This window comes from Devosia rhizoryzae, from assembly GCF_016698665.1.
Taxonomy (GTDB): Bacteria; Pseudomonadota; Alphaproteobacteria; order Rhizobiales; family Devosiaceae; genus Devosia; species Devosia rhizoryzae.
The window spans coordinates 560,913-616,580 of record NZ_CP068046.1; the positions used below are offsets into that span (position 1 = coordinate 560,913).

General features: G+C 61.8%; 57 protein-coding genes (2 of these 57 running past the window's edge). 29 read left to right on the forward strand and 28 right to left on the reverse strand.

The window, feature by feature from the left end:
• On the forward strand, positions 1-245 hold the end of the coding sequence (locus JI748_RS02790; protein WP_201634864.1) for a FecR family protein. The gene continues 1,042 nt to the left of window position 1, outside the view; only the last 245 of its 1,287 coding nucleotides appear in the window; its start codon lies beyond the left edge, outside the window; the stop codon is at positions 243-245.
• Positions 246-281: 36 nt separating this feature from the next.
• On the opposite strand, the gene JI748_RS02795 is transcribed toward JI748_RS02790, so the two are convergent.
• From JI748_RS02795 to JI748_RS02810, 4 genes are all read right to left on the reverse strand, one after another.
• Positions 282-2,600, reverse strand: coding sequence for an EAL domain-containing protein (locus tag JI748_RS02795; RefSeq protein WP_201634866.1), 2,319 nt, complete (start codon positions 2,598-2,600; stop codon positions 282-284).
• A 69-nt stretch (positions 2,601-2,669) separates the two neighbouring features.
• Positions 2,670-4,202: a permease gene (locus tag JI748_RS02800; protein WP_201634868.1), complete on the reverse strand. Its 1,533-nt coding sequence runs from the start codon at positions 4,200-4,202 to the stop codon at positions 2,670-2,672.
• Positions 4,199-4,951 (reverse strand): ABC transporter ATP-binding protein, encoded by a 753-nt coding sequence (locus tag JI748_RS02805; protein ID WP_201634870.1) that lies wholly within the window; start codon positions 4,949-4,951, stop codon positions 4,199-4,201. Before JI748_RS02805 ends, JI748_RS02800 begins: the two co-directional genes overlap by 4 nt.
• 172 nt (positions 4,952-5,123) lie before the next feature.
• Positions 5,124-5,561 carry an organic hydroperoxide resistance protein gene (locus JI748_RS02810; protein WP_201634872.1) on the reverse strand — a complete coding sequence of 146 codons (438 nt, stop codon included), beginning with the start codon at positions 5,559-5,561 and terminating at the stop codon, positions 5,124-5,126.
• A gap of 98 nt (positions 5,562-5,659) precedes the next feature.
• Between JI748_RS02810 and JI748_RS02815 the strand changes: the two genes are divergently transcribed.
• Both JI748_RS02815 and JI748_RS02820 read left to right on the forward strand, forming a co-directional pair.
• The gene (locus JI748_RS02815) at positions 5,660-6,106 is read left to right on the forward strand and encodes a MarR family winged helix-turn-helix transcriptional regulator (protein WP_201634873.1); all 447 of its coding nucleotides are present in this window, start codon (positions 5,660-5,662) and stop codon (positions 6,104-6,106) included.
• A 60-nt stretch (positions 6,107-6,166) separates the two neighbouring features.
• A complete protein-coding gene (locus tag JI748_RS02820) occupies positions 6,167-6,367 on the forward strand; it encodes a hypothetical protein (protein ID WP_201634875.1) in 201 nt (66 codons plus the stop codon).
• A 56-nt stretch (positions 6,368-6,423) separates the two neighbouring features.
• Here the strand turns inward: JI748_RS02820 and JI748_RS02825 are convergent, their stop codons facing one another.
• A complete protein-coding gene (locus JI748_RS02825; protein WP_233280595.1) occupies positions 6,424-8,409 on the reverse strand; it encodes a bifunctional 2',3'-cyclic-nucleotide 2'-phosphodiesterase/3'-nucleotidase in 1,986 nt (661 codons plus the stop codon).
• Between the two features lie 150 nt (positions 8,410-8,559).
• The gene (locus tag JI748_RS02830) at positions 8,560-9,528 is read right to left on the reverse strand and encodes a sugar kinase (protein WP_233280596.1); all 969 of its coding nucleotides are present in this window, start codon (positions 9,526-9,528) and stop codon (positions 8,560-8,562) included.
• 59 nt (positions 9,529-9,587) lie between these two features.
• Between JI748_RS02830 and JI748_RS02835 the strand changes: the two genes are divergently transcribed.
• From JI748_RS02835 to JI748_RS02845, 3 genes are all read left to right on the forward strand, one after another.
• Positions 9,588-11,054, forward strand: coding sequence for a mannitol dehydrogenase family protein (locus JI748_RS02835; RefSeq protein ID WP_201634879.1), 1,467 nt, complete (start codon positions 9,588-9,590; stop codon positions 11,052-11,054).
• A gap of 63 nt (positions 11,055-11,117) precedes the next feature.
• Positions 11,118-12,056: a KPN_02809 family neutral zinc metallopeptidase gene (ypfJ, locus tag JI748_RS02840; RefSeq protein ID WP_201634881.1), complete on the forward strand. Its 939-nt coding sequence runs from the start codon at positions 11,118-11,120 to the stop codon at positions 12,054-12,056.
• Positions 12,057-12,129: 73 nt separating this feature from the next.
• Positions 12,130-12,306, forward strand: a complete 177-nt coding sequence (locus JI748_RS02845) for a hypothetical protein (RefSeq protein WP_201634883.1) — start codon at positions 12,130-12,132, stop codon at positions 12,304-12,306.
• 47 nt (positions 12,307-12,353) lie between these two features.
• On the opposite strand, the gene carA is transcribed toward JI748_RS02845, so the two are convergent.
• Positions 12,354-13,592 carry a glutamine-hydrolyzing carbamoyl-phosphate synthase small subunit gene (gene carA / locus JI748_RS02850; RefSeq protein WP_201634885.1) on the reverse strand — a complete coding sequence of 413 codons (1,239 nt, stop codon included), beginning with the start codon at positions 13,590-13,592 and terminating at the stop codon, positions 12,354-12,356.
• Positions 13,593-13,752: 160 nt separating this feature from the next.
• On the opposite strand from carA, the gene JI748_RS02855 reads away from it, so the two are divergent.
• Positions 13,753-14,205, forward strand: coding sequence for a GatB/YqeY domain-containing protein (locus JI748_RS02855; protein WP_201634887.1), 453 nt, complete (start codon positions 13,753-13,755; stop codon positions 14,203-14,205).
• Between the two features lie 136 nt (positions 14,206-14,341).
• On the opposite strand, the gene JI748_RS02860 is transcribed toward JI748_RS02855, so the two are convergent.
• Both JI748_RS02860 and JI748_RS02865 read right to left on the reverse strand, forming a co-directional pair.
• Positions 14,342-15,487 carry a GGDEF domain-containing protein gene (locus JI748_RS02860; RefSeq protein WP_201634889.1) on the reverse strand — a complete coding sequence of 382 codons (1,146 nt, stop codon included), beginning with the start codon at positions 15,485-15,487 and terminating at the stop codon, positions 14,342-14,344.
• Between the two features lie 118 nt (positions 15,488-15,605).
• On the reverse strand, positions 15,606-15,998 hold the full coding sequence (locus JI748_RS02865; RefSeq protein WP_201634891.1) for a hypothetical protein: 393 nt from the start codon (positions 15,996-15,998) through the stop codon (positions 15,606-15,608).
• Positions 15,999-16,055: 57 nt separating this feature from the next.
• On the opposite strand from JI748_RS02865, the gene dnaG reads away from it, so the two are divergent.
• From dnaG to JI748_RS02900, 7 genes are all read left to right on the forward strand, one after another.
• Complete coding sequence (gene dnaG, locus JI748_RS02870) at positions 16,056-17,996, forward strand: DNA primase (RefSeq protein WP_201634893.1); 1,941 nt, start codon at positions 16,056-16,058, stop codon at positions 17,994-17,996.
• Between the two features lie 187 nt (positions 17,997-18,183).
• The gene (gene rpoD, locus JI748_RS02875) at positions 18,184-20,241 is read left to right on the forward strand and encodes an RNA polymerase sigma factor RpoD (protein ID WP_201634895.1); all 2,058 of its coding nucleotides are present in this window, start codon (positions 18,184-18,186) and stop codon (positions 20,239-20,241) included.
• An 8-nt stretch (positions 20,242-20,249) separates the two neighbouring features.
• A complete protein-coding gene (locus tag JI748_RS02880; RefSeq protein WP_201634897.1) occupies positions 20,250-20,453 on the forward strand; it encodes a type II toxin-antitoxin system HicB family antitoxin in 204 nt (67 codons plus the stop codon).
• Positions 20,450-20,659, forward strand: coding sequence for a type II toxin-antitoxin system HicA family toxin (locus JI748_RS02885; protein ID WP_201634899.1), 210 nt, complete (start codon positions 20,450-20,452; stop codon positions 20,657-20,659). The genes JI748_RS02880 and JI748_RS02885 overlap by 4 nt, the downstream gene beginning before the upstream one ends.
• Entirely contained in the window at positions 20,650-20,937 is a 288-nt protein-coding gene (locus tag JI748_RS02890; RefSeq protein ID WP_201634901.1) for a DUF2442 domain-containing protein, read from the forward strand. Before JI748_RS02885 ends, JI748_RS02890 begins: the two co-directional genes overlap by 10 nt.
• Before the next feature lie 9 nt (positions 20,938-20,946).
• Positions 20,947-21,237 (forward strand): HlyU family transcriptional regulator, encoded by a 291-nt coding sequence (locus tag JI748_RS02895; protein ID WP_201634903.1) that lies wholly within the window; start codon positions 20,947-20,949, stop codon positions 21,235-21,237.
• A gap of 72 nt (positions 21,238-21,309) precedes the next feature.
• The gene (locus JI748_RS02900) at positions 21,310-21,531 is read left to right on the forward strand and encodes a hypothetical protein (RefSeq protein WP_164534380.1); all 222 of its coding nucleotides are present in this window, start codon (positions 21,310-21,312) and stop codon (positions 21,529-21,531) included.
• Here the strand turns inward: JI748_RS02900 and JI748_RS02905 are convergent.
• The 6 genes from JI748_RS02905 to JI748_RS02930 all read right to left on the reverse strand — a co-directional run bounded on the left by JI748_RS02905 (position 21,512) and on the right by JI748_RS02930 (position 27,453).
• On the reverse strand, positions 21,512-22,066 hold the full coding sequence (locus tag JI748_RS02905) for a hypothetical protein (RefSeq protein ID WP_201634905.1): 555 nt from the start codon (positions 22,064-22,066) through the stop codon (positions 21,512-21,514). The two genes, JI748_RS02900 and JI748_RS02905, sit on opposite strands and share 20 nt — an antisense overlap.
• Positions 22,067-23,107: an LLM class flavin-dependent oxidoreductase gene (locus tag JI748_RS02910; protein WP_201634907.1), complete on the reverse strand. Its 1,041-nt coding sequence runs from the start codon at positions 23,105-23,107 to the stop codon at positions 22,067-22,069.
• A 76-nt stretch (positions 23,108-23,183) separates the two neighbouring features.
• A complete protein-coding gene (locus tag JI748_RS02915) occupies positions 23,184-23,867 on the reverse strand; it encodes a tellurite resistance TerB family protein (RefSeq protein ID WP_201634909.1) in 684 nt (227 codons plus the stop codon).
• Positions 23,868-24,022: 155 nt separating this feature from the next.
• Complete coding sequence (locus JI748_RS02920; RefSeq protein ID WP_201634911.1) at positions 24,023-24,412, reverse strand: hypothetical protein; 390 nt, start codon at positions 24,410-24,412, stop codon at positions 24,023-24,025.
• A gap of 133 nt (positions 24,413-24,545) precedes the next feature.
• Entirely contained in the window at positions 24,546-25,061 is a 516-nt protein-coding gene (locus JI748_RS02925) for a TIGR00645 family protein (RefSeq protein ID WP_201634913.1), read from the reverse strand.
• Positions 25,062-25,182: 121 nt separating this feature from the next.
• A complete protein-coding gene (locus JI748_RS02930) occupies positions 25,183-27,453 on the reverse strand; it encodes an OmpA family protein (RefSeq protein WP_201634915.1) in 2,271 nt (756 codons plus the stop codon).
• A gap of 272 nt (positions 27,454-27,725) precedes the next feature.
• Here JI748_RS02930 and JI748_RS02935 point away from each other — a divergent pair, with 272 nt between their 5' ends.
• Entirely contained in the window at positions 27,726-28,556 is an 831-nt protein-coding gene (locus JI748_RS02935) for a sulfite exporter TauE/SafE family protein (RefSeq protein WP_201634917.1), read from the forward strand.
• A gap of 191 nt (positions 28,557-28,747) precedes the next feature.
• Here the strand turns inward: JI748_RS02935 and JI748_RS02940 are convergent, their stop codons facing one another.
• Positions 28,748-29,464, reverse strand: coding sequence for an SIMPL domain-containing protein (locus JI748_RS02940; protein WP_201634919.1), 717 nt, complete (start codon positions 29,462-29,464; stop codon positions 28,748-28,750).
• Between the two features lie 186 nt (positions 29,465-29,650).
• On the opposite strand from JI748_RS02940, the gene JI748_RS02945 reads away from it, so the two are divergent.
• Both JI748_RS02945 and JI748_RS02950 read left to right on the forward strand, forming a co-directional pair.
• Positions 29,651-30,784 (forward strand): fumarylacetoacetate hydrolase family protein, encoded by a 1,134-nt coding sequence (locus JI748_RS02945; RefSeq protein WP_201634921.1) that lies wholly within the window; start codon positions 29,651-29,653, stop codon positions 30,782-30,784.
• A 21-nt stretch (positions 30,785-30,805) separates the two neighbouring features.
• Positions 30,806-32,245 carry an aldehyde dehydrogenase family protein gene (locus tag JI748_RS02950; RefSeq protein WP_201634923.1) on the forward strand — a complete coding sequence of 480 codons (1,440 nt, stop codon included), beginning with the start codon at positions 30,806-30,808 and terminating at the stop codon, positions 32,243-32,245.
• A 57-nt stretch (positions 32,246-32,302) separates the two neighbouring features.
• Here the strand turns inward: JI748_RS02950 and JI748_RS02955 are convergent, their stop codons facing one another.
• From JI748_RS02955 to JI748_RS02995, 9 genes are all read right to left on the reverse strand, one after another.
• Entirely contained in the window at positions 32,303-32,725 is a 423-nt protein-coding gene (locus JI748_RS02955; RefSeq protein ID WP_201634925.1) for a DMT family transporter, read from the reverse strand.
• Positions 32,722-33,219, reverse strand: coding sequence for a DMT family transporter (locus JI748_RS02960; protein ID WP_201634927.1), 498 nt, complete (start codon positions 33,217-33,219; stop codon positions 32,722-32,724). The genes JI748_RS02955 and JI748_RS02960 overlap by 4 nt, the downstream gene beginning before the upstream one ends.
• 201 nt (positions 33,220-33,420) lie before the next feature.
• Complete coding sequence (phoB, locus tag JI748_RS02965; protein WP_201634929.1) at positions 33,421-34,122, reverse strand: phosphate regulon transcriptional regulator PhoB; 702 nt, start codon at positions 34,120-34,122, stop codon at positions 33,421-33,423.
• Between the two features lie 161 nt (positions 34,123-34,283).
• Positions 34,284-34,994, reverse strand: a complete 711-nt coding sequence (phoU, locus tag JI748_RS02970; RefSeq protein WP_201634931.1) for a phosphate signaling complex protein PhoU — start codon at positions 34,992-34,994, stop codon at positions 34,284-34,286.
• 23 nt (positions 34,995-35,017) lie between these two features.
• Positions 35,018-35,800 (reverse strand): phosphate ABC transporter ATP-binding protein PstB, encoded by a 783-nt coding sequence (pstB, locus tag JI748_RS02975; protein ID WP_233280654.1) that lies wholly within the window; start codon positions 35,798-35,800, stop codon positions 35,018-35,020.
• 74 nt (positions 35,801-35,874) lie between these two features.
• Complete coding sequence (pstA, locus tag JI748_RS02980; protein ID WP_201634933.1) at positions 35,875-37,239, reverse strand: phosphate ABC transporter permease PstA; 1,365 nt, start codon at positions 37,237-37,239, stop codon at positions 35,875-35,877.
• On the reverse strand, positions 37,236-38,615 hold the full coding sequence (gene pstC, locus JI748_RS02985; RefSeq protein ID WP_201634935.1) for a phosphate ABC transporter permease subunit PstC: 1,380 nt from the start codon (positions 38,613-38,615) through the stop codon (positions 37,236-37,238). The genes pstA and pstC overlap by 4 nt, the downstream gene beginning before the upstream one ends.
• Before the next feature lie 56 nt (positions 38,616-38,671).
• Positions 38,672-39,691: a substrate-binding domain-containing protein gene (locus JI748_RS02990; protein ID WP_201634937.1), complete on the reverse strand. Its 1,020-nt coding sequence runs from the start codon at positions 39,689-39,691 to the stop codon at positions 38,672-38,674.
• A gap of 201 nt (positions 39,692-39,892) precedes the next feature.
• A complete protein-coding gene (locus JI748_RS02995; protein WP_201634939.1) occupies positions 39,893-40,648 on the reverse strand; it encodes an IclR family transcriptional regulator domain-containing protein in 756 nt (251 codons plus the stop codon).
• On the opposite strand from JI748_RS02995, the gene JI748_RS03000 reads away from it, so the two are divergent.
• Entirely contained in the window at positions 40,629-41,021 is a 393-nt protein-coding gene (locus JI748_RS03000) for a TM2 domain-containing protein (RefSeq protein ID WP_233280597.1), read from the forward strand. The two genes, JI748_RS02995 and JI748_RS03000, sit on opposite strands and share 20 nt — an antisense overlap.
• 71 nt (positions 41,022-41,092) lie before the next feature.
• On the opposite strand, the gene JI748_RS03005 is transcribed toward JI748_RS03000, so the two are convergent.
• On the reverse strand, positions 41,093-42,496 hold the full coding sequence (locus tag JI748_RS03005) for an FAD-binding oxidoreductase (protein WP_201634941.1): 1,404 nt from the start codon (positions 42,494-42,496) through the stop codon (positions 41,093-41,095).
• 287 nt (positions 42,497-42,783) lie between these two features.
• Here JI748_RS03005 and JI748_RS03010 point away from each other — a divergent pair, with 287 nt between their 5' ends.
• The 10 genes from JI748_RS03010 (at position 42,784) to JI748_RS03055 (ending at position 52,774) form a co-directional block, all read left to right on the forward strand.
• Complete coding sequence (locus JI748_RS03010) at positions 42,784-43,539, forward strand: PepSY domain-containing protein (RefSeq protein WP_201634943.1); 756 nt, start codon at positions 42,784-42,786, stop codon at positions 43,537-43,539.
• Complete coding sequence (locus JI748_RS03015; RefSeq protein WP_201634945.1) at positions 43,536-44,198, forward strand: response regulator transcription factor; 663 nt, start codon at positions 43,536-43,538, stop codon at positions 44,196-44,198. The genes JI748_RS03010 and JI748_RS03015 overlap by 4 nt, the downstream gene beginning before the upstream one ends.
• Positions 44,195-45,532 carry a sensor histidine kinase gene (locus tag JI748_RS03020; RefSeq protein ID WP_201634947.1) on the forward strand — a complete coding sequence of 446 codons (1,338 nt, stop codon included), beginning with the start codon at positions 44,195-44,197 and terminating at the stop codon, positions 45,530-45,532. The genes JI748_RS03015 and JI748_RS03020 overlap by 4 nt, the downstream gene beginning before the upstream one ends.
• Positions 45,533-45,836: 304 nt before the next feature.
• Positions 45,837-46,280, forward strand: coding sequence for a DUF1236 domain-containing protein (locus JI748_RS03025; protein WP_201634949.1), 444 nt, complete (start codon positions 45,837-45,839; stop codon positions 46,278-46,280).
• Between the two features lie 197 nt (positions 46,281-46,477).
• On the forward strand, positions 46,478-47,434 hold the full coding sequence (locus tag JI748_RS03030; protein ID WP_201634951.1) for an SMP-30/gluconolactonase/LRE family protein: 957 nt from the start codon (positions 46,478-46,480) through the stop codon (positions 47,432-47,434).
• A 143-nt stretch (positions 47,435-47,577) separates the two neighbouring features.
• Positions 47,578-48,840, forward strand: coding sequence for an ABC transporter substrate-binding protein (locus JI748_RS03035; protein WP_201634953.1), 1,263 nt, complete (start codon positions 47,578-47,580; stop codon positions 48,838-48,840).
• Between the two features lie 107 nt (positions 48,841-48,947).
• Entirely contained in the window at positions 48,948-49,913 is a 966-nt protein-coding gene (locus JI748_RS03040; protein WP_201634955.1) for a beta-propeller fold lactonase family protein, read from the forward strand.
• Positions 49,910-51,025 carry a hypothetical protein gene (locus JI748_RS03045; protein ID WP_201634957.1) on the forward strand — a complete coding sequence of 372 codons (1,116 nt, stop codon included), beginning with the start codon at positions 49,910-49,912 and terminating at the stop codon, positions 51,023-51,025. The genes JI748_RS03040 and JI748_RS03045 overlap by 4 nt, the downstream gene beginning before the upstream one ends.
• Complete coding sequence (locus JI748_RS03050; protein WP_201634959.1) at positions 51,015-51,845, forward strand: ABC transporter ATP-binding protein; 831 nt, start codon at positions 51,015-51,017, stop codon at positions 51,843-51,845. Before JI748_RS03045 ends, JI748_RS03050 begins: the two co-directional genes overlap by 11 nt.
• On the forward strand, positions 51,842-52,774 hold the full coding sequence (locus JI748_RS03055; protein WP_201634961.1) for an ABC transporter permease: 933 nt from the start codon (positions 51,842-51,844) through the stop codon (positions 52,772-52,774). The genes JI748_RS03050 and JI748_RS03055 overlap by 4 nt, the downstream gene beginning before the upstream one ends.
• Positions 52,775-52,798: 24 nt before the next feature.
• On the opposite strand, the gene JI748_RS03060 is transcribed toward JI748_RS03055, so the two are convergent.
• Complete coding sequence (locus JI748_RS03060; protein ID WP_201634963.1) at positions 52,799-53,266, reverse strand: hypothetical protein; 468 nt, start codon at positions 53,264-53,266, stop codon at positions 52,799-52,801.
• A 172-nt stretch (positions 53,267-53,438) separates the two neighbouring features.
• Positions 53,439-53,873, reverse strand: a complete 435-nt coding sequence (locus tag JI748_RS03065) for a c-type cytochrome (protein WP_201634965.1) — start codon at positions 53,871-53,873, stop codon at positions 53,439-53,441.
• A gap of 333 nt (positions 53,874-54,206) precedes the next feature.
• On the opposite strand from JI748_RS03065, the gene JI748_RS03070 reads away from it, so the two are divergent.
• Positions 54,207-55,668: the 5' portion of an outer membrane protein assembly factor BamB family protein gene (locus JI748_RS03070; RefSeq protein WP_201634967.1), read on the forward strand. Its footprint extends 488 nt past the window's final position; 1,462 of the gene's 1,950 nt are visible here — the first part of the coding sequence; it begins with the start codon at positions 54,207-54,209; the stop codon falls past the right edge of the window.

The window sequence follows — 55,668 nt, forward strand, 5'->3', positions numbered from 1 at the left end:
ACGGTAACGGAAATGGTCAGGGTAATGGCGGCAACAGCAGCGTCAGTGCCGAAGCTCCGGCCAGCGTAAGCTCCTCCGACAATGGTGGGAGCGGCAACAATGGCAATGGCAATGGCAATGGCAACGGCGGTGGGAACGGGAATGGAAACAATGGCAACGGAAACGGCAATGGGGGCGGCGACGGCAACAATGGCAATGGTGGAAACGGAAACAACGGAAACGGCAATGGACATGGGAACCACTGAGCCGTTCGCCCGAGCATCGTTTTCATTCTGATAGCGCTAAGCCCGGGCCTCCAATGGTCCGGGCTCCAGCATTGCGAGCAGTTGCTCGACGGGGACGGGACGGCTGAAGTGGTAGCCCTGGCCATAGGTGCAGCCGAGGCTCGCCAGCAGGGCTGCCGACGTTTCGTCTTCGATGCCTTCGGCCACGGTGTGCTTGCGCATGCGGCGGGCCAGTTCGATGATGGCAGCCAACAGAGCCTCGGCGTCGGGCGAAGTGCGGTCGCGCACAAAGCTCTGGTCGATTTTGACCGTGTCGAAGGGCAGGTCGCGAAAGTAGATCAGCGACGAATAACCGGTTCCGAAATCGTCGACGGAGAGCCGCACGCCGAGCCGCTGCAGGCTCCACATGATGGTGCTGACGAGGCGCGGATCGGTCACGCGGCTTGATTCTGTAATCTCCAGTTCGAGACGGTTCGGTGGCAGGCCGGACCGGCGCAGCGCTTCGGTGACAACGGCCACGAGGTCGGATTGCTGGAACTGGATCGGCGAGACGTTGACTGCGACCACCATGCTGTCGGGCCAACGGGAGGCTTGGAGGCACGCTTCTTCCAGGATCCAGCGGCCCAGATCGATGATGAGGCCAGTTTCTTCGGCAAGCGGGATGAACTCGGCGGGTGAAATAAGACCAAGCTCTGGATGATCCCAGCGCATCAGCGTTTCGGCGCCGACCAGCTTGCGGGTGCGAAGGTCGACCTGCGGCTGGTAGAGCAGGCGCAACTGACCGCCGGCGATGGCGCCGCGCAGATCGCGATCGAGGCGCCGATGGCGTTCCATGGCGGCGTGGTCGGCGGGGCTGAAGCCATGGACGTTGGTGCGATTGGCGCGAGCCTGAACGAGGGCGGTTTCGGCTTGGTTGATCAGCTCGGGCAGGGCGAAGGGGCCGGCGGCATAGCCGGCGATGATCTCGACATAAAGCCGATGCTCGTCGACGTGATAGATGCCGGAAAGCTCGCGGGTGATATAGACCGCTTTTTTGCTCAGGTGATCGGCGTCGCCATTGTCGTCGCCGGCCAGCGCGAAAGTGGACGGAGCGATGCGTGCAAGAGATGGAAATCCGGCATGCTCGAGACGATGCGCGAACTGCACGAGAAGTCTTTCCACCACGTCGTGGCCCAAAGTGGCGCGAAGCTCGTCGGTGCCTTGTGGCTGCAGCGCGATCACCATTTGCGGATGCGTGCTGCTGGGGCAGTCGAGAAGGCCTTGTCGGGAGTAGAGGCCGGTGGGGGCGTCGTGCGTGGCCAGAAAGCGTAGGCGCCGCAACGCTGCGCGGCGTCCGAGCAACTGGCTATATCCGTCATCGGCGAGGGCAAGGCCGAAGAGGAGCAACAGGCCGACATGCATGCTGGCCGAGTGAACGATCAGGTCGAGCTTGGCATAGGCGAAGAGGGCGAGGGCCTCGGTGAGCGGGGCCGAGACCAGAAGCGCAAGGCCGGTAAAGGCAATGCTGGAGCGGCGGGTGAGCAATAGGATCAACGCGCCGAAACAGGTGAGGAGCAAGCCGGGGAGGTGACCCCAGTTGCTCAGAATGCGGCCGGCCTTCAGAGTTTCTAACGCGGTCGCTTGGACGATCGGGCCGGAGAGGATACCGTGGAGCGGCGTGTTGAAGAAATCGCGCAGTTCGATGGCGCCGGCGCCGACGATCACCTGCTTGCCGGCAAGGAAGGCGGGATCGATGCGGCCGTAGAGGACGTCGGTATAGCTCAGTCGGGCGAGGCGGCTGAGGTCGATGCTGAAGTCGATCTCGACGACGGAGGGAACCGGAAAGTCCGGGCGGGCCAGTTCAAGGGCGAGAGAGGGCACTTCGCCGAGCGCATCCGCCGCCGACATGGGCAGGCTGTGGACGCGGGCGTTGGTGGGATCGAGCAGAACATTGACGAGGATGGGATTGGCTTGCTCCGCGAACTGGGGAAGCGGACGCGTGAAGCTGGTACCGCCAGCGCCATCGTCCTGGCCAAAAGCGGCAAGGTAGGCGTAGCCGCCGGCGCGTTCCAGAGCGGCTGTGAATTGGGCATCGGCCCAATCGTCACTGGCGCTCGAAAAATCAATGTCGAAGGCGACGTCCTCGACCCCCGCCTCCATCAGCCGGTCGAGGAGGGAGGCATGCATGGTGCGCGGCCAGGGCCAGACGCCGACTTCGGCGAGGCTCTTGCTGTCAATTTCGATGACGACGGTCGTGCCGCTCGGCTGGGTCGGAACGAGGCTCAGGCGCCAGTCGCCTAGGCGGCGATCCAGCGACGCCAACATGCCCGAAAGGCTGAGGCCAGTCAGGATGAGGAGCGCGGCAATAACGACACCCCAGCGTACGATCTGCCGCACTACGGGCCTCCAGTTCGGCGCGAACCTAGCTAAATCTGCCTGATATCTCGTTAAAGCGCTTGGGGGTCTTTAGGATTGCTTGGGTGCAAGGAGGCGGGCGAGGCCAAGGACAAGAAGGGCGATGATGGCAGGCAAAATCGCGAGGAGGAGCCCGGCTGCCCAGAGCGCACCAGTGCCGGCCCACATGATCGAAGACAAGGCTTCACTGAGGGTTGCGGCGCGGGAGGCGACCTGGCGGCGGCGGAACATCGAGCGCTTGGTCGGTACGCGGAACCAGAGCTGGATGGCCGTAGACGAGCCTGCCGCGGCAAGGCCGCAGACTGCGGTGATCAGGGCCATGCGCCAGGATGAAAAGGCGAGAAGCACGAGCAGCGGGGCCATGACCGCGGCGATGACGGCGAGGACGGCTTCGACCTTGGCGCGCAGGATGGTGCGCGGAGTTAGCGGCGCAGTGGTGACGAGGTCGTGGGCATCTTCGCCGGAGATGGCGAGCCACGCGATACCGCCGGCCAGTTGTCCCGCGGCCATTATTAGAACAGGCACGACCACGACATAGGTGCCTTCGCCAGCGCCATAGTTGATCCAGAGCAGCAGGGCGGGCGGGATCAGGTAGAAGAGCTGCATCAGCGTTTGCGACAGAAGCCAGGGATCACGCTGGAGGAGCTTCCATTCCTTGCGGCGGAGTGCTTGGCGTTGGGTGGTTGGCGCAAAGGCGCGGCGCGACGCACGGCGCTGGCTGCGGACGTGGCTGAGGCCGGCGGCGGATGTGGCGAGGGCGGCGTAGCTTGAGGCGGTCAGGGCAATGGTCATTGCGAGAATTGCAAACGCCAGGGCGGCGAGGAGGAGGGCGAGAGGAACATCGCCCATGGCGGCGCGGGCAGGCCACCAGAGGGCGCTGGCGTCCCCCGGTGCGGCGGCGATGATGTCGGCAGACTGGAAGAAGGCGAGGCGCGAAAAGCCTTCGTGAGAGAGGATGGCGGCGGCCTGGATGCCGATGACGAAACCTGCACCGACAAGACCGGCAAGAATTTGGGCGAAGAGGCGCGTGCGCTTGGGGCCGACCAGTTGAAACAGCAGTCGCGTCAGCGCCATGGCGATGGCGGTGGATAGTGCTGCCAGCGATGCGAGCACGAGGTAGGCCGACAGCCATTGCGGGCCGTCCTGGAGGATCAGCGTCAGTACAATCGGGCTGATTAGCAGGGCGCCTAGCGCACTAGTCGAGGCAAAGACTGCAAGAGCACGAACGGCAAAGACCCGGCGGCTCGAGGCCGGGGATGAGAGGATCAGGTCGAGATCGGAGCGGGCGTAATAAACACGGGTGACGGATTCGAGGGCTTGGGAGAGGGTCACCGTCCAGAACAGAAGGCCCATGCCGCTGACCATGACCAGCGTCGGCTTGTCGATGGTGATGCCGATCTCGGTCCAGGGCCGCAGGGTGAACCAGGCGATGACCTGCATCAGGGCGAAGACCAAGAGGCCGCCGATGATCCAGCCGGCGAGACGAACCCGGCGACCGCCGGTCATCATGGCGATGGTGTCGCGCCAGGCGAGGCGGATTTCGTGCTGGGCGAACCAGGCGAGGGAAGCCGGGGCGAAGGTCACGCGGCCTCGCTGCCTGGATCGTGGCCCTGGGCGACGAGATCGAGAAAGATTTCTTCGAGCGTGGTTTCGCGGCCGATGCGGGTACGCAGTTCGGCCAAGGTGCCTTCGGCGATGAGGCGGCCATCGGCGATGACGCCGATGCGCTCGGCCATACGTTCGGCGACTTCGAGAATGTGCGTGGTCATGATGACGGTGACGCCGGCTTCGGTTTTCTGGCGAAGCACGTCCTTGACCTGGCGGGCGGAGCCGGCGTCGAGGCCGGTCAGCGGCTCATCGAGGATGATGAGCTTGGGGTCATGGACGAGGGCGCCGGCCAGGGCGACCTTTTGCAGCATGCCTTTGGAGAAGCCGCCGCAGAGTTCGTTGGCGTGGGGGCGAAGGCCGAGCCAGTCGATGAGCTCGTTGGCGGAGGAACGGGCGCGACTGGCGTCGATCTCCCACAGGCCGGCGACGAAATCGAGGTATTCGAGTGGGGTCAGACGGTCATAGACCATGGGTTCGTCGGAGACCCAGGCCATGAGGCGCTTGGCGGCGACGGGATCGGCCAGAGCATCGGTGCCTAAGATCGAGATGGTTCCGGCGTCAGGGCGGAGCAGGCCCGCGACCATGCGCAGGATCGTGGTCTTGCCTGCGCCGTTGGGGCCGAGCAGCGCGTAGAACTCACCGGCTTTGATGGTGAGATCGACGCTGCGGACGACCGGGCGGTCGAAAGATTTGGTGAGGCCAGAAAGGGATAGGGCGGCTTGCATGGCGGCTCCGTAGATGGAGCCAATATAGAGCGGAGGATTTGAGGCGGGTTTAACGGGATTAGCTCAAATGCGCGGCATCGCGCACCCCCACCTCAGCTTCGCTACGGCTCCGCCTAGCTGCGCTATCCTCCCCCATCGAAGGGGGAGGAAGCGAAGGAACCGCGAACAGCGGTCAGGCGACGGTCAGCTTTACGTCGACATTGCCGCGGGTGGCGTTGGAGTAGGGGCAGACTTCGTGGGCCTTGTGGACGAGGTCCTCGGCCTGCGCCTTGTCGAAGCCGGGCAGGGTGACCTTGAGTTCGACGGCGATGTTGAAGCCCTTGGCGTCTTCATTGGCGTTTTCACCAAATGAAACGGAAGCGTCGATAGTCGTTTCGTCGGGAACCTTGACCTTTTCACCGCGGGCAACGGCCTTGAGGGCGCCCAGGAAGCAGGCGGAATAGCCGGCTGCGAAAAGCTGCTCGGGATTGGTGCCCGGGCCATCATTGCCGCCCATGGCCTTGGGAGTGTCGAGAGTTACTTCCAGGCGACCGTCATCGGTCTTGCTGGTGCCGGTGCGGCCACCGGTGGTGTGAGCGTGGGCGGTATAGACGGCTGACTTGATGCTCATGAGGAAGCTCCTGGTTGATGGCTATCTCTATAATGCACAATTCAATTGCGCGCAAGAGAAATTTGTGCAATTGTTTTCTTCGAAGTTTGGAGTTGACCATGGCCGCGCCCAAAATGACGACGATCGACCAGATGCTGTGCTTTGCCGTGTATTCGACCGGGCATGCCTTTACGCGGTTCTATAAGCCGAGGCTCGAAGCGTTGGACCTGACCTATCCGCAGTACCTGGTGTTCCTGGTTTTATGGGAACGCGACGATGTCACGGTCAAAGCGCTGGGGGACAAGTTGTTCCTCGATAGCGGCACGATTACGCCGCTGGTGAAGCGGCTCGAGGCTCGGGGCCTCGTGACCCGGCGCCGGGATGAAGCCGACGAGCGGCAGGTGCGGGTGCAATTGACGGCCGAGGGCAGAGCGCTGCAGGCAAAGGCGGAAGCCATTCCGCTTGCGGTGATCGAAGGGACGGGCATGGGGCTCGACGCGGCTGATGCCATGCGGCGGGAGCTTTTCGCCTTGCGGGATCGTCTCGATGCGGTGCTCGGCGAATAGGGCCAGTGGAACTCGCATCCAAGTCTCGTCGTTGTTTTGTCACATTTGATGGAGGCTTGGATGGCTTTAAACGAACGTGAAACTGTTATCGTCGACCGCGGTGGCTCGAGCGCCAGCGTCATTGTCGGCATCATCGTGGTGATCGCGCTTCTGGCGATCGGTTATCTGGTGTTCTTCAACAACAATGGCGCCGGAACCGGCGGCACTGTCGATGTCGACGTGCCAGCAGTCAGTGTGGATGTGGTGCCCGACGGGCAGTAATTTCCACTCAGTTATGCGAAATGCGGGCGCCCCAAAAAGGGCGCCCGTTTCGTTTTCTAGAGCGTGATGCGGTAGATGCCGAAGCCTTCGGCATTGGTCTCGCCGGTCGTTTCGATGGAAACGGCCGTGACGTCATCCACCTTGTCGGCAGCCTTCGGGCCGGTGGCGAAGAGCACGGTGGTGTCGCCGATCGGCGCGAGCGACCAGTTGCTGTCGGCCTTGGGATTGATGGTGCCGTTTTCGATAATGAAGCGGACGATGATGTCGCGGTTGGTATCGGGTCCGATAAAGACGATCTTGTCCGTTCCGATGCCTGGGAATGAGCCACCGCCACCAGCGCGATAGTTGTTGGTGGCGACGATGAATTCGGCAGCCGGATCGATGGGCTGGCCATCATACATCAGGTCGACGATGCGGTTTGCATCGGGGTTGATCTCGCCGCTGCCGTCGGGGGCATATTTGGACGGCTGGGTGAGGTCGATCTTGTAGGTGATCCCGTCGATGACGTCGAAATTGTAGGATGGGAATTCGGGGTTGATGAGTTCGACGTCGGTGGCGCCAGGCTCGATCTGGTTGAAGATGCCTGCGGAGCGCTCGAGCCAGTTCTTGACGTCGGCGCCGGTGATCTTCACCGCCTGAATGGTGTTTGGGTAAAGGTAGAGATCGGCGACGTTCTTGATGGCGACGGGGCCGACCGGAACGTCGGTATAATATTCCGGACCGCCGCGACCACCGGCCTTGAAGGGCGCGGCAGCCGAGAGGATCGGCAGGCCTTCCCATTCGGTGCCCTTCATCATCTGCTCGATGTACCAAGATTGCGCCTGGGAGACGATCTGAACGGACGGATCATCGGCGACGAGGGCGAAGTAGGAATAAAGCGGGGCCGAGGTTTCGCCGACGGGGCGGCGGATATAATCGAGGGTTTCCGCGTGTTCTTCGGCGACGGCCTGTTCCACTGCGGGGACCGACTCGACCGTGGGCACGTTCTTGTTGTCGACGCGCTCGACGATGGGACGGGCTTCGGACGTGTGGGAGACGACCGACCAGTTGCCGTCGGGATCGACTTCGAGCAGCAGGTCCACAAGGCCCATATGCGAGCCCCAGAAGCCGGGCATGACCGCCGGTTTGCCGTGGAGCGTGCCGGCCTCGATGTCGGCGCCCTCGATGCCTTCATAGTCGGGGCCGGGGAAAACCAGGTGATGGTGGCCGGTGAGGACGACGTCGATGCCGTCGACGGCGGCGAGCTGCAGCGATGCGTTTTCGGCGCCCGGAACGTGCTCGCCCGCTTCGATGCCGGAATGCGAAAGCGCCACGACGATCTGCGCGCCTTCTTCACGCATCCTGGGCACCCAGGCTTCCGCAGCTTCGACGATGTCGCGGACCACGACCTTGCCTTCGAGGTGGGTGGCGTCCCAGGTCAGGATCTGGGGCGGAAGGAAGCCGATGACGCCGATGCTGATGGTGTGGACGGCACCCGAGCCGTCGGTCAGTTCTTTTTCGAAGATGCGATAGGGTTCGAGATAGGTGTCGTCGTCGACCGCGTTGGCGGCGAGTTCGGTGCCGCGCACGAGGTTGGCCGAGACGAGGGGGTATTGTGCGCCTTCAAGAGCGCGATCGAGGAATTCTAGGCCGTAGTTGAACTCGTGATTGCCGAGAGTTGCGCCGTCATAGCCCAGCGTGTTGAGCGCGGCGACGGCGGGGTGGATGTCGCCTTGGTTGAGGCCTTTTTCATAGGCCATATAGTCGCCCATAGGATTGCCCTGGATCAGGTCGCCATTGTCGAAGAGGACGGCGTTGCCGGCTTCGGCGCGGATCTGTTCGATGATCGCCGCGGTGCGGGCGAGCCCCATCGTGTCGTTGGGGGCGTCGACGTAGTAATCGTAGGGCAGGATAGCGACGTGAATGTCGGTGGTTTCGATGATGCGCAGATGCGCCTGATTGGCTTGCGCCAGGACGGCAAAGGGGTGCATGGCGGCCATGGCGCCTATGCTAGCAGAACCAGCAAGAAAGCTGCGCCGGGAAATCGATGGGAAGAAGTTCATGATCGTCTCCATGTAAAATGCCGAGGGGCGAGTGCAGTCGGGTCATGCTCAATGGAGGTGACGCTTGCATGACGACATGGCGGAAAACGGGCGTGCCGAAACCCTGGCAGGCGAAGCCTTCCAGTCAGCAGTGCTAAGCGGTTTCTCGGACTAGCGGACCAGTGCCGGATCGACCAAAGCGCCTTTGTGGCCGATGACGATGCCGGCGGTGCGGTGGGCGGCGGTGGCGGCGTCGTGGAGAGATTTACCTTGGAGGCGGGCGGCGAGGTAGGCGCCGTTGAAGCTGTCGCCGGCGCCGGTTGGGTCAACGACATGGGCGCCGGGGGGCGGGGCGAGGCGGACGCGTTCAGTGGCGGTGGCGATCAGGGCCTCGTCCTTGCCGTCCTTGACCACGACTTCCTCGACGCCAAGCTCGAGGTAGCGGTCGGCGGTGTCGTCGACGCTCTTGTCGCCGAAGAGCGGCGCTTCGTCGGAATGGGTCGGGAGGACGATGTCGCAGAGGCTGGCGGCGGCGGTGAGCACGCCCATCATCACGCCCGGCGACGACCAGAGCGCCGGACGCAGATTGGTGTCGAAGGCGATCTTTGCGCCATTGTCGCGTGCCTTGACGATGGCGCCGAGGAGGCGGCCGCGGGCGCGCGGGGCGAGGATGGCGAGCGTGATGCCGGAGAAATAAACGAGTTCGGCGCCTTCGACGGCCTTGGCAAGGGCGGGCTTGTCGTCGGCAATAAGCTTGGCGGCCGAGGTGTCGCGCCAATAGGTGAAGTGCCGGTCGCCGGCTTCCTGGTGGATCATGTAAAGGCCAGGGCGGCGGTTGGGGATGGTCTGGATGTGGCTGGTGCCGATTTGGTTGTCGTCGAGGAAACGGCGGATGTCGCCGGAATAGCGATCGATGCCGAGGGCGGTGACATAGTCGACGGACCAGTCCTGGCCTAAAAGGGCGCGCAGATACCAGGCGGTATTGAGAGTGTCGCCGGCATAACCGAGACGGTAGGCGCGATCCTCGCCGCCACTCATTTCAATCATGCATTCGCCGATGCTGACGATCCGCCTGGCCATGTCGATGTCCTCCCCGAATGGCTTCCCATAGCCGCTCAATATGCCGGGCGAAAGCACCATTGCAACTTCCATACAAGAGGGGGTTTGACTATGGTGCCGCCAAATTGCCGGAGCACGTCATGACTCGCCTCAATTCGCAAACCCTTTCGACCCTTGCAGCGGGCATCAAGGTGCCCGATTACGATCGGAGCGCGGTGACGCCGGGGATCGTGCATCTGGGGATCGGCGCGTTTCATCGGGCGCATATGGCGGTCTATGTGGATGACCTGCTGGGCGAGGATCCGAGCTGGGGCATTGTCGGCGCGAGCCTCAGGCGTCCCGACACCAAGGACGCGCTAGAGCCGCAGGACGGGCTTTATACCATCGCCGTGCGCGATGCGGCGGGCACGCATCCGCGGGTGATCGGCTCGATCCTCAGGGTCATGGATGCGAATACCGAACGCGAGGACCTGCTGGCGCTGATTGCTGACCCGGCCATTCGCATCGTGTCGCTGACGGTGACGGAAAAGGGCTATTGCTATGCCCCGGCGACCGGCGAGCTCGACGAGAAGCACCCAGATATCGTTTACGACCTGGCGCACCCAAGCGAGCCCCGGTCTGCTCCCGGCATGCTGGTCGAGGCGCTGGCGCGGCGAAAGGCTGCGGACGTCGTGCCCTTCACGGTGATGAGCTGCGACAATCTTCCAAGCAATGGCGAGACGGCAAAGCGCATCGTCACGCGATTTGCCGCGCTGCGCGACAAGGCACTCGGGGAGTGGGTCAAGGATGTGGCGTTCCCGTCGACGATGGTGGACCGGATCGTGCCATCAACGACCGATGCGGATCGGGATGAGGTTGCGCAGCTAATCGGGGCGGAAGATGCCTGGCCGATCATGACCGAGCCATTCACGCAGTGGGTGATCGAGGATCGTTTTCCCAGCGGTCGTCCGGCTTTCGAAAAGGTCGGCGCACAGGTGGTCGAGGACGTCGAGCCGTTCGAGCATATGAAGCTGCGCATGCTCAATGGTTCGCATTCGACCATGGCCTATTCGGGCTATCTCGGGGGCTACCAGTATATCAACGAGGTCATGGGCGATCCGGCTTATGCCCAGATGGTGCATGGGCTGATGACCGAGGAGGCGATGCCGACGCTCGACATGGAAGGGACCGATCTGGGTGCTTATCGGGATCAGCTCCTGGAGCGGTTCCGCAATCCGGCTCTCAAGCACCGGACCTGGCAGATCGCCATGGATGGATCGCAGAAGCTGCCGCAGCGGCTGCTGGGCACGATACGCGATCGGCTCGCGGCCGGGGACAGCATCGACCGGCTGGCGCTCGGCGTGGCGGCCTGGATGCGCTATGTGACGGGCGTCGACGAAAAGGGCGGCGAGATCGACGTGCGCGATCCGCATGCGCTCAAGATGCATGCCATTGCAGCCGATGCGGGGGATGATCCCGAGGCGCTTTTCAATGGCTTGGTGGGCCTGAGCGAAGTGTTCGGGACCGATCTAGCGGGCAATGCCGCGTTTGGGGAGGCCGTTCTGCGGCAGCTCGAAAGCCTCTTCGACGAGGGCGCCCGGGCAACGGTGGCGAAGCTCGCCCGATAGGTGGAACCGGGACCGGCGCTGCGCGCTTAACTGACGTCTTCGTGACTTCGGAAAGGCGTCAACATGAAGTGGCAAGGTCGGGAGCGCAGCTCCAATGTCGAGGATCGGCGTGGAGCGCGTCGCGGTGGTTTGGGCGGTGGCCTCGGGGGCCTGGGTGGCCTGGGCCGGGGTGGCGGCATCCGTCTCCCGACGGGCGGTGGCGGTCGCCGGGGCGGCATATCGAGCATCATCGGCATCGTCATCGTGCTGGGCATCATCTGGTTTGCCACCGGCACCAATCCAATCGATGTGCTGACCGGCGGTTCGTCGTCTTCGGCGCCAACGTCGTCCAATGCCTCTTCGCGCCAATTGCCGGCACAGGGCGAAGATGAGCTCGCCGATTTTGTCGGCGTGGTCGTCAAGGAAACCGAGGACCTCTGGAGCGAGCAGTTCGCGGCCTCGGGGGAGGACTATCCGGAGCCGCGCGTGGTGCTGTTCACCGATGCGGTCAATACCGGCTGCGGCGCGGCGGATTCATCGACGGGTCCGTTCTACTGCCCCGAGGACCAGCAGGTTTATATCGACCTCTCCTTCTACGATCAGCTGCATCAGCAGTTCGGCGCGCCGGGCGATTTTGCGCAGGCCTATGTGCTGGCGCATGAAGTGGGCCACCACGTCCAGAACCTCACCGGTGTGTTGCCCGAGTTCAACCAGGCGCGGCAGAGCATGAGCCAGGAAGAGGCCAATGCCTATTCGGTGCGGGTAGAGCTGCAGGCGGATTGCTATGCAGGCGTCTGGGCAAATTATGCGGGCCAGCAGAACCTTCTCGACAATGGCGATATCGAAGAAGCGCTGAACGCGGCCAACCAGATCGGGGACGACACGCTGCAGGAGCGTATGCAGGGCTATGCCGTGCCCAAGACCTTCAATCACGGCACTTCGGCGCAGCGCAAATCCTGGTTCGAGCGCGGCTATCAATCGGGCGATCCCGGCGACTGCGATACGTTTTCGGGCAGCGTTTGACGAGACGCCGACCTTTGTGATGGACCCCGGCGGCTGAAAAGCCGTTGGGGTCTTTCTACGACAGGAGGCTTTCATGGCAGACAGCAAACCGACCGGACCGGGACAGCCGGACCAGATCGACCACAAGGAAGGCGAAACCAGCTCTTCGCTGCTGAAAAAGGACGCTGGCGACAAGAAGGATAAAAAGGACGACCAGCCCGGCGCTGCCGGCTTCGCGTCGGCCGGTGCGAACGAAGACACCTACGACTAAGCTAAAAAAGGGCTGCCCGTTCGGCAGCCCTTTGTGATTCTTGTAGTTTATTGGGCTGCGACCGGCGCGGGGTGCTCGGCTTTTTCGGGCATGCCCTTTTGCTTTCGCACTTCGTTGAGAAAGCGCGTGAACAGGTAGTGGCTGTCACGCGGGCCGGGGCTGGCTTCGGGATGGTATTGCACCGAAAAGATCGGCTTGCCTTCGACGGCGAGGCCAGCGTTTGAATTGTCGAACAACGAGATGTGGGTCTGGGTCACGCCGGGCGGCAGGCTGTCGCTATCGACGGCAAAGCCATGGTTCATTGAGGTGATCTCGACCTTGCCGGTGGTGAGGTCCTTGACCGGATGATTAGCGCCGTGATGGCCCTGATGCATTTTGGAGGTCGTACCGCCCAGGGCAAGGCCAAGCAGCTGGTGGCCGAGGCAGATGCCGAACATGGGCTTGCCGGTATCCATCAGCTTCTGGATCGTCGGGACGGCATATTTGCCGGTGGCGGCGGGATCGCCAGGACCGTTGGAAAGGAAGATGGCGTCCGGATTGTGCGACAAAACATCGGAGGCGGTGGCCGTCGCGGGGACGACCGTGACCTTGGCACCCTGATCGGCAAGGCAGCGCAGGATGTTGCGCTTGGCGCCGTAGTCGATGGCGACGACGTGGAAATCGGGCTTTTCGACGGTGCCGAAACCCTTGTCCCAGGCCCAGCCGGACTGGTCCCAGTGATAGGTCTGGGCGGTGGTGACTTCCTTGGCAAGATCGAGCCCTTCAAGGCCCGGGAAGGCATTGAGTTCGGCCTTGATCGAGCCCTCGTCGAACTGGCCGCTGGGCTCGTGTGCGACAACGCCATTGGGCATGCCGTTTTCGCGGATGCGGGCGGTCAGGGCGCGAGTGTCGATGCCGGCAATGCCGACGATGTTGCGCTTCTTGAGCCAGGCATCGAGCTTTTCGGCGGCGCGGTAATTGGATGGATTGGTGATGTCGGCCTTGAGCACGACGCCGCGGACGCCGGACAGCGCGGCCATGTTGACCGTCTCGATGTCTTCGTCATTGGTGCCGACATTCCCGATATGGGGGAAGGTGAAGGTGATGATCTGTCCGGCATAGGAAGGATCGGTCAGCACTTCCTGGTAGCCGGTCATGGCGGTGTTGAAGCAGACTTCGCCGGCGGCGTGGCCGACCGCGCCGATCCCAAAGCCCTCAAGGCGCGTGCCGTCTGCCAAAATCAGGATTGCAGTCGGTTTTGTTTCTTGCCAGCCGGTCACGTCTCTTCTCCAAGCTCGATTTACCATGGCCGCGCGCCAAGACCGGAAGCGCGAGGCTTCCCCAGGCAGGCGGAATGGTGTCGGTTGAGGCCTCCTCTTAGAAGGCGACGGGAGGCAGCGCAAGTGGCGCGGCCCCCGATTGATGCCTATATGGGGGCGACAAAATGCATAGCAAGGAGCCGAAAACATGCGTGAAGACATCAGCGAAGGGCTCAAGCAGGCGCTCAAGGCCCGCGACCAGCGGCGCACCGCGACGCTGCGCTCCATCAATGCCGCGATCAAGGATCGCGATATCGCCAATCGCGGGGACGGCAAGGGTCCGGCGACCAATGACGAGATTCTGGCCATGATCCAGAAGATGGTCAAGCAGCGCGAGGAAAGCTTTGCGATCTATGCGCAGGCAGGGCGTGCGGACCTGGCGACGGTCGAAAAGGAAGAGATTGATATCCTCAACGAGTTTCTGCCCAAGGGGCTGAGCGAGGACGAGGTTGCTGAAGCGATAAAGGCGGCGATTGCAACGTCGGGTGCCGAGGGGCCCAAGGACATGGGCAAGGTGATCGCGCAGCTCAAGGCGGACTATCCGGGACGGATCGATTTCGGGAAGGTCAGCGGGCAGGTTCGGGCGGCGTTGAGCGCTTGAGCGGGGCTTGTGGGAAACGAATGCGCCTTCGCGACCGCTGCTGTCATCCCGCGCAGGCGGGGATCCATCCTGAGATCTCGAGATGGGCCCCGGCCTCCGCCGGGGTGACAGCCGGTGGCTGGGGGCGGGTAGGCGGCTATGCCACCAGACGGAGCGAGGCCAGGGCGATCTGGTTGCGGCCGGCACTCTTGGCTTTGTAGAGGGCGGCGTCGGCGCGGCTGAGGACGGAAGAGAAGGTTTCGCTGGCGCTGCCGGTGGCTAGGCCGGCGCTGACGGTGGCGGTGGCGCCAAGATCGCTGACGGGAATGTGGAGGGCGGCATAAGCGGTGCGAATGCGCTCGGCGACGGCTTGAGCGGCATCGCGGGTGAGCCCAGGCAGGATGATGCAGAATTCTTCGCCGCCCAAGCGCGCCATGATGTCGGTGCTGCGGAGCTGGCTGCGCATGACGCCGGAAAACTGCTGCAGAACCAGGTCGCCGCGGGCGTGGCCGTATCGGTCGTTGATCTGTTTGAAATGGTCGAGATCGAACATCACGACGGCGAGGCCCGTGACGATCGTGTCATCATCGAACTGGGTGAAGAGGGCGCGGCGATTGAGAACGCCGGTCAGGGCGTCGGTGTTGGCCTCTGCATGGTGGCGGCGGGCGGCGCGGGAGTGGTGTAGCGTCAGGGTGATGGCGCCGATGCCGGTCAGGCCAACCAGAGACATGATGGAGTTGAAGTCCTCGGCCCAATTGTCGGCAGGGGCCTGCAGCACCCAATTCTGTTCGAGCACCAGCATCATGGCGCAGGCGAGAAAGGACAGCGCGGTGAAGCAATAAAGGGCGACATTGGCGAGCAAAGCGGCCCGCGCATCCTGCCGGCCGCGCCAATATTCACCAGCGCATAAAAGCATCAAAGCGGCGGCGCTCAGGTTCATCATGATCGTGCCCGTGCCCGTATAGCCCAGAAAAAAGGGCACCGCCGTCACGACAAGGGCGATGATGCCGGCAGCAATGGCCGGCACCAGATTGGCTTTGACGTCCCGAAACAGCCGCGAGGCGGAGTAGATGAGCGCAAAGCCGCTCAAGATGAGCGTATAAGGCAGGAGCGTATATTCGAGCGAATATCGGCCGTCGCGAAAGCCCATGATGCCGACGCCAACAACGATCAGCGCAACGCCGATGGCGCCATGCATAAGGTAGGTTTCGCGACGGGAATTGAGCCAGCCAACCAGAAGAGCGAGGGTCAGGGAAGCGCTTGAAAAGGATATGCCGATCAGAAGTGAGGTATTGTCGATCATCGTCACTCATCCGGCACGTCGTTTTCCCTCGCTTGTTCTAGCCGAAAAGTTCCACGCAAATATTTCACAGTGCCCACAATTTTAGACGTGGTGAGCGATGCGTTAACGCCGCGCTAGCTTACCGATATCTGACGGCGACGCCTGCAACAGCATTGTCTTGGCGGAAGACGGTTGCTCTGGGTGGAATTGCCAGTTCAATGACGCCGTCGCCGGTCCAACGAGGATCGAGGGCCGCCGTCGCATCGGTGGAGAAGAAAGCGGCAGCATCATAGGGCACTTCCTCGCCGGGTGGGACAAGCGCAGCCTGACTGTTGGGTGCCGTCGTCGTGCCGCACTCGCGGGAAAAGGTGACGAGATCGAATTGACCATCGGGCGCGGGCAGCCGCTCAATCTCTGTAATGGTGCAAGCCGGCACGAGGCTATTGGCCATCCACAGCGTCGCGCCGATCAGCACGGCTGGTCCAACGGTCAGGATCAGCAGCACCGGCATGGGCATGGCGAGCTTCGGCATGGCTGTGGAAAACTCTCTCTTGATGACTTGGGGCACAGGAGTGCCTAGATAACACACATGCGCTTTTCCGATACGTTTCTCGAGGAGATCCGTCAGCGCCTGCCGATTACGCAGGTGGTGGGCGAGCATGTGCTTTGGGACAAGCGCAAGTCGCAGCCGGGCAAAGGCGACATGTGGGCGTGCTGTCCGTTTCATGCCGAGAAAAGCCCGAGCTTTCACGCCGATGACCGGCGCGGCATCTATCATTGCTTTGGCTGCGGTGCCTCGGGCGATCACTTCCGGTTCTTGACCGAAAAGGCGGGCATGAGCTTTCCCGAGGCGGTCGAAAAGCTCGCCGGCATGGCGGGCGTGCCGATGCCGGTGCGTGACGAGCGCACCGAGCAGCGCGACGCCGCGCAGAAGACGCTGATCGATGTCATGGAACTGGCGACCCGCTATTTTGAAGCGGCGCTGGCGCACAATATCGGGGCGCGGGCGCGTGGATACCTCTTCGAGCGCGGAGTATCGCCACAGAGCCAGGCGCGTTTCCGGATCGGCTTCGCCCCGGACAGCCGCAATGGTCTCAAAGAACATCTGGCGGCAAATGGCGTGTCAGCGCAGGCGATGGTGGATACCGGGCTCGTTGCCAGCCGCGAGGGTGATGCGCTGACCTATGACCGGTTTCGCAACCGCGTCATGTTTCCGATCACCGATTTTCGCGGCCGGGTCATTGCTTTTGGGGGCCGGGCGCTGTCGGCCGATGTGCCGGCCAAATACCTGAACTCGCCGGAAACGCCGCTCTTTTCCAAGCGACAGACGCTCTACAATGGTTTTTCGGCACGGCAGGCAGTTCGCGATGGCGCAACAGTGGTGGTGGTCGAAGGCTATCTCGATGTGATCGCAGCGGTGTCGGCTGGCTTCGAGGGCACTGTGGCGCCGCTGGGGACGGCGCTGACGGAAGAGCATCTGCAGCTTTTGTGGCGCATGGCGGATGTGCCGGTGCTGTGTTTTGACGGGGACAAGGCGGGGTTAAAGGCAGCGGAACGGGCAGCGGAACTGATCCTGCCGCATCTGAAACCCGGCAAGACGGTCAAGATCGCGACGCTCCCTGAAGGGCAAGATCCGGATGACCTGATCAAGGCGCAGGGCAGGGGCGCGTTTGCCGAGGTGATCGACAAGGCGCGCAGCCTTTCGGACATGATCTGGAGCTTCGAGACAGGCGGGCTGGTGCCCGATGCTCCCGAGGAGCGTGCAGCGTTACAGGCGCGGTTGCGCGAGCGAGCCAACGGCATCCAGGATTCGACCGTTCGCTTCCATTATTCCCAAGCGTTCGATGAAAAGCTCAAAGCCTTTTTCGCGCCGATCCGCCAGGGCGGCCGGGACAATTGGCGCGGTGGCGGCAAGCCTGCCTATGGGCAGAGCGGCGCCTATGGTTATCCGGCGCGGGGAACGCCGCGGCTCGTGGTTTCGGACACTTTGCGCAATTCGCGGCTGTTGCGATCGGGAGCAGTGCTGGATGCAAGCCCGCGCGAGGCGACGATCATCCTGACGCTGGTCAACCATCCGTCCCTGGTCGAGGACAAGTTCGAGGTTTTGGCAGCGCTTGATTGCGAGACACCGGTTGCGCAGAAGGTCTTGAGCGACATTCTTGCCCTTGCCGTGCGGCACCACGACATCAGCGCGGCCGATCTGCGGTCGGCGCTGGGGGTGCGGGGGCATGGGCCGGCGCTGGACCGGATGGCCGATAGCCTGCAGCGGCAAGGCGTATGGCAGGTGGATGCCGAAACGGCTGCAGTGGACGCCGAGATCGGTTTAAGTCACGCCCTGGCCTTGCATACCAAGAAAGTTCAGCTAAATAGAGAGCTCAAAGCAGCCGAAGCCGCGCTGGGCGAAGACCCGAGCGAAGAAACCTTTGAAAGGCTGCGAGACATCAAGAACCAGATTACCACTGTCGATGGCACAGAGGCATTGATCGAAGGATTTGGTTCGCTATCGGGACGCGCAACTCGCAGTTTTTAGGGGAAACCCTCAAGGCCTGCGACGATGCGCGATTTTGCGTTGTGGCGAATCAGTGCCACGACGTATCGGAGCGAACAGGTCTCACACGGCGTTAACGCCTCGGTGACCAACCCTTTACCTTGTCTTGAGTTGTCACCACCTAAGACACAACCGGCACCCGGCGCCCGCGGGTCCCGAGGAGTACCAGATGGCCACCAAGGCAGCGAACAAAGCCAGCAGCAAGGAAACGGAGAAGCCCGAATCCGGCGGCCCCGAGGCTTCCAACGACAGCCCGTTGATCGATCAAAACGATGCTGCGGTCAAAAAGCTGATCAAGGTCGCCAAAAAGCGCGGCTATGTGACCTATGAAGAACTGAACGCCGTTCTGCCTTCCGACGAGACCAGCTCGGAGCAGATCGAAGACTTCATGTCCATGTTCTCGGAAATGGGCATCAACGTCGTCGACGAGGATGAGGTCGAAGAGACCGAAGTCGAGAAGGACGAGGAAGACACCGGCCAGGAAGTTGCCACCTCAACTGGCACAGCGCTAGCTTCGACCTCCAATACCAAGTCCGGTTCTGACCGTACCGACGATCCGGTGCGCATGTATCTTCGCGAGATGGGCTCGGTGGAGCTCTTGTCGCGCGAAGGCGAAATTGCCATTGCCAAGCGCATCGAGGCGGGTCGCGAGACCATGATCGAAGGGCTTTGTGAGAGCCCGCTTACCTTCCAGGCCATCATCATCTGGCGCGACCAGCTCGCCCAGGGCGAAATTCTGCTGCGCGACATCATCGATCTTGAAGCGACCTATGCTGGCCCCGATGCCAAGCAGGCTGCGCCCGAAATTCCGGTTGCGCCGGCTCGTCCAGAGCCGGAGGCGGCCAAGCCTGCCGCAAAGCCGGCGCCGCGCCGCGCGTCTTCGGGCGAAGACGACGATTACGTTCCTGAAGAGCCGGAAGCGCCCCAGGATCCGGTCGACGACGATGACGACGAATTCGACAATGCCCTGTCGCTTTCGGCCATGGAAGCCGAGCTCAAGCCGCAGGTCGTGGAGACCTTCGATCGCATCGCCGAAGCCTATGGCAAGATGCGCGAGATGCAGGACCGGCATGCGGAAAACCGTGCAGCGGCCGTTTCCGACGCGGACAATGCGCGGCTCGGCACGCTGCGTTCGGAAGTGATTGCCGACGTCAAGTCGCTGTCGCTCAATGCCGGGCGTATCGAGAGCCTGGTCGAACAGCTCTACGACATCAACAAGCGCCTGGTACGCTTGGAAGGCCGCCTGCTGCGTCTGGCTGAAAGCTATGGCGTCAAGCGCGAGAACTTCCTCGAAAACTATTATGGCCGCGAGGTCGATCCCAGCTGGGAATGGGAACTCGAGAATTTCGCGGGCAAGGGCTGGGGCGAGTTCGCCCGGCGCGAGACCGACACCATTGCGGACATTCGGCGCGATATCGTGACACTGGCCACCGAAGCGGGCCTCGATGTCGGCGAATATCGCCGCCTCGTGCACAAGGTACAGAAGGGCGAACGCGAAGCGGCCATCGCCAAGAAGGAAATGGTGGAAGCCAACCTTCGCCTCGTGATCTCGATCGCCAAGAAGTACACCAACCGCGGCTTGCAGTTCCTCGATCTCATCCAGGAAGGCAATATTGGCTTGATGAAGGCCGTCGATAAGTTCGAATATCGGCGCGGATACAAGTTCTCGACCTATGCAACCTGGTGGATCCGCCAGGCGATCACGCGTTCGATCGCCGATCAGGCGCGCACCATTCGTATTCCGGTGCATATGATCGAAACGATCAACAAGATCGTTCGCACGTCGCGCCAGATGCTGCATGAAATCGGCCGCGAGCCGACGCCGGAAGAGCTTTCCGAAAAGCTGCAGATGCCGCTCGACAAGGTCCGCAAGGTTCTCAAGATTGCCAAGGAACCGATTTCGCTCGAGACCCCGATTGGCGATGAAGAAGACAGCAATCTCGGCGACTTCATTCAGGACGTGAATGCGATCCAGCCGATCGATGCGGCGATCCAGTCCAACCTGCGTGAAACGACGACCCGCGTGCTGGCATCGCTGACGCCGCGCGAAGAGCGCGTGCTGCGTATGCGCTTCGGTATCGGCATGAACACCGACCATACGCTTGAAGAAGTGGGTCAGCAGTTCTCGGTGACGCGCGAACGTATTCGCCAGATTGAGGCGAAGGCATTGCGCAAGCTCAAGCATCCCAGCCGGAGCCGCAAGCTGCGGAGTTTTCTGGATAACTAGGAGCCAGAATGCAGGTCAAGATCATCGTGCACGAGGCAGAAGAGGGTGGCTTCTGGGCAGAGGTGCCTGCCATTCCTGGCTGTGTCAGTCAGGGTGAGACGCTCGACGAACTGGATGACAACATTCGGGAGGCGATTCTGGGATGCCTTTCCATCGAGCCGCTGGAGCCGGTGAGCGAAGGATTTGAACGGACGCTGGAACTGGCGGTATGACGTCGATCTCGGGTAAGGAATTTGCCCGAATGATCGAGGCTAAGGGATGGGTTTCGCTGCGGATCAGTGGCAGTCACCATATCTACGGCAAAGTTGGTGTTGCCGCACGTATTTCGCTGCCGATCCATGGCAACACACCCTTCGAGATGGGCCTCCTGAGACATTTGGCTCGGTTGGCTGAAATACCGGAAAACGAATGGCGGTAGATCGTCTCAAAGTCACAGCGGTACGGGCGGCCATTCCGTTCAAGCTGTCGGTGACGTTTTCCGACGGCACGTTTGGGACCTTCAATGCGGCGCCGATGCTGGGCGAGCGTGGCGAGGGGACGGAGCCGCTGAGGGATCGCGCGTTTTTTGGCAAAGTGGAACTGGCCAACGGGACGCCGACCTGGCCCAATCATTTTGACATCTCGCCGCTGTGGTTGCAGGAAGAGATGGATAAGCGCGGTGAGCTGGAACGTCCCAGGCCGCCGCGCAGACGCTAGGAGGTCGCCGTGTCGTTTTGGAAGAACCTGTTCGGTGGCGGTGCCGCCAAGAACGAGCCGGCCGGCGACAAGGTCATGGATCAGGAAAGCTATAAGGGGTTTCTGATCAAGGCAATCGAAATGAAGGCCGGTAGCGAATTTCAGCTGGCCGGGCTGATCGAAAAAGACGTTGGCGGCGAGCTCAAGAGCTACCGCTATATCCGCGCCGAACGCATGGCCTCGCGGGACGACCTGATCCCGCTGGCCTTAGCCAAGGGGCGCCAAATTATCGACGAACAGGGCGAGCAGATTTTCCGCTAGCCCTCATCGTTGTTTCCAATCGAAAACCGCGGGCCGCAGGACTCGCGGTTGTTTTTTCCGCAGGAGTTTTTCATGGCCAAGAAGCCAACCGCCCGCTCAGAATTCGTGATGTTCGACATCGTTTATGAGGACGGCTCGCAGCGGTCCAACCGCAAGGTCGACGCCAACTTGCTTGGTGGCCTCGATGGCGACGAGCCGGCGCGTGCCGCTATCGAAGAGCAGGATCGCGCCATTTCCGAAAAGTCGGGGCAGCCGCCGCTGGCCATCAAGACCATCAAGCGTTCTGGCAAGTAATCTGGAGCGCCGCAGCCAGGGCTGCGGCGCGAACTGCGAAAGCCGTGCCGCGGGCGCTGAGATGCGGCACGGCTAGATGAGGCAGAGCGTGACGGCGGCATTGTCGGGCGGCTTCCTGCCCCAGGGCAATGACGGGCCTGCCTAAAAGCTCATGGCGCGCGATGGCGTCGAATGACGCATCGACAGCGGCAGTAGCGATGCGCTCCGAGCGGCTGTTGGCAAGCAGATGAAAGGCATGGGTGACGTATATGTCGCTTCGCGCCTTTCCGGCTTGTGCGAGGGCGAGATCGAGAACTCGATTGAACGCCATTTCCGGCAGGTAGCCTTGCCGGCGCAGCGCCGCATGTTCCCGTAGCGCTGTCGGTGCGTCGAGAAAATTGTAGGTTAGGAGCACCGGTCCTGTCAGGCTTTTGCAGCTGAGATGATAGGGCGTGACCCAGTCACCATCTAGGCCGACGTCGCCATAGCTTCGATAACCCGGCCAGGAGAAGGCGCGGCGGCGCGCGACGATGTCGGTGTAGCGCGCCGCGTCCAATCAGTTGCCCAAAGCCTTGTCGATGGCGGGCTTCACCACGGTGCCGTAGAGTTCGATGGCCTTCATGACCCTGTCGTGAGGCAGGGTGCCGACGCTGAGCTGCAGGCCGAAGCGGTCGTGCTTGAACCATTCGTGCTGCATCAGGATCTTGTCGATGACTTCCTGCGGCGAGCCCATGTAGTAGGCGCCTTCCGGCGTGGTGCCCGACTCGAACTGCGTACGCGTGGTCGGCGGCCAGCCGCGTTCTGCACCAATGCGGCTCATTGTGGCGCTATGCGCCGGAAAAGCGACGTCGCGGGCGTCCTGGCTATCGGCTGCAATGAAGCCGTGGCCTGAGACGCCAACCTTTAGCTTGCTCGGGTCGTGCGCCATCTTGGCGGCAGTCTGGTGATAGAGGTCGACGAGTGGCTGGAACTGACGCGGTCGTCCACCGATGATGGCGATCATCAGAGGCAGGCCATAATAGGCGGCGCGGGCGACCGAGTTCGGCGTGCCACCGACTGCGATCCAAAGTGGCAGCGGGTCCTGGAGGGGCTTGGGATAAATTTCGAGCCCGGGAATTGGGTTGGTATGACCGCTGCCAGGCCAGGCAACCTTGCCGCCTTCCCGAATTTTAAGCAGCATTTCGAGCTTCTCCTCGAAGAGGTCGTCATAGTCGTCGAGCTTCAAGCCAAAAAGCGGAAAGCTCTCAATGAAGGAGCCGCGGCCAGCCATAATCTCGGCGCGGCCATTGCTGATGAGATCGAGCGTCGCAAACTGCTGCCAGACGCGGACCGGGTCTTCCGAGCTTAGGACGGTAACAGCGGTAGAAAGGCGGATCGACTTGGTGCGCGCAGCGGCGGCAGCAAGGATCGTCACCGGCGAGGAGGCAACATAGTCGGACCGGTGATGCTCACCCAAGCCGTAAAAGGCCAGCCCTAGCTGATCGGCAAGCTCGATCTCCTCGATGAGATCGCGGAGGCGCTCTGCTGGCGACTGCAGCGCGTTGCCGTTCAACGGGTCAGGCGTGTTTTCGGCGAATGAGTAAAGTCCGAGTTCCATGGCGATCTCCTTGCCGGCAGATGTGGACAGCGTGGCCCACACCTGCAAGAGCGCACACGGGTGTTACCGGCCGCGGTCAGACATTGTTGGCATTGGGCGTATAGGCCCAGGGTGAAGCCGGAGTGGGGGCAGGTTGAGGCGCCTTTTCACCAGCTTGACGGTGAATTTCTGCAACAAGGGCAGGATCGAGCTTGAGCTTGATGGCAAGCGCTTCGAGATAGGCCTGTTCGGCCGCCGTATCGGCACTGATCGCCACGAGCGATGCGGCGTAGATTTCGGCGGCGTGTTCTGGCGTATCGGCGCGAGCAACAACGGCGTTGATGTCGAGGGGCGTCGAAAGTTCGTCGAAGACCCAAGCCTTTTCTTCGGCGGAAAGCGTCATGCTCTTGAGCTTTTCGAAAATTGCTTCCTTTTCGTCGGCATCGATGCGGCCATCTGCCTTGGCTGCGGCGATCATGGCGCGCACGAGGGTCTTGCCAAGCTCTTCCTGAGCCGGGGTACCAGCGGCAGGAATGAACGCATCTTCGCGCACTGGAACCTGTGACTGACCGGCTTGTGCCTGCTGATGCGATTGCCAGGCTTTGTAGGCGAGGCCACCGACTGCGGCCAGAGCGCCGGTTTTGAGGGCGCCTTCAACGAGCTTTCCGCCCTTGCCCGAAAACAACATGCCGGCAGCAAGACCTGCGGCTCCCGTCATGGCCGTGCGCTGCACGTTCTGGTCGGTCTGAAGGGTTTTAAGGATCTGATCGATATTGAACATGAGGGCTCCTGTTGGCTCAGAAGTCTCAGATGGTCATCGTTCGGTCCGTTCGCAACGCGGTGCGACAAAAGAGAAGACCCCGGCGGGGCACCGGGGTCTCTCTAGCGGCCTTGGAGGGAGGGGCCAAGGCCGAGGGGATTACCTGAAACCAGGTTTTAGTTGGCCGGAGCGGCCGGGGCAGCGGCATCAGCTGCGGGAGCAGCAGTGTTGGCTGCAGGGGCAGCGGCATCAGCTGCCGGAGCGGCAGTGTCAGCGGGGGCCAGGGCTGGCGTTTCGGCTGCGGGAGCAGCTTCAGTCAGCGGGGCCGTTTCAGCGGCCGGAGCCGTTGTTTCGGTCATCGGAGTGGTGGACTCGATGGCCGGGGTGTTGTTGACGTCAACGGTGGTCGACGGACCGGAATTGGCCGAGAAGACCAGATAGCCGATGGCAAGAAGAGCCAGGGCGACGATGATGCCGACAAACCAGCCGGTGCCGTTGCTTTCGCGGGTATAAACAGTGCGGTTAGCATCGTTGGTATAAACAGTATCGCGTTCGGGGGTAGCCATGTTTTCGCTCCTTTGTTTCAACGCTGGCTAGAAAACGCGTCTAACTTCAAAGGAGTTCCCGTAGTTGTGATGGGATGTTGTTTTGTGATGCTAGCCTGAATCCTTCATTACTTTCAGGTGTTTGCCTCGGGGCTCAGAGGCTTGGTTCGCTCGGTTTTTGCGGCTTTTTCGAGATTTTATCGATCCAGGCCAAGCAGAGCGCCGACAATATGAAGGTCAGGTGCAGCACCGTGTACCAGAGGATCTGGTTGTCGTCGTAATTGGGCACGTTGAGGAAAATCTGCAGGAGGTGGATTGAGGAGATCGCAATGATGGTCGATGCCACCTTGACCTTGAGCGAGCCGGCATCGATCTGGCCGAGCCAGTGCACCTCCTCCTCGTTGTCGAAGCGGGACACGAAATTCTCGTAGCCAGAGATGATGACCATGACCACGAGGCTGGCGATTAGGGCAGCATCGATGAGGCCAAGGATCTTGAGAATGGTCTCGGTCTCACCAAGCGTCGTGAAGTGGCTGGCGAAGTCCCAGAGCTTGACAAAGAAGGTCAGCGCGTAGGTCGCGAGTGCCAGTCCCAGCCCAATGTAGAAGGCGACAAGAAGCCAGCGGCTGGCGAGAATGATGCGTTCAACAAAGATTTCCAGGCTTTTCAAGACAGGCTCCTGCGTTTCCGCTTGGATAACAAGCCCGATGGCCTTTGCAAGGCGGCGGAACGGCGCATGTAGAAAGGGCCGGACGATTGTCCGGCCCTTTCGGTAAGTTCGGCAGGTCGCCTTAGTTGTTGGCGACGGTGACCAGCGGGGTGATGCGGCGGATGGTGACGCGACGGTTTTCGCGCTCCGCCGACTCCGTGCGGATCTTGAGGTAACGTTCGCCATAACCCTGGGTAGCCAGGTTTTCCGGCGGAACGTTGTAGAAGTCGGTCAGCACGCGAGCAACGGTTGCGGCGCGCAGGTCCGAAAGGCGAAGGTTCGAGATATCCGAACCGACGGCGTCGGTATGGCCTTCGATGAGGAAGGTTTCATTCGGATTGCGCTCGAGCAGGGCCAGCATGGCGTTGGCAACTGCAGAGAGGCCCTGGACCTGATCACGGCCGATCGTGGCTGCGCCGGTGTCGAAGGTGAGGTTACCCACTTCGAGCTTGCGGACGCTGTCACGAACGCGAGCCGAACGCTTCACTTCGTCGATCGAGTAGACGCGAGCGACCTGTTCCACCGGCGGCTGTGCGAAGAAGGTTTCGAGTTCATCTTCATCAGCGTAGCGGGCGTCGAGCACGTATTCCTGCACCGGAATATTGAGACGAAGCGGCGGCAGGTCACGACCTGGATCATACCAAGTTTCGAGCTGTTGGCCGTAACGTTCTTCGTCAAAGTAGGCGAGGATGTATTCTTGGCCATCCGGCGTGATGCGCGAACGACGCAGAACGTCGCCGTTGCGGTTGCGCACGGTCACGATCTGAGTGCCATCGGGACGCGTGATCACTTCACGAACGCGGCCGTTGGAGAGCTCTTCGTAATAGATCTCGTCCTGCTGCGGGTCGTAGAAGCGATCCGTGTCCTGACCGATCGAGTTAACGATTAGCTGGGCGCCGACCTGAACGATAAGCTGGGTGATCGGGTCGCCCGACGGCGTCTGAACAACCGGAGCTTCAACGATCTGGACGTTGTTCACCTGCGTGTTGTTGGTCACGTTGGTCGAGTTGTCGACGACGGTCGTGCCACCATTGTTGACAACGTTGTTAGTGATGTTGGTGACGTAGTTGTTGACGATGGTCTGGTTGACGGTGGTGTCACCGGCAGCCTGAATCTCAGTACCTTCGTCAGCCGTCACCGCGGGGATCGGTTCGGCAGCAAACGTGCGGAACACTTCGGACTGAGCTTCAGCGTCGCTGGTCGGCGGAGGAGCGACTTCTTCGGTTTCCGATGCCTGGATCTGAGCTTCGCCCTGGGCTTCGGTTTCAGCGCCGGTTTCGACGTTGGTCTCGTTGTCCTTGGCGCTATCGAGCACCGGAGCGATCTGCTCGGCGGTCACGCCTTCTGGAAGCTGCTCGACAGGTTCAGCAAGCTGACCGTCAACAGTGGTTTCCTCGACGATGGTTTCCTGGCCTTCGACCACGGGCTGTTCGGCCACGGGAGCGGCACCAGCTTCGGGAAGCGGGGACAGGGTCAGGCCATAATCAGCAACGCAAGTGGCTGCATCGGCATAACCGAGGGTCGAGCAGATCGAGTTGATCTGGGCGAGGGCAGCGTCGACGCGCGGCTGGATGGCCGCAGCATCACCACCGGCCGAGAGTTCGGCAACGGCAGCATTGTATTCACCGACGGCAGCGGCAAGCTGGCCATCGATGCCGGTTGCGGCAGCGGGTGCAGCATCCTGGGTAGCGGGTTCTTCCGTGATGGTCTCTTCTGCAGGCGCAGCGGCAGGTTCCTGGGGCGCAGCGGCAGGTTCCTCGGTGACGGTGGGTTCAGCCGACTGTTCGGTCGCAGTCACTTCAGCTGGCTGTTCAGAAGCGGCCGGTTCTTCCGGCTGAGCTTCGACAACTGGCTCTTCGGGAGCGGCCTGGACTTCCATCTCGGGCTCGGGAGCAACTTCTGCAGGCGCTTCCTCGACCGGTGCAGGTTCTTCGGCAACCGGCTCTGGAATAGGCTCAGGCTCGGGTTCCGGAGCGACTTCAGGCTCGGTGACCGGTGCTGGTTCCTCTACGGGAGCTGCCTCAGGAGCGGGCTCTTCCGCAATGGGTGCGGGTTCTTCAACCGCGGGCTCTGGTTCCGGTGCGGGTTCTTCGACCGGCGCGGGTTCTGCGGCGGGTGCGGTGGCGTTCAGCGCCGCGATACAATCGCCTACGCTGCCGTAGCCACCCACGATGCAGAGCTCGGTCAGCGCTGTGGTGGCCGCTTCGATTGCGGCCGCATCGCCCGATGCCTGAGCAGAAACATAGGCCTGATAGGCGGCCTGGAGGTCGGCGTCCTGCGCGAAAGCCGATAGCGGCGCAAGGGCCATGAAGCCGATGCTTGTCCCGGCTAAGAGCCAGTTCTTGAAACCCATATTCTTATTCCTTTGTGTTGGCACACGCCTGCTGAGCATTGGGGTTGGTTCCTGAACCGATCCTGAATGGAGCGCGCCCCTGCGCCTGCTGCCCAGCAGTCCCCGCAAAGCTCCAAACGCGGGCGGGTCGGGTTAGTTCCTCCATGCCATCGGCGGCAGTGCCGGCTATGAATTGGGGCATGTTTGCGGCTGGTGGACGGATCGGCGCCTGCCGATCTCCCACAAGTGGCCGATGCGTGATAGGCCGACCCCCAGAGCATTGGAGGACCGACATGGATTGGGGCACGCTGATCGGCTACTGGCCATTTGTGGTGGGGCTGATGATTACCGGGGTAGTCTCCGGTGTCGCTGCCGGCCTCTTGGGCATCGGCGGAGGTGCGGTGATCGTCCCGGCCCTGTCGAATGCCTTGCTGCTCATGGGCTTCGACGCTGAGGTGGTGCAGCATGTCGCCGTCGGCACCTCGCTCGCCATCATCATCCCCACCGGAATCATGAGCGCACGGGCGCATCACCGGCGCGGCGCTCTCGACATGGTTGTGCTTAAACTCTGGACGCCCTTTATCGTCATCGGCACCTTTATCGGCGGGTTAATGGCGGGCTGGTTTTCCGGTGACGTCCTGCGCATCGTCTTCGCCGTCATGGCCTTTGCTATTGCCGCCAACATCGTCTTTGCGTTCCAGACCCGGCTCATGGGGCACCTCAAGGGCTCTTCCATAACGCATCGGATCTCGGCCTTTGTCGTAGGTTACATTTCTTCGCTGATGGGGATCGGCGGCGGCTCGCTGACAGTGCCGACCTTGGTGGCATTCGGCGACACGATGCATAAGGCTGTGGGCACATCGGCGGCGATCGGGGTTGCGATCGCCGTATCGGGGACCGCCGGCTTCTTGATTTCGGGTTGGGGTGTCGAGGGCCTGCCGCCGCTGAGCTTGGGCTACGTCAACCTCTTGGCTTTCGCGCTCGTGGCGGTTCTGGCGGCCGTCTGCGCGCCGTTCGGCGCAGCGCTGGCGCACCGGCTGGACCAGAAGACGCTGAAATACGTCTTCGCGGCCTTCCTGGTCGCGGTTGGGCTCAACATGCTCTGGAAAGTGCTGGCAGGCTAAAGCCGACCCCGCCTGGGAGATGGTGGGGACGGGTTGACTACGGTATTCCGTCCGCCCCCACCGCCCAAGCCCCCCCGTGAGAGGGGATCCGGGCTCGGGGCCGCACCGATCAAGATGTGACCCCAAGTAACAACTCGCCTTTGGCCGTTCCGGTTTGTCTAAAAAAAGGCGATGACGCGGTTGGCTGTGGATTAGTCGGCGCTGTTGCCCAAATCCCAGGCCACCGAAACGCCGACGGCGAAGGTCAATTCCCCAGATTCCACCGGGACCTCGGCCGACTGCGCTACATCTGCCCTCGCATACATCGGGAAGGGCTGCGGCGCGCCGAAATCCTGGCGCTCGGATACCGATTCCAGATCGCCCAGCGTTTCACCGGCAACTTCTGCATAGAGCTCGGCCTTTTCGCGCGCATCGGCGAAGGCTGCCTTGCGCGCTTCATTAAGCAGGTCAGCCGGATCGGCGACCGAGAACGAAACGCCGTTGACGGTGTTGGCGCCGACGGTCACCGACTGGTCGAGGATGGAGCCGAGGTCTGCCAGTTCGCGCACGACGACAGTGACCGAGTTGGACACCTGATAGCCGTCGATCTTTGGCGGCATGGTATAGCCATTGGCGTCGCGGGCGTCCGAATAGACGTAGTTCGGATTGACCGAGAAGCCGGAGGTCTGGATGTCACGCGCCTCGATGCCGGCTTCCTTGAGCGTTGCCAGAAGTTCGTTCATCGCGGTGGTGTTGGCGTCGAGTGCTTCGCGGGCGGTGGCGCCCTGCGTCATCACGCCGGAATTGATGGTCGCCATGTCGGGTGCGGCCCGCACTTCGCCGCGGCCTTCGATGGATATCGTGCCGGCATAGGCGGGCAGGGCGGTGGTGAGCAGGGCGAGGGGGACGATAACGCTGAGGGCACGCATGGCAAACTCCTTTAAGTGCCCGGGGACGTTTCCCGGGCTAATGCGTCAGTAATGGGGCGCGGATGAACCGGAGTTGAATGAGTTCGCCGCGCCGTCTTGGCATAAAGTATGATTTTTGCCCTACTCACCTTGCGTTGCCGTGTTGGCTTGGTTAGTCACTGGCTGACTTTTGCCGAGGACCTGCCCATGAGCGCCACTGCTATCCCAAACGGAGTGCTGATCGGCCGGGCAAAGGTGCCGGGCTATGACTATCCCCGCGTCGTGACGGTGCGTGACGGGCAACTGGTGGATATCACCAGCCCCGGCATGGCGACGGTCCGCGATATCGCCGAGAGCGGGCGTGCTGCCGAGCATGTGCGGACTGCCGCGGGCACGCTGCTTGGGCCGGTCGATGCAATCTATGCCGGTGGCGATGGCTTACCGCGTCTGCTCGCCCCCATTGACTTGCAGGCGATCAAGGCGTCGGGCGTGACCTTTGTCGTATCGCTGTTGGAGCGCGTGATCGAGGAACAGGCGCGGGGCGACAAGTCGCGGGCCGATGCGCTGCGCGGCGAAATTCTTGACCTGATCGGTACCGATCTGTCGCAACTCGTGCCGGGTTCGGACGCGGCGATGAAGGTCAAGGAGCGGCTGATCGAGAAGGGCGTCTGGAGCCAATATCTCGAAGTTGGAATCGGGCCGGACGCCGAAATCTTCACCAAGGGCCAGCCGATGAGCGCGGTGGGCCATGGCGCCGAAGTGGGCCTCCATCCGGTATCGAGCTGGAACAATCCGGAGCCGGAAGTGGCGCTTCTGGTGACGTCCAAAGGCGAGATCATCGGCGCGACGCTCGGCAATGACGTCAACCTGCGCGACGTCGAAGGGCGGTCGGCGCTTCTTCTGGGCAAGGCCAAGGACAATAATGCCTCGGCATCCCTGGGCCCGTTCGTGCGGCTGTTCGACGGCGACTTCACGCTCGAGACCATCAAGCAGGCCGAGATCGCACTGCGTGTCGAGGGGGCCGACGGCTTCGTTCTCGAAGGCCAATCCAACATGGCGCAAATCTCGCGGACGCCGGAATCGCTGGTTGCCGCAACGATCGGGCAGCATCATCAGTATCCCGACGGACTGGTGCTTTATCTTGGCACCATGTTCGCGCCAGTGAAGGATCGCGATGGCGCCGGCAAGGGCTTTACCCATAAGGTCGGCGATGTCGTCTCCATATCGACACCGAGCCTGGGTACACTTTCTAACCGCGTGAACCTATCTACCGTTTGTCCGCCTTGGACCTATGGCGCGAGCCACCTGTTGCGCGACCTTGCACGCGCGAACCTCCTCTAGATTCTCCCGAAAGGCTTCATCATGACCGAGCTGCACAAGAACCTCATCGACGGCGAATGGGTCGGGTCCGACGGGATCGAGAACATCAACCCGTCCAATATCAAGGAAGTGGTTGGCGTTTATGCGCGCGCCACGGCCGAGGAAACCACGCAGGCGATCGCCGCAGCCAAGGCCGCGTTCCCGGCCTGGTCGCGCTCGGGCATCCTTGAGCGCCATGCGATCCTCTCCAAGGCCAGCCAGGAAATTCTGGCCCGCAAGGCAGAGCTGGGTGAACTCCTGAGCCGCGAAGAAGGCAAGACGCTGCCGGAAGGCATTGGCGAAGTCACCCGCGCAGCTCAGATTTTCGACTTCTTCGCCGGCGAAACGCTGCGCCTTAACGGTGAAATCCTGCCCTCCGCCCGCCCGGGTCTTACCGTCGAGATCACGCGCGAGCCGGTCGGCGTCATCGGCATCATCACGCCGTGGAATTTCCCGATCGCCATTCCGTCCTGGAAGATTGCGCCGGCGCTTGCCTATGGCAATACCGTCGTCATCAAGCCTGCCGACCTTGTGCCGGGGTCAACCTGGGCGATCGTGGATATTTTGCAGCGTGCTGGCCTGCCGAAGGGCGTGCTGAACCTCGTCATGGGCAAGGGGTCTGTTGTTGGTCAGACCTTGCTCGACAGCCCGGATGTCAATGCCGTTTCGTTCACCGGTTCTGTGGGTACGGGCAAGCGCGTGGCCGAGGCTTCGATCAAGGTTGGCCGCAAGTTCCAGCTCGAAATGGGCGGCAAGAACCCGACCATCGTGCTGGACGATGCCGATCTCAAGGTGGCCGTTGAATCTGTTGCGCAGTCGGCGTTTTTCTCGACCGGTCAGCGCTGCACGGCGTCGAGCCGCGTGATCGTGACGGAAGGCATCCACGACAAGTTCGTCGAGGCGCTGGCAGCGCGCACCGCGGGTCTTCGCGTGGGCGATGCCCTTGATAAGGATACGGAAATCGGCCCGGTGGTCGATCCGAACCAGCTCAAGCAGGACACCGACTATATCGAGATCGGCAAGTCGGAAGGCGCCACGATTGCCGCCGGTGGCGAGCGGGTTACGAAGGGCAATGAAGGCTACTTCCTGCAGCCGACGCTCTTTACCGAAGCGACCAACTCGATGCGCATTGCCCGTGAGGAAATTTTCGGGCCGGTGGCGGCGGTGATCCGGGTGAAGGATTACGAGGAAGCGCTCCATACTGCGAACGATACGGAATTCGGTCTAAGTGCCGGTATCGTCACGACTTCGCTCAAATATGCGACGCACTTCAAGCGCAATTCGGAAGCCGGGATGGTGATGGTGAACGTGCCGACGGCCGGTGTCGATTTCCACGTGCCCTTCGGTGGCCGCAAGGGTTCGAGCTATGGTTCGCGAGAGCAGGGCACCTATGCCAAGGAGTTCTTCACCATCGTCAAGACGGCCTACACTGCTGCTGGCTGATCTTTCGCAAAACGTCTTCTACGGGGCCCGCGTGGCCCCGTTTTTGTTAACGGAGGGCTAACGTTTTCGCTGTGTCAGCGCCATGCCGGCGATGATGAGGACGATGCCGAGCGCGCTGGCCCAAAGCGTCACCGGGATACCGCGCGCCCAATCGAAGAGCACACCCGAAACCATCTGGCCGGAGATGACGAGAAGGGTCGAGTTGATGGCACCGATCCGGGTGATGAGCCAGGAGCCGGCGGCCACGAAGATGACGCCGATGGGGCCGCCGAAAAAGACCCACCACGGGATCTCGCCGATATTGGGCGGTATCAGCCCGCCGATGACGAGGCCGACCAGGCTCAAGAAAACGAAACCGACGATGTGGTTCCAGAAGGACGAGATCAGCGGCGAAGTCGAGAGCGACAGACGGCCGTTGACCTGGCGACTGAGAATGACGAGGAGGCCAGCGGTGAAGGCGAAGATGATGGGGATGATCATGCCGCGTTGAGCCCGAAGAGAATGATCAGGAGGCTGCCGGCGACGATCAGGACGACGGCGCCCGCGTCGCGGAGATCGAGGCGGCGCTTGGGGAGGCCGAGCAGGCCCCAGAAGTCGGCGGCGAGGCTGAGCAGAACCTGGCCGGCGAGGCCAAGGGCGAGGGTGCCGGCGAGGGCCAGCGGGGTGTTGACGGATGTCGAGGTCAACATGACGGTTGCGGCGCCGATAATGCCACCCAGATATGCCCAGAGCGGGGCCTTGCCGATCCTGGCCTTCGATGCAGCAGCTTCGGCGCGCTGGTGACGCCAGAGCACGGCGAGGAAGAGGATGGCGGCGACGGTGCCGGTGCCGTGGGCGAGCCAGGACGAAAAGAGCGCGCCGCCGTAGCGGCCGGCTTCGGCATTGATGAAGACGGCGAATGTCAGGAGCACGCCGCTGCCGAAGGCGAGGACGAGGTGCAGCGGTTTGGGCCGCTGCGCGGCGGGCATGGACATGGGGAAAGTCCGATTCGGGAGAGGTGGCGCGAGTTTAGCTGGAGGGCTGGGGCGCTGCCAGCTTCGCGGTGACCAAAGGTAAGAGGCGGTTCCCGGGACGCTATCCACTACCCCCTTCCGAGCGACGCTAAGGCCCGGGGGGCCTAAGCTCTGCTTGCCTTCCCCTCAAGGGGGAAGGTGGGCGCCGGTGGTTGCAGCACCTCAAGCGACGGCGGCGAAGCGTTCGTCGAAGGCGTAGCCGGCGCCGCGGACGGTGCGGATAGGGTCGGATTCGCGGCCACGGTTGATGGCGCGACGGAGGCGGCCAATGTGGACGTCGACGGTGCGTTCGTCGACATAGACGTCGTTGCCCCAGACGCCGTCGAGAAGCTGCTCGCGGGAATAAACGCGGCCGGGGTGGCGCATCAGGTATTCGAGCAGGCGATATTCGGTGGGGCCAAGATGGATGTCGCGGGTGGCGCGGCGCACGCGGTGGGTGGTCCGGTCGAGTTCCAGGTCACCGACGCGGAGGGAGGCGGTGACGAGGTTGGGGTTCGCCCGGCGCAGCAGAGCGTGGATGCGGGCGACGAGTTCGGGGACCGAGAAGGGTTTGACGATATAGTCGTCGGCACCGGTCGTGAGGCCGCGAACGCGTTCTTCTTCTTCGCCGCGGGCGGTCAGCATGATGATGGGGACGCGAGCGGTTTCGTCCCGGGCGCGCAGGCGGCGGCAGAGTTCGATGCCGGAGATTTCCGGCAGCATCCAGTCAAGCAGGATCAGGTCAGGGAGCTTTTCCTGGATCGCCCGATGCGCTTCGTCACCGGATTCGGCGGTGATGACGCGAAAACCCTCTGCTTCAAGGTTGTAGCGAAGGAGGATGGCGATGTCGCCTTCATCTTCGACGACGAGGATGGTTGCGGGCATGGATGTGCTCCGTCGGTCGGGTGGTGACCCGATGGTTCATTGTTGTGGCACCAACCCCCACCTTCCCTCCCCCTGAAGAAGGGGGAGGAGGATGCAACGGCAGTGCCAAGTTTCGGCCTCACCCGGCGCTTTGCGCCGACCTCTCTCGGAGGGAGAGGTGATCAGACCTTGATCTGCTGGCGTTGGAGATCCTGCACGTCGCCGGTGAGCTGCTTGCCGGTGGCGAGATAGTAGGCGCGTTCCGCGATGTTGGTGGCGTGGTCGCCGATGCGTTCGAGGCTCTTGGCGCAAAAGAGGAGATGCGTGCAGGTGGTGATGTTGCGCGGATCTTCCATCATGTAGGTGAGGAGCTCGCGGAACAGTGAAGTGTGCATCGCATCGACCTGGTCGTCGCGGTTGCAGACTTCGACCGAGGCGGCCGAGTCGCGGTTCGAATAGGCGTCGAGCGCATCCTTGACCTGACCCATGACAAGGGCGGTCATGTTCTTGACGCCGTTGTAGAAGGTGGGCTGCAGGTTGATACCTTCGAGCTTGAGCGAACGGCGGGCTAGTTGCTTGGCCATGTCGCCGATGCGTTCGAGATCGGATGCCACATGCACCGAGGTGATGATGGCGCGCAGATCGGAAGCCATCGGCTGGCGGCGGGCGATCATGGAAACGGCCATGTCGTCGATCTTGCGCTGCATTTCGTCGATGCGCTGATCGGCAATGATGGTGACGTCGGCCAGTTCGCGATCGAGCTTGAGCAGGGCGCGGGTGCCGTTCTCGATGGCGGCTTCCACCTGGCCGCCCATTTCGGCGATGGCCTGGGCGAGGCTGTGCAGCTCTTCGTTGTAGGACGTAACGATGTGGTCGGTGCCAGTATTGGGCATTTCAGTTCCTCCAGCCTCGGCGATCAGCCGATGCGGCCCATGATGTAGTCCTGGGTCTGCTTGTTCACCGGATTGGTGAAGATGTCTTCGGTGTCGCCCTGCTCGATCAGGTTGCCCAGGTGGAAGAAGGCGGTCTTCTGCGAGACGCGGGCGGCCTGCTGCATGGAGTGGGTGACGATGACGATGGTGTAGTTCTCGCGCAGTTCGTCGATCAGCTCTTCGATGATGGCGGTCGCGATCGGGTCAAGGGCCGAGCAGGGCTCGTCCATCAGAATGACTTCGGGGCCGACGGCAATGGCGCGGGCGATGCAGAGACGCTGCTGCTGACCGCCAGAAAGGCCGGTGCCGGGCTCGTTGAGGCGATCCTTGACCTCTTCGAAAAGACCCGCCTTGCGGAGCGAAGAGATGACGATCTCGTCGAGATCAGCCTTGTTCCTGGCAATGCCGTGAATCTTGGGGCCGTAGGCGACGTTTTCGTAGATCGACTTGGGGAAGGGGTTGGGCTTCTGGAACACCATGCCGATGCGGGCGCGCAGTTCGACAACGTCGAGGTCCTGCGCATAGATGTCCTGGCCGTCGAGCTCGATGCGGCCGCCAACCTTGGCGCCTTCGATCGTGTCATTCATGCGATTGATGCAGCGCAGGAAGGTCGACTTGCCGCAGCCCGACGGTCCGATAAAGGATGTGACGGCGCGATCGGGGATGTCGATCGAGATGCCGTGCAGGGCCTGCTTGGGACCGTAATGGACGGTGACGTCGCGGGCGGTGAGACGGATCTGGCGATCCATAAGTTCGGCGGGGTTCATGGAGCTCGATACCGTTTGCTGGGTCATCTTGGGCTTGCCGGCGATCATATCCATAGGGGAATTCTCCAGTTGGGTCATGCGCGGCGCTCCAGACGGGTACGCAGGAAGATAGCGACGGCGTTGAGAAGGATCATGAGGCCCAAGAGCACCAGAATTGCGGCTGAGGTGCGCGCCTCGAAGAAGTTGCGGTTTTCGTTGCCCTGCCAAAGGAAGATCTGGACCGGCAGCGCGGTGGCCTGATCGACGACGGAGCCGGGGATCGAGGCCACGAAGGCGCTCATGCCGATCAGCAGGAGCGGCGCCGTTTCACCCAGAGCCTGGGCAACGCCGATGATGGTTGCGGTGAGGATCGAGGGGAAGGTCACGGGCAAGACGTGGTGGAACACCATCTGGGTGCGGGAGGCACCCAGCCCAAGTGCCGCCTGACGCAAAGCAGGGGAGACGCCCTGCAGCGCCGCGCGGGTGGCAATGATGATGGTAGGCAGGGTCATCAAGGTCAGCACGAGACCACCGACCAGCGGGGCGGAGCGGGGCAGATGGAAGAAGTTGATGAAGACCGCGGCGCCAAGGAGACCGAAGACAATCGAGGGCACGGCCGCCAGGTTGTTGATGTTGACCTCGATGAGATCGGTAAAGCGCGATTTTGGCGCGAACTCTTCAAGGTAGATGGCGCTGGCGACTCCGATCGGGACGGCCAAGACGATCACCACGAGCATCATGTAAAGCGAGCCCATGAAGGCGCCGGCCAGGCCTGCCGACGCGGGGGCGGAGCGGCTATCGACATTGGTAAAAATGCCCCAGGCGAAATCCTGCGTGATGGTGCCGTTTTCCTCCAAGGCGTCGATCAGCTGGCGAGCGGGGGCCGACAGCTGCTGCTGGGCGTCACCCAGGGTGCGATCGATATTGCCCTTGACCCAATTGTCGGTATTGGCAGAGGCGAGAAGGTCGAAGCGGACGGTCTGGCCCATCAAATCGGGATTGGCGACGAAGGCTTCACGGATCACGTGGCGAGCATTGGTCTCGGGGATGCTCAGGATCTGCCGGCTGTCGATCTCGAGATCGGCCGGCGTGACGCTGCGCATCGAGGCTTCGACGACATTGTTCCAGTTCAGCATGGCGATGCTGCGCTGCCAGGCAAGGATGGCTGCATTGTAGTCGGCGATGGACTGACCTTCGGCGCGGACTGGACGCGGATCAGCGCCGATCAGTTCAGGATCAAAGGTCACGTCGAGATGGAGATTGGCCTGCCAGAAGGCTGGGACACCCTTGCGCAGAACGTCGGCAAAGAGCAGGCCCACGAAGCCGAGGGCGGCGCAGATCGCGAGGATGCCCAAGGCGCGGAACAGCTGTTCGCTGCGGTGACGCTTGCGAAGACCGTCACGGATGGTCTGGGTGCGCTTGGCGGCGGCCGCGCGACCGGAGCTCTGAAGTTCGCTCATTCGTACTGTTCCCGGAAGCGGCGGACGATGTAGAGGGCCACGATGTTGAGGATAAGGGTCATGACGAAGAGGGTCAGACCCAGTGCAAAGGCGACAAGGGATTGCGGACCGGTGAAATCGGTGTCGCCGGTCAGCTGATTGACGATCGAGACGGTGATGGTCGAGATCGGCTCGAGCGGCGTTCCGCGCAGCACCGGGCTGTTGCCGGCGGCCAGAACCACGATCATGGTTTCGCCGATGGCACGGCTGACGGCGAGGAGGAAGGCACCGACAATGCCGGGGAGGGCGGCGGGCAGGAGAACATTGCGGATGGTTTCGGACTGGGTGGCGCCCAGGCCGTAGGCACCATCGCGCAGGGACTTGGGCACCTGGTTGAGGATGTCGTCACTAAGCGAGGAGATGAAGGGGATGATCATGATGCCCATGACCAGACCTGCCGTCAGGGCACTGGTGGCGCTGATGTTGAGGCCAATCGCGCCACCCGCATTGCGCAGGAAGGGGCCGACGCTGACGAGGGCGAAGAAACCGTAGACGATGGTCGGGATACCGGCGAGGATTTCGATCAGGGGCTTGACCACGGCGCGCACCTGGCGCGGGGCGTATTGGGACAGGTAGATCGCGGTCATCAGGCCGATCGGAACGGCGACGAGCGAAGCGATCGCCGCGACCCAGAGGGTGCCGGTAAGGAGCGGCAGGAGCCCGTACTGGCCATGATTGCCGGTGCCGGTCGAGGAAAAGCCGGGGTTCCAGACAGTTCCGAAGAAGAAGTCGACCGGGTTGATGAAGCTGAAGAAGCGGATGGCTTCGGATAGAAGCGAAAGAACGATGCCGACTGTGGTCAGGATCGCGACTGCCGAGCAGAAGATCAAAAGCGCGGTAACGACGGTTTCGACGATGTTGCGGGCGCGCAGGCGTGGCGTGATCCGGGAGCGGGCATAGAGCAGGCCGAAGATGCCGACGGCTGCGACCGCCGCGATCAGGGCGAGAAAAGTGATCAGCTGGAAATTGCGGAGCGCATCGGCAGCGGACTGCTCAAACGGCTGGACGGCGCCGGCGACACCATAGCCCGAAGCAAGCGCGTAGATGCGCTGCAGCGTGGCGTTGAGGCCGATCTGGTCGAGGGCGACGAGTGTTTCCGTGGGGATGAGCGACACGGCATAGCTGCGCGTGAGGTCAGTGCCGAAAAGGCCCCAGATCGCGAGGATCACGAGGGCCGGCACCAGAGTCCACAGGGCAACGCGAGCAGCATGGTATTGGGGGCGGGAGTGAACTTTGACCCCGTTCGGGGTCGCAAGGCGGCGGCTGGTCATCCAGCCCGTCTGGTAGGCCAGACCAAGCAGGGCGAGCAAAAGGACGGCAATTATCAGGGAGTTCATGCGCGCAATCCCGCTGGAAAGGGGAAGGGCCGCGCTTCGCGCGACCCTTGTGGAGCTTACATGCCGGCTTCGAAAGCGGCCAGGACCTCAGCGGTCTTCTCGGCAGGCTGCGGGATCAAACCAGCAGCTTCGAGCGTGCCGCCCTCACCCGAGATCTGCTCGGAGAGGAAGAACTGGGTGTATTCCTGAAGGCCGGGGATGACGCCGATGTGCTGACCCTTGACGTAGAAGAACAGCGGGCGCGAGACCGGGTATTCGCCGTCGGCAACGGTTTCCTTGGAGGGAACGACGCCGTCGACCGAAGCAACCTTAAGGGTGTCGGTGTTCTGTTCGTAGAAGGAAAGGCCGAAGACGCCGACGGTGTTGGTGTCTGCGTTGAGGCGTGCCAGGGTTTCGGTGTAGTCGCCGGAGATTTCGGTGACGACGTCCTGACGGAAGGTGGTTTCAGCAGCTTCCATGTCTTCTTCCGACATGCCTTCCGGCACGCCAGCTTCTTCGAAGCCTGCCGAGATCACGCGTTCCTGGAAGACTTCACGGGTGCCGTGGTTAGACGCCGGGATTGCGAGCAGGATCGGCTGATCGGGGAGCGAAGCGTCGATCTCGGACCAATTGGTGTAGGGGTTGTCGACCATGGCGCCGTCAACCATCACCTGGGCGGCGATTGCCTTGTAGACCTGAACCGGGGTCAGGGCGAAGTCCGGGCCGTTGGCCGAGGAGGCGAAGACGATGCCGTCGAAGCCGAACTGGACTTCGCGGATGTCGGTGACGCCAGCGGCGGTGCAAGCTTCACGCTCGCCATCGCGCATCGGACGCGATGCGTTTGCAACGTCGATGGTGTTTTCGCCAACGCCAGCGCAGAACTGGCTGAAGCCGCCGCCGGTACCGCCGGAGCCAACGACCGGCGTGTTGAATTCGGGGAAAGCAGCGCCGAATTCTTCAGCGACGATGGAAGCGAAGGGGAGAACCGTCGACGAGCCGGCAACCTGGATGGTGTCGCGCGACTGGGCAAAGGCGGGGGCGGCGCCGAAAGCGGCAAGCGCGATCACGGCGGCACTGGCGTAAAGTGCGGTCTTCATGGGAGGTCCCTTTTGCAAATTCGATTGTACTGGCTGACCGTGCAGGCCGCCCTTTGACGCGGCGACCATAGAAGTGCTCGACGACAGTTTTATTGCAGCTGAATGACTGGATTGTGACAGCGTAAAACGCTGACGTTGCTTGTTATTTTTTAAGGTGCCTGTGGAGTGTTATATTTCGCAGGGCTCAATATGACGCGGGAATTAGCGCAAGAGGGGGCGGACCTCGGCCTGGAGCTTGCGCATGAGAGGCAGGAAGTTGGCGATCATGCGTGAAGTGGGTGCGCGGGCGCTCTGGGCGCCGATGTTGATCGCGGCGACGATCTTGCCATGGGCATTGAGCAGCGGCACGGCAATGGAACAAAGGCCGAGTTCGAGTTCCTGATCGATAACGGCAAAACCCTGAGCAGCGACGACGCCGAGCTCGATGGTGATGCTGGCGAGATCGGCCTTGGTGTGAGGTGTATAGGCGACGAGATCGGAGCGATCGAGAATGGCACGGGCCTCTGGCGTGGGAAGCGCCGCGAGGAGGGTGCGACCCATGGAGGTGCAGTAGGCGGGCAGCCGAGCACCGGGGGCAAGGTTGATCGACATTACGCGACGGGTAGAGGCGCGGGCGACATAAAGAATGTCGGTGCCCTCGAGGACAGCGGCGGAGGTCGATTCGCTGGTGGCGTGGGAGAGTTCGTTGAGGAACGGCTGGATCAGGCGAGGCAGGGGCGTGGTGGCGAGATAGGAGTGGCCAAGATTCAACACGCGGGGCGTCAGCTGAAAGAACTTGCCGTCATAGGTGGCGTAGCCGAGATGAGCGAGGGTCAGGAGGCACCGGCGGGCGGTGGCACGTTCTAGACCGGTGCGCTCGGCGACATCGGTGATCGACATACGGGCATGGTCTTCGTCGAAGCATTCGATGACGGCGAGCCCGCGGATCAGCCCCTGGATGATGTCGCCTTCGCGCATTGATTTTGTCTCGCTTCTTGAAGGCGGGGCAGGGGTGACCATTTATGTGCTGCCACTGGGAGAAACCATGACCAACGACCGTACTTACGCCCAATATGACATCGAGAAGAAGTCCCTGCTTGTTGCCTATGTGCTCTGGCTATTTCTCGGCTACGTCGGCGCGCATAGGTTTTATCTCGGCAAGCCGCTGAGCGGGTTGATGATGCTTAGCTTTTCGGGCGTGGTCCTGCTGCTCAGCTTCGTGAGCTTCGGCGTTCTGGGCTTTTTGTGGGCGCTCGTGGCGCTGTGGTGGATCATCGATGCGCTTCTGATCCCCGGCATGGCCGCTTCTCGCAATCGCGGCATTGCCGACCGGGTACTGGGGCGGCGCTGATAAAGCGATAAACGAAAGCGGCGGCTTTCCCGGGGAAGCCGCCGCTTTTGTCTTAGATTAGAGCTTTAGGATCAGGCTGGCGAGATGTTCTGGTTGCGGCGGAACAGGTTGGTGGGGTCGTAGCGGCGCTTGACCTCCTGGAGACGCTGCCAGGTGAGCGATGTGTAAGAGGCGCGGAGAGCCTCGGGGCCTTCCTCGGCCAAGAAATTGACATAGGTGCCGCGCGTAGCCCCGCCCAAAGCGGAGACGCAGCCGGTGGCCCAGATGTCGTGGCGAGCGGCAGCTTCGGCGCTGCCGTCCATGGCCATGAAGCCGATCAGCAGGTCGGCGTCGCGGTGGGCATAGGCGGTTGCTTCCGCTGGGACACGACCTGCCGCGCCGCCCAGAATGCGGATTTGGGCAAGGCGCATGGGGGCGCTGCATTGCCCGAGACGCGCCAGGATTTCTGCAGCTTCGGCTACGTCGATGCCGCTCTTGAACAGCGTTCGGACCGAGAGGGTCGGTTTCATCGATGGATCTTCGGGCATGTACATCATGCCGTAGGGGCCGGGACGGACAAGATCGGCGATCGGGGTTGTCAAGCCGCGGAACGGCGCCAGCGCGGCCTGGGCGTCAGCCACGGAACCGGCATACGCCATCATGCCCATCAGGACGGTCTGACCGACAAGATGGGGTGGGATGAAGGGCAGAGGCGGGGCCGGCATGGCGAGAAGTATGGTGGTGAGCTCGTCAGGTGCCAGTTTGGCCGCTGCAACGAAGCCGGCAAGATTTTCGGCCGTGGCTGGAAGGATCAGCGGGCCGCCGACGAATTCCGGCAGTGGGTTCAGGCGATACCGGAAGCGGGTCACCACACCGAAGTTTCCGCCCCCGCCACGGACGGCCCAGAACAGTTCGGGGTGGCTGGTTTCGTTGATGGTCAAGATGTTGCCAGAGGCGGTGACGATTTCGGCGGCGATCAGCGAGTCAATGGTGAGGCCCAGCTTGCGGGTGAGATAGCCGACACCGCCGCCCAAGGTGAGGCCGCCGATGCCCACGGTAGCGGAATCGCCGAAGCCGATGGCAACGCCGTGCTCGTCAAGCGCCTTTGTGACCTGACCGGCGGTCAGGCCGCTGCCGGCCCAGACGCTCATGTCGTCCATGTCGAGGTCCAGGCCATTGAGATCGCGCAGGTCGATAACGACGCCGCCTTCAGAGCCGCTATAGCCGCAGACCGAATGACCGCCGCTGCGGACAGCGATTTCGAGCTGATGACGGCGGGCGAAATCAACCACGTCGGCAACATCGGCCGCGTCGACGACGCGGGCGACAAAGAGCGGGCGCTGATCCCAGTTGCTGTGTGCGAGGCCGCGGATGTCGTCGTAGTCTGACTCTTCGGGCGTTACGATGCGGCCCCTGACGCGCATGACGAGGCCTTCGATCGCAATAGCGAGAAGGGGGGTGATCTTGGGGGTGTTCGCCCGCATATGGACGTTCATGGTCTGCTCCTCTGTGGCGCACTGGCGCTGTGTGAGGGGCGGAATAAAGAAGCGGCCAAATGAATTCCCCACTCGTTTGTGGGGGCTGTGCAGGCAATATGCTCGGGAAGAAAAACCGTTGAAGGCCGCACTGGCGCCGTGACGCGCGGCAGGCGGCGCGGCCTTCAACGGAGGGGCGCGGACCAGCATGGGTGGACGTCCGATGTCGACCCTTGCACAGTGGCCATGACCGCGGCGTGAGTCTTCTCGTAAGCCGTTTGTCAGCTTGGAAATGTTAGGGTGCGCCGATGCGTTTGGTCCTGGTCATATCGCTTTTTCTGACACTTTCGATGCTTCCCGCCTGGGCCCAGGGGAACGGGAATGGGAATGGCAACGGCAACGGGAATGGAAATGGCCAGTCGGAGAACAACGGCAATGGCAATGGCCAGTCCGACACCGGCGGAGGGAATGGGAACGGGAATGCTGGGGGCAACGGCAACGGCAATGGAAACGCCGGCGGTGGCAATGACAATGCTGGTGGCAACAACGGCAATAGCGGCAACAATGACAATGCCGGAAATGCCGGCGGCGGGAACGGGAACAACGGCAACGGCAATGGCAATGGCGGCAGTAACGGGAACGGCAATGCCGGGAACGGGAACGGCGGCAATAACGGGAATGGCAATGGGAACGGTAATTCCGCGAGCCCCAGCCCAAGCCCTGATGCGGGGACAGTACCGTCTGGCGGAGGTGCCACAAACGCTCCAGGTGGCACTGGCACCGGCGCAGCTTCGCCGACTGCCGGTGGGGCCGGAAACGCTGGCGCCTTAGTTGAATATTCCCAAGACCAGGCGCGTGATGCTGCAAATTCAGGCCAGACGATCAGTCTCGGGAGCCTTGTGCCGGACATCTCATCCCGCACGGGAGGCGAGATGATCGACGCCCAGTTGCTGCGCGTCAGGGGCTTTCTGGTCTATGCGATCAAAGTGCTGAATCCGGGCGGCAAAGTCACCACAGAATACTACTACGCCCAATCGGGCATTTTTATTGGTAGCGAACCTTGAAGATATTGGTTGGCGAAGACGATGACCGCATTGCCGAGGTTCTGCACAGCGCGTTGAGCCGATCGGGCTTTGAAGTGCATCGGGAATCCGATGGCGAGGCGGTCTGGTTTCGCGCCGACAGCGAGAGTTTCGACGCCATCATCCTTGATCTGGGCCTTCCGCAGATGGACGGCCTTACTGTGTTGAAGCGCTGGCGGCGCGGTGGATTGCAGACGCCGGTGTTGATCCTGACCGCCCGTGGGCAATGGGAAGAGCGCGTGGAGGGCATCGAAGCGGGCGCTGATGACTATGTGGTCAAGCCGTTCCATGCGCTCGAGATCGTCGCCCGTATGAGGGCGCTTATCCGGCGGTCGAGCGGCATAGCCAGTTCCAAGGTCGTTTTCGGCAAGTACGAGCTCGATATGCGCACCATGCAGGTGACAAGCGACGGCATCCCCATGGACCTGACGCCCCAGGAATACCGATTGATCGCCTACCTCCTGCACAATAGGGGACGCGTGGTTTCACAGCTGGAAATCACCGAGCACATCTACCGGCAGGACTTCGAACGCGATTCCAATGCGGTCGAGGTGCTGGTGGCACGGCTGCGCAAGCGGCTGGGGCATGACGTGGTCAAGACGCGGCGGGGCTTCGGCTATACTTTGGGCGACGCGTATTGAACCGGCAATCGCTTGGCCTGCGCTTGATGGGCCTTGCCGCTTCCATGGTGGTTTTTTCCCTGGTATTTGCGGGCTTTATCCTGCACGCGCTGTTTGTGTCCAATCTGGAACGGAGCGTTCAGGGGGACCTCGAAGCAGCGTTGACGCGTATCGTAGCGCTGATCGATCCGGCCGCCGCTCAACCCTCGATCCGCTTACCTCTGCCCGATCCGCGCTATGACACGCCGCTGGGCGGACGCTATTGGCAGATTGAGGATACCGACAGCGGCGCCATTGCCCGTTCGCGCTCCTTGTTCGATCAGGAACTGGGTGGCGAACCCGTCAGCGAGACGGGCACCTTTCACTTTTCCAATGATAGCAATCTGCACCTGATCATGATCCGCCGGCCGATCGAGGTGGGCAACCGGCATTTCGAGGTTACGGTGGGCGAGAACCACGAGCCGATCCACGAGGCCGGGATGCGTTTCGCCTGGGATATCGCGCGGCTCTTCAGCCTCTTGGGACTGGTCATTCTCGGCATTGCCTGGGTGCAGTTGCGGCTCGGGCTTCGTCCGCTCGACCGGCTGCGCAGCTCGGTCGATGAGGTGCGGCGCGGCGATGTCGATGCGCTGACGGGAGCCTTTCCGAGCGAAATCCAGCCGCTTGTGGATGAGGTCAATGCGCTTCTGGCGGAACGGCAATCGCTGGCGGAGCGCGGACGGCGGCGCGCTGCCGATCTGGCGCATGGGCTCAAGACGCCGCTTGCCGCTTTGCATGGCGTGGCCATGCGGCTGCGGGACCGGGGGGATGAAGACGATGCCGTCGTGCTCGACGATCTGGCGCAAGAAATGTCGAGCCGGGTCGACTATCAGATGCGTCTGGCGGCGCTGCGGTCAAGATCGCGGGAGCACCGGGAGAGCAGCTCGCTCAACACGGCGGTGCTGCGCACCATGACAGTTCTTCGCAAGACCGGTCGCGGCGAGATGCTGCACTGGAAGGCCGAGCTTGGCGAGGAGGTCAATGTCGATATTCATCGCCAGGATCTTCTGGAGCTAATCGGCGTGACGCTCGAAAACGGGGCAAAATGGGCGCGCACCACGGTGGCGGTGCAGAGCTCAAAACAGGACGGGATGGCGCTGATCACGGTGGGCGATGACGGGCCGGGGATCGAGCCTGAGCATATGCAAAAACTGGGGAGCCGCGGCTTGCGGCACGACGAGAGCGTGCCGGGAACCGGGCTGGGCCTGGCGATCGCCAAGGAGATCCTGGAGCTCAATCGCGGCACGATCGGCTATGCCGTCGCGCCGCTCGGGGGATTGCTGGTGGAAATTCGCTTGCCGCTCGCACTTAGCTGAGGCGGGGCTCGGAGCTTTGCTGAGCGGCTTCCTGGCCCATCGAGATTGCAAGATAAAGGCCGCCTGCGAGAAAGACGACTGCTGCACCGATCATTGCTGCCAAAGCGATCATGGAACTTCTCCTGTTTGTTTGACAACTGTCGGGCCGCAGCAAGGTTCCAATATAGATTTTAGTAATGAAGCTTACAAGATCATTACATCACGTGTAATCCGAAGATAATACTGTAGTTTGTCAATATTCACGCGGAACTCACATCCGCCATGAGTGTTTTTGTGTCATCGCTTCAAACTTTGCGAGGACAAAATGAAAACCACTATTGCAACTGCTATAGCCGTCACGCTGCTGAGCCTCTCGTCGGCACATGGTCAGATCATCAAGGGTGATACGAGCGCCAACGCTGCTGCCGGTGGCGCGGCTGGTGGCGCAACAGGCGCCGTGGTCGGCGGACTGGTGTTCGGGCCGATCGGCGCGGTAATCGGTGGCTTTACCGGCGCTGCGATCGGTGCTGCGGGTGGCGTGGAGGCGACCTCGGTCGACTATGTGCGTCTTAACCCCACCGAGCCCGTGGTGATCCAGGGTGATCTCGACGTCGGCTATGCCGTGCCGGAGGAGGTCGAACTCCACGTGATCGAAGGCGACGACAAGTACGGTTATTTTTACACCAATGATCGCGCCTATTTCGTCGATCTTAGCAACCGCACGGTGGTCTACTCACCCGGCATCGTGGTTGCCGCCGAAGCGAACTGATCTGACGCTGCGGCGTTAGCACACGGGCGTCCGCTAAAGCGGGCGCCCGTTTTGTCGTGCGTTGGGCCGCAAATCTTTGGTGCTGCAGATAATCTTATCGGCACCAGCCCGAAAGTCTAAGGTCCGGAGGGCGATTGCGGGTTGGTTGGACACGGCATTGCCACTAGTGTGAGCTCACATACAAGCAGGAGGAAGCGATGAGCGTTCTGAAGATTGGTGTTGCGGCGGGCGCCTTTGCGCTGTTGACCGCGTCGGCAATGGCACAGCAGGCAGCGGCTCCGGCAGCCGAGGCTGAGGCGCCAAAGCCATTTGCGGCGGGCGAGCCGCTGTCCGCGACCAATGAAGCGGGCGAGGTTCAAACCCCTAGCGACAATGTCAGGGTTTTCGGCAGCTTCAACTTCACCGAGAGCTGCACCTTTGATCCCGATCGGGGACTGATCCTGGCCATGAATGCCGGAGCGCCGCAGGACGCGATCGAGAACGACGGTTTCGTTTCCTTGATCAATCCCGACGGGACGGTGCACACGGCAAAATGGATCGGCGCTACGCGCGATGGCCTGACACTCAACCATCCCTTGGGCAGCGCGATCGGCAATGGCACGCTTTATGCGGCTGACATGGACACGGTGCGCATGTTTGATCTTGCGACCGGCGAGCCATCGGGGGAAGTTCAGATCCCTGAAGCTAACCTCCTCAACGGTATCGCAGCGACCGATGACGGTACGGTCTACGTCACCAATACCCGCGATCCGCAGCGCCTCTACAAGATCACGCCGGAAGGCGAGGCTTCGGTTCTCGTCGAGGGCGGTCCGCTGATGGCGCCCAACGGTGTTGCGATCGACGGTGACGGAAACGTCGTCGTGGTCAATATCGGCAATAACGAAGTGCTGACCTTTAGCCCTGAGGGCGAGTTGCTCAACACCGAGAATGCTGTCGAGAGCGGCAATGACGGGCTCGTCATCCTTGAAGACGGCACGAAATATGTGAGTAGCGTCCGCTTCGGCAGCATTTCGCGCATAGCACCCGGTGAAGAGGCGGAGATCATCGCTTCGGGCATCCCGAGCGCGGCCTCGATCTGCTACGACCCGACCGAAAACCAGATCATCGTGCCGATGAATCCCAACAATGCGTTGGCTTTCGTGTCACTCGACTAAGAGCAATCCTGGCGGGGCGGTCGATCGATCGCCCTCCATTTTCCCACAGTGGATTACGAGTTGACCGCCGCCGCCATAGCGGAGAGTATCGGGCAACAAAAAATTTGACGCTGCTCAACCAGTTGCAGCGCGTGGGAGGTTTCATGATCAGCGCAAGGTGGCACGCCTGCGTCTTGCCGGTCGCCATGTGGGCTTTGGCAATGCCGGTGGCAAGCCAGGAACCAGCCCAGCAAGCCGTGCGCATCGGCGTCATTCTTCCCCAAACCATAGCAGACCCGCTGCAAACGGCCGTCATCGAAGCTGCTGCTGCAGGCATTGCGATGGCTGAGGAAGAATTCAGCTTCAATGCCGAGATGTTCGGCACCGAGTTCGCCGTCACGACGATCCGCTCCGATGACGTTGTTGCCGCTGCAGACCAGTTGGTCGCCGAAGACCATGTGCTTGCCGTGATTGGCGGATATGGCACGGCCGAAGCGACCGCACTCAGCCAATGGGCGGGCGGGGCAGGGGTGCCCTTCATCAATGTCGGGGCGGAGAGCGACACGCTCCGGAACGAGCTTTGTGGACCGAGCACGTTCCACGTTGCGCCCAGTGCGGCGATGTATCTGGACGCGATGGCCGGATGGTATGTCCGCGCTGGGTTCCGGCGCTGGTATGTGGTTCAGGCAGACGATGCGGAAAGCGCGTCGCAGCATGAGCGGATGTTGTGGACGCTGGATCAGCGCTTTTTTGGCGCCGAGGAAGTCGGCAGTGCCGTGGTGGCGCCCGGCGCGGGACTTTCCGAAGACACCATTGCACAAATTCGTGACAGCAATGCGGATCTTGTGCTTCTTCTTACCGGTGCCAATGACCAGCTTGCTGCGGTTTCGGCGCTGAGCGCTGCGGGGCTGGAAGCCAATGTGGCTGGCTTTCCCTATGCGGAGACACAAACCCGGCAGTTCTTTGCGGCACTCGAGGGCGCGACGGAAAAGCTGGGATCGAACTTCCGCGCCACTGCATGGGAAGCGACGCTTGATGCCTATGGCGCGCGCGAGCTCAATGCGCGTTTTCGCGATCTGACCGGCGAGCCGATGGAGCCGAGTGCCTGGGCTGCCTACCAGGCCATCAAGCTTATCTATGAGGCGGCATTCTTTAGCGGCGGCAGCGATGTCGCCTCCGTTGTCGCCTATCTCAACGATCCGTCCAGCGTCTTTGACGTCTGGAAAGGGATCGGCACCAGTTTCCGCCCGTGGGATCGCCAGCTCAGGCAACCGGTTTATCTCGTCGAGATCAACAGCGCGGCCGAAGACGCTTTTAGCTCGGCATTCCTGGTGGGTGAGTTGCCAGCCATCTACATGCCGGGCACCGACCCGCTCGAGCGGCTCGACCAGCTGGGGGACCTGGCTGATCGCAGCACATGCCAGTGATTTTTTGACGCAAGAACATTTGAGGAGGATCAATGATCAGCAACAGATCGATTTGGAGCCTGGGGAGAACGGTTTCCGCTCTCGCCCTCTTGGCTGCGTTCACGACAATGCCTGCGCTTTCCCAGGAGGAGAACGAGCGCATCTATGTGGCGAATGAATATAATGCTGATATTTCGGTTATCGACAGTGCCACGGATGAACTGATCGCAACCATCCCGATTTCGGAACGTCCCGGCGAGGTGCGGCCCCGCGGCATGAATGTGAGCCCGGATGGCCGCATCATCTATATCTCGGTGAGCGACTTCAATCCGACGCTGGAAGCCAGCGAAGACAAGATTGTGGCCATCGACGTTTCCACCAATGAGGTCCTGAAAGAATTCCGCGCCGGCGGCAATCCGGAGCGGCTCGATATCACGCCCGATGGCACGCAAATCTGGGCATCGCTAGAGGCGACCGCCCAAGGCGCTGGCTACAACGTCGAAACCGGCAGGCAGATCGCAACCGTTCGCGTCGGGGTCGAAGCCGAAGGCGTCGCTATCAGCCCCGATGCCAAGTGGGTTTATGTGACAGCCGAGGCAACGCACACGGTCACCGTGATCGACCGGGAAGCGGGCAAGGCGCTCAAGCATATCATCGTTGGTAACCGGCCGCGCGTCGTCGAGTTCTCGCCCGACGGAACCAGAGCCTATGTCACCGCGGAAATCGGTGGCTCCGTTAGCGTGATCGATACGAGCACCCATACGGTGATCGACACGATCGATCTTGGTCTAGATTCCCGGCCGGTGGAAATTGCCGTCTCCCCCGATGGCGCACGCCTTTTCGTCGCCGGTGGCGGCACGAGTGCGGTTTATGTGATCGACACGGCCACCAACACCGTGACTGACACGATCCGCGAACAGATGGGCCGGCGCCCCTGGGGCATCACGATCAACCAGGCGGGTACGCGCGTTTATACGGCGAACGGTCTTTCCGACAGCGTGTCGGTGATCGACACCGACTGTCTTTGTGTGATCGACAATATTGCCGTGGGCCGCGGCGCCCACTCCGTGCAGGTGGGGAGGGCGCCCGAATGAAGTGCTCCCTCTTCAATACGGCTCTTCTTGGTGCCATCAGCAGCATAGCTCTCATCGCTTCTCCTGTGCTGGCGCAGTACCAGAACAAACCGTTTATCGACGGCACCGTGCAACAGAGCCAAGCGCGAGCTTTCGAGCTGGCTGGCCTGCGGCTCGACATTGCTGAAGCGCTGCAAGGTGAAACCGACGACGAGTTCATCGAGCAGATCGAAGGGCTCGAAGGTGACTTTGCGCGTTTCGGCGGAACCCTTGCGACGGCGAATGCCGAACTGGCCGAGGAGCTCGATGCAGCTTTCGAGGCTGTGGTTCCAACTGTTCAATCGGGCTCCGATGCGAAGGCCGATATCGATGAGGCCAGAACCCTCCTGGCCGATGCCTATGCGACGGTGATCGCCCCCGACGTGCAAGCGACGCCGGCGTTCAAGGCCGCAGTTCTTGCCGACCTCCTGCTTGGCGAGCCTGGCGTCGCCGAGGGCTATGAAGAGGCGGGGGAAGAGCCCTATGCCTTTTCGCTTGGCTGGGCGGCACTGGCGCGGGCCAACGTGCTTTGGGACGAGATTTCAGCTGACGCGGACACCGCGCCCAAGGCCGACGGCGACGAGATGCTGGCGTTCATCGGGACGCTTTATCCAAGCGCCGAGCCACCGGAACAGTTCACCGGCAATCCGGAAGAGGCTGAGGCTCCGGCTCAGCGCCTGGTTGGCATTATCGAGACCATGGTCGATGCCGATCTTTATCCCGGCCGTGACCAGGCGAGCCTTGCAACCCATCTGGCGAGCCTCACCGGTCCAGCCTGTCAGGCCTATGCCGCCGGCAACGATGCTGTTGCAGACGAAACGATCTATGCGGTGCAGGGCCACTACGCCGATCATCTTGGGGAACTGACCAATCTCTTTGATCCCGAGCTTCATGAGCGGGTGCAAAGCTTGTTCGGCAGCATGGTTCAGGTCGAGGACGACGACGAGGAAGCCGAAGGCGACGAGGCAGATGTCAGTGCCGATGCCCAGGATGATGAAGCCGAAGACGAAGCGGTGGAACCTGGCTCTGCCGCTGACAGTTGCACGGAGCTGACCGAGGCCCTTGGCCAGGTAAGGAGCGTCCTTGGCGGCTGAACCCACAAATGCTGCGGTGCCGGCGATCGAAGCGATCGAGCTTCGGCGCAGCTATGGCACCGTGTCAGCGGTCAACGACATCAGCTTTTCGGTACGGCAGGGGGAATTCTTTGCCGTACTGGGGCCCAATGGCGCTGGCAAATCGACACTGATGCATATGCTGACAACGGTGACAGAGCCGTCTGGCGGCACCGCCAAAGTGCTGGGTTTCAACGTGGCCACGCAGCAGGGCGAGGTGCGCAAGCTTCTCGGCATGGTGTTTCAGGACACAGCGCTCGACGAGCGGATGACGGCGGGGGAAAACCTCCATATCCATGCCGTGCTCTATGGCATTGCCCGGCAGGAGCGGGCGGAGGCCGTCAATCGCGCACTGGCCTGGGCCGAGCTTGAAGACGTGGACAAGCGTCTGGTCCGCACATTTTCCGGAGGTATGAAGCGGCGCCTGGAACTGGCGCGGGCGCTGATGCACCGCCCGCGCGTGCTGTTTCTGGATGAACCAACCATCGGGCTCGATCCGCAAGGACGTCGTCACCTTTGGGACCGGATCGCTTCTATTCGCGATGAAGGCGTGACCGTTCTGATGACGACGCACAACCTCAACGAGGCCAATGCATGTGATCGCGTGGCCATCGTCGACAATGGTAAGCTCGTGGCGCTGGACACGCCGGCGGCCCTGATCGAGGCCCATACGCCAGGCGTTGGGGCGACGCTTGAAGACGCCTTCCTGGCGCTGACCGGCCGGAGCTTGCGCGACCAGGGCGCTTCGGGGCGCGATCAATTGCTGAGCTTCAGCAAGCGCGGTGGGGAATTGACACGATGAGCGCGGTTTCAGGCGTTCGGTCATGGGCGGGTATTGCCCCTGATGTGATCTGGGTGCTGTGGAGGCGCGAGGTCACGCGGTTTTTTCGCGATCGGTCGCAGATTTTCGGTGCCGTTTCCCGCACGATCCTGTGGCTCGTCATCCTTGGCTACGGAATCGGCGCCGCGCTTCGCGAGATCGAGGGCTATTCCTATGCCCAGTACATCCTTCCCGGCGTCATCACGCTCAACGTCCTTTTTGCTTCACTGCAATGTGCGATCGCATTGGTCTGGGACCGGGAAGTGGGCCTTTTGCGCGATGTGCTGGTTTCTCCGTCTCCCAGTCTCTCGGTTGCGCTTGGCAAGCTCTTTGGCGGCGCGACGATCTCGGTGTTTCAAGGCTCGATTCCGTTGCTGCTGGCGCCTATCATCGGAGTCGACCTGACGATCGGCTCGGTGCTGGGCGCCTGGGCGGTCATGTTCATGATGGGCATGTTCATGACGGCACTTGGCGTCGTGGTGGCAACGCGGCTCAAGACATTCGAGGGCTTTGGCAGCATTTCCAACGGGCTGATTCAGCCGCTTTATTTCCTTTCCGGCTCGATCTTTCCGCTCAAGGGCATCATCGGCGGCGTCGGCTTTCTCGATGTGCCGGCAACGCTGCGCGAAGAATTGCGGCGCGCCGGCATCAATGCCTTTGGCAGCGGCTGGATCGTGCAATTGCCGGAGTGGTTACAGATTCTGGTCTACTGCAATCCTGTCAGTTACCAGCTCGACCTTCTGCGCTATGTGCTGCTCGACTATGAGCAATTGCCGCTGCAGCTCGATATCGGGCTGACTGTTGCCTTGCCAATTGCCGCCTCGGCGATTGCGGCCCGCGAGATCAAGCATGCCCTGCGCACTGCGGGTCCGCGGCGACGCAAAAAGGCGGCACCGGGTGGCGCCGCCTGAGGGTGGATCGTCGTCAAACTTGGGTTAGGCGGGGTTTGCCTGTTCGCCCGAGTCGGTATCGTCGACGAAGATCGTCACGGTGCCTTCCTGGTTGATCCAGAGGTCCATCACGTCATCGACGGTGAAATCGGCATCTTCGATGGCGCCAACAACGACGCTGTTGCTGGCGAGCAATTCGCGAACGGCGCCAATATCGCCAGCGTCGGAGGGAATGCCGACAGTATATTCGTCACGATTGTCGAGGGCGTCCTCTTCCATGGTGGAAAGCGGCACGATCTCGATGGTCGACTCAGCGCTGAAGTTGATGTCTGAGGACGCAAAGGTCTGCAGTTCTTCCTCGAACTTTTCCCAATCGACCTCTCCGGTGGCCGCGGACGTGCTTTGGGCGCCGGTGGCTTCGGTCGTGGTTGCCGGTGTTGCGGCTTCCTGAGCGAAAGCGTGCAGCGGCAGGGCAAGAACTGCACAAACAGCAAGGGCGGAAATCTGCTTCATGATCGTTCTCCAAATGGCGTCTGAATGACTCCTGGAGAGCAAACGCATCTTGCTGATGCCGGTTGCACAAGTCCGCTGCGCGCCATAGCGGCTTAGACCGAACGAGCAAACAAAAAGAGTAGCCGCTTTCGCGACTACTCCTGATTGTGACTTCCAAGGTGCGTTGGCAGCCTTAGTTGGCAGTGGCGCCTTCTTGTTCTTCCGGCGGGACCGCACGGCGCAGCTCGACCGAGCGGGGCAGGAGGATGCCCGCTTCGTTGGTCCAGGAATTGCGCACATAGGTAGCAACTGCGGCGATCTCTTCGTCCGTCAAGACCGGTGCGAAGGGCGGCATGCCGTGGTCGGTTGCGCCGTAAAGGATCTGGAAGCTGAGGGCCGAGCGGCTCTTAACCACAGCCGAACCGATCAGGGAAGGACCGGCGCCGCCTTCACCATTGGCGCCGTGGCAGGCAGCACAATTGTCATTATAGACGGGGCCGCCCATTTCGATCAGAGCCTGAAGCGACGCATCGTCATTCTGATACGTTGCGTCCTGCGCATAGGCGGTTCCCCCCACCAGCGCACAGGCCAAAATCGCGGCCGAGAGCCCAGAAGCTAACTTTTTCATGCCTTCCTCCTCATTATATACGGCAATAACTTACACCCAGCTTTGTGGGTTGCAGAATTCTCTTATCACTGCTCCCGGCCAGCGGCGAAGTCAACAATCTCCCACGGCCGGCATGTTTGATCTTGCAGGAACCACGGCGAATTAGGCTCGCTTAGGCGCCAAACTCAACACCGACTTAATGTTTACTACAGTGATCAAACCGGCACTTGCATATGCTTGGAGCTTCTGCAAAGCTCACTGGCCAGACACATTTGCGCCGCCGTTGAGCCGGATCTTAGCAAAACAATCCGAGACGTCGCCGGGTCTGACAGCATCCTTTACGGGGAGGACTTTATGACTTTCAAGAAATCAGGGGGCCTGACATGGGCGTCCTTGGCAGTAGTAGCATTGATGGGCACTACGGCGGCATTGGCTAACGAGGACGTTCTGACGCTCTCGGCCGATCCTGCCAATAACGTGATGCCCAACATCACCTATAATGGCCAAAATTTCAGTCAGCTCGACGAGATCAATCTCGACAATGTCGACGATCTCCAGGTGGAATGGACGTTCCAGCTCGGCGTCGCCGACGAAGCGCAGGCGCCGCCGCTGGTGGTTGGCGACACGATGTTTGTGGTCACCCCCAAGCCGAACCGCGTTTACGCGATCGACCTCAACGAGCAGGGCGCGATCAAGTGGGAATTTCGCGCCGACGCATCCAACCTTGAGCAGGTTGTGCCGGTCGCATGCTGCGGCGCGCAGACGCGCGGCGCCAACTATGCCGATGGCAAGCTGTTCTTCCAGTCGCTGGGTGGTCACATCTATGCGCTCGATGCGGAAAGCGGCGAGCTGGTCTGGGACGTTCAGAACACCGACATCGACAATGCCGAGACCATGGTTGGCAACGGCCTGATCGTCGACGACCTCTACATCACCGGCATGGCCGGCGGTGAATATGGTGTTCGTGGCTATGTGACCGCCTACAACATCGATACCGGCGAACGCGCATGGCGCTTCTACAGCACCGGCCCGAACGAAGAAGTCGGCATTACCGACCGCTTCAAGCCCTTCTATGATTTCGACAAGGTGGAAAACCCGGCTGAGTCCTCCTGGCTGGAAGACAGCTGGCGCAATGGTGGTGGCTCCACCTGGGGTTACTTCACCTATGACCCCGACCTGAAGCTCTTCTACTATGCCACCGGCAACTGTGGTCCGTGGAACCCTGACTATCGCCGTCCGTGGGGCGAAATCGACCTCAATGAAGATGGTGTTGTCCAGTCCTATCGCAGCAATTACTGCGCTTCGATGCTGGCACGCGACGTCAAGACCGGCGAACTGGCCTGGGCCCTCAACCTGTCGCCGCAGGATCAGTGGGACCTTGACGAGCCGGGCGCTCCGGTGCTTGCCGATATCGAAATGAACGGCGAGATGAAGAAGACCATTATCCGCGCTGCGCGTAATGGCTACTTCTACGTCATCGACCGTGCTACCGGCGAAGTTCTCAACGACCCCTGGCCGTTTGCCTACCAGAACATCTTCACCGGCTTCGACAAGAAGACCGGCAGCCCGACCTACAATGTCGACACGCTGCTGTTCACCAATCCCGAAGATCGCCTGAAGTACACCGAAGCCGGTGCTCTGACCGACGCGCAGATCAACATCAACACCGAAGAAGCCGAACTCTACGGCGAAGACGAAGTTGATGGTCCGTCCGGTACCGAAGCGACGGTCTGCCCGACCATTGCTGCCCGTAACTGGGAAAACGACGCCTACTCGCCCCAGACTGGCCTGCTCTATACCAGTGTCCAGTTCGGCT

What these genes read in the sequence shown, in the direction of transcription:
- JI748_RS02855 (WP_201634887.1), top strand. Translation starts at nt 13,753, where the DNA reads ATGCGTGAAGACATCAGCGAAGGGCTCAAGCAGGCGCTCAAGGCCCGC.
- JI748_RS02830 (WP_233280596.1), bottom strand. Translation starts at nt 9,528, where the DNA reads ATGGTGCTTTCGCCCGGCATATTGAGCGGCTATGGGAAGCCATTCGGG.
- JI748_RS03025 (WP_201634949.1), top strand. Translation starts at nt 45,837, where the DNA reads ATGAAAACCACTATTGCAACTGCTATAGCCGTCACGCTGCTGAGCCTC.
- JI748_RS03040 (WP_201634955.1), top strand. Translation starts at nt 48,948, where the DNA reads ATGCCTGCGCTTTCCCAGGAGGAGAACGAGCGCATCTATGTGGCGAAT.
- ypfJ (WP_201634881.1), top strand. Translation starts at nt 11,118, where the DNA reads ATGAAGTGGCAAGGTCGGGAGCGCAGCTCCAATGTCGAGGATCGGCGT.
- JI748_RS02910 (WP_201634907.1), bottom strand. Translation starts at nt 23,107, where the DNA reads ATGGAACTCGGACTTTACTCATTCGCCGAAAACACGCCTGACCCGTTG.
- JI748_RS02885 (WP_201634899.1), top strand. Translation starts at nt 20,450, where the DNA reads ATGACGTCGATCTCGGGTAAGGAATTTGCCCGAATGATCGAGGCTAAG.
- JI748_RS02880 (WP_201634897.1), top strand. Translation starts at nt 20,250, where the DNA reads ATGCAGGTCAAGATCATCGTGCACGAGGCAGAAGAGGGTGGCTTCTGG.
- JI748_RS03060 (WP_201634963.1), bottom strand. Translation starts at nt 53,266, where the DNA reads ATGAAGCAGATTTCCGCCCTTGCTGTTTGTGCAGTTCTTGCCCTGCCG.
- dnaG (WP_201634893.1), top strand. Translation starts at nt 16,056, where the DNA reads ATGCGCTTTTCCGATACGTTTCTCGAGGAGATCCGTCAGCGCCTGCCG.
- JI748_RS03005 (WP_201634941.1), bottom strand. Translation starts at nt 42,496, where the DNA reads ATGAACGTCCATATGCGGGCGAACACCCCCAAGATCACCCCCCTTCTC.
- JI748_RS02820 (WP_201634875.1), top strand. Translation starts at nt 6,167, where the DNA reads ATGGCTTTAAACGAACGTGAAACTGTTATCGTCGACCGCGGTGGCTCG.
- JI748_RS03055 (WP_201634961.1), top strand. Translation starts at nt 51,842, where the DNA reads ATGAGCGCGGTTTCAGGCGTTCGGTCATGGGCGGGTATTGCCCCTGAT.
- JI748_RS02930 (WP_201634915.1), bottom strand. Translation starts at nt 27,453, where the DNA reads ATGGGTTTCAAGAACTGGCTCTTAGCCGGGACAAGCATCGGCTTCATG.
- pstC (WP_201634935.1), bottom strand. Translation starts at nt 38,615, where the DNA reads ATGAACTCCCTGATAATTGCCGTCCTTTTGCTCGCCCTGCTTGGTCTG.
- JI748_RS02865 (WP_201634891.1), bottom strand. Translation starts at nt 15,998, where the DNA reads ATGCCGAAGCTCGCCATGCCCATGCCGGTGCTGCTGATCCTGACCGTT.
- pstA (WP_201634933.1), bottom strand. Translation starts at nt 37,239, where the DNA reads ATGAGCGAACTTCAGAGCTCCGGTCGCGCGGCCGCCGCCAAGCGCACC.
- JI748_RS03010 (WP_201634943.1), top strand. Translation starts at nt 42,784, where the DNA reads ATGCGTTTGGTCCTGGTCATATCGCTTTTTCTGACACTTTCGATGCTT.
- JI748_RS02915 (WP_201634909.1), bottom strand. Translation starts at nt 23,867, where the DNA reads ATGTTCAATATCGATCAGATCCTTAAAACCCTTCAGACCGACCAGAAC.
- JI748_RS02920 (WP_201634911.1), bottom strand. Translation starts at nt 24,412, where the DNA reads ATGGCTACCCCCGAACGCGATACTGTTTATACCAACGATGCTAACCGC.
- phoB (WP_201634929.1), bottom strand. Translation starts at nt 34,122, where the DNA reads ATGCCCGCAACCATCCTCGTCGTCGAAGATGAAGGCGACATCGCCATC.
- pstB (WP_233280654.1), bottom strand. Translation starts at nt 35,800, where the DNA reads ATGAACCCCGCCGAACTTATGGATCGCCAGATCCGTCTCACCGCCCGC.
- JI748_RS02835 (WP_201634879.1), top strand. Translation starts at nt 9,588, where the DNA reads ATGACTCGCCTCAATTCGCAAACCCTTTCGACCCTTGCAGCGGGCATC.
- JI748_RS03065 (WP_201634965.1), bottom strand. Translation starts at nt 53,873, where the DNA reads ATGAAAAAGTTAGCTTCTGGGCTCTCGGCCGCGATTTTGGCCTGTGCG.
- JI748_RS02815 (WP_201634873.1), top strand. Translation starts at nt 5,660, where the DNA reads ATGGCCGCGCCCAAAATGACGACGATCGACCAGATGCTGTGCTTTGCC.
- JI748_RS03045 (WP_201634957.1), top strand. Translation starts at nt 49,910, where the DNA reads ATGAAGTGCTCCCTCTTCAATACGGCTCTTCTTGGTGCCATCAGCAGC.
- JI748_RS02860 (WP_201634889.1), bottom strand. Translation starts at nt 15,487, where the DNA reads ATGATCGACAATACCTCACTTCTGATCGGCATATCCTTTTCAAGCGCT.
- JI748_RS02955 (WP_201634925.1), bottom strand. Translation starts at nt 32,725, where the DNA reads ATGATCATCCCCATCATCTTCGCCTTCACCGCTGGCCTCCTCGTCATT.
- JI748_RS03000 (WP_233280597.1), top strand. Translation starts at nt 40,629, where the DNA reads ATGATGTCGCCTTCGCGCATTGATTTTGTCTCGCTTCTTGAAGGCGGG.
- JI748_RS02960 (WP_201634927.1), bottom strand. Translation starts at nt 33,219, where the DNA reads ATGTCCATGCCCGCCGCGCAGCGGCCCAAACCGCTGCACCTCGTCCTC.
- JI748_RS02935 (WP_201634917.1), top strand. Translation starts at nt 27,726, where the DNA reads ATGGATTGGGGCACGCTGATCGGCTACTGGCCATTTGTGGTGGGGCTG.
- JI748_RS02805 (WP_201634870.1), bottom strand. Translation starts at nt 4,951, where the DNA reads ATGCAAGCCGCCCTATCCCTTTCTGGCCTCACCAAATCTTTCGACCGC.
- JI748_RS03035 (WP_201634953.1), top strand. Translation starts at nt 47,578, where the DNA reads ATGATCAGCGCAAGGTGGCACGCCTGCGTCTTGCCGGTCGCCATGTGG.
- JI748_RS02945 (WP_201634921.1), top strand. Translation starts at nt 29,651, where the DNA reads ATGAGCGCCACTGCTATCCCAAACGGAGTGCTGATCGGCCGGGCAAAG.
- JI748_RS02940 (WP_201634919.1), bottom strand. Translation starts at nt 29,464, where the DNA reads ATGCGTGCCCTCAGCGTTATCGTCCCCCTCGCCCTGCTCACCACCGCC.
- JI748_RS02990 (WP_201634937.1), bottom strand. Translation starts at nt 39,691, where the DNA reads ATGAAGACCGCACTTTACGCCAGTGCCGCCGTGATCGCGCTTGCCGCT.
- JI748_RS02810 (WP_201634872.1), bottom strand. Translation starts at nt 5,561, where the DNA reads ATGAGCATCAAGTCAGCCGTCTATACCGCCCACGCTCACACCACCGGT.
- JI748_RS03030 (WP_201634951.1), top strand. Translation starts at nt 46,478, where the DNA reads ATGAGCGTTCTGAAGATTGGTGTTGCGGCGGGCGCCTTTGCGCTGTTG.
- JI748_RS02995 (WP_201634939.1), bottom strand. Translation starts at nt 40,648, where the DNA reads ATGCGCGAAGGCGACATCATCCAGGGGCTGATCCGCGGGCTCGCCGTC.
- JI748_RS02950 (WP_201634923.1), top strand. Translation starts at nt 30,806, where the DNA reads ATGACCGAGCTGCACAAGAACCTCATCGACGGCGAATGGGTCGGGTCC.
- carA (WP_201634885.1), bottom strand. Translation starts at nt 13,592, where the DNA reads ATGGTAAATCGAGCTTGGAGAAGAGACGTGACCGGCTGGCAAGAAACA.
- rpoD (WP_201634895.1), top strand. Translation starts at nt 18,184, where the DNA reads ATGGCCACCAAGGCAGCGAACAAAGCCAGCAGCAAGGAAACGGAGAAG.
- JI748_RS02890 (WP_201634901.1), top strand. Translation starts at nt 20,650, where the DNA reads ATGGCGGTAGATCGTCTCAAAGTCACAGCGGTACGGGCGGCCATTCCG.
- phoU (WP_201634931.1), bottom strand. Translation starts at nt 34,994, where the DNA reads ATGCCCAATACTGGCACCGACCACATCGTTACGTCCTACAACGAAGAG.
- JI748_RS02845 (WP_201634883.1), top strand. Translation starts at nt 12,130, where the DNA reads ATGGCAGACAGCAAACCGACCGGACCGGGACAGCCGGACCAGATCGAC.
- JI748_RS02900 (WP_164534380.1), top strand. Translation starts at nt 21,310, where the DNA reads ATGGCCAAGAAGCCAACCGCCCGCTCAGAATTCGTGATGTTCGACATC.
- JI748_RS02825 (WP_233280595.1), bottom strand. Translation starts at nt 8,409, where the DNA reads ATGAACTTCTTCCCATCGATTTCCCGGCGCAGCTTTCTTGCTGGTTCT.